General features: G+C 42.4%; 47 protein-coding genes (2 of these 47 cut by a window edge). 16 read left to right on the forward strand and 31 right to left on the reverse strand.

The window, feature by feature from the left end:
* On the forward strand, positions 1-142 hold the 3' end of the coding sequence (locus I3257_RS01945; protein WP_238048653.1) for a TRAP transporter permease. Its footprint begins 1949 nt before the window's first position; 142 of the gene's 2091 nt are visible here — the last part of the coding sequence; its start codon lies beyond the left edge, outside the window; it ends in the stop codon at positions 140-142.
* Between the two features lie 127 nt (positions 143-269).
* Here the strand turns inward: I3257_RS01945 and lipA are convergent, their stop codons facing one another.
* Positions 270-1313, reverse strand: coding sequence for a lipoyl synthase (gene lipA / locus I3257_RS01950; RefSeq protein ID WP_055123860.1), 1044 nt, complete (start codon positions 1311-1313; stop codon positions 270-272).
* A 174-nt stretch (positions 1314-1487) separates the two neighbouring features.
* Positions 1488-1898: a carboxymuconolactone decarboxylase family protein gene (locus I3257_RS01955; protein WP_238048701.1), complete on the reverse strand. Its 411-nt coding sequence runs from the start codon at positions 1896-1898 to the stop codon at positions 1488-1490.
* Positions 1899-2383: 485 nt separating this feature from the next.
* On the opposite strand from I3257_RS01955, the gene acnB reads away from it, so the two are divergent.
* The 3 genes from acnB to I3257_RS01970 all read left to right on the forward strand — a co-directional run bounded on the left by acnB (position 2384) and on the right by I3257_RS01970 (position 6895).
* Positions 2384-4987: a bifunctional aconitate hydratase 2/2-methylisocitrate dehydratase gene (gene acnB / locus I3257_RS01960; protein ID WP_193007569.1), complete on the forward strand. Its 2604-nt coding sequence runs from the start codon at positions 2384-2386 to the stop codon at positions 4985-4987.
* A gap of 290 nt (positions 4988-5277) precedes the next feature.
* A complete protein-coding gene (locus tag I3257_RS01965) occupies positions 5278-6207 on the forward strand; it encodes a hypothetical protein (protein ID WP_238048654.1) in 930 nt (309 codons plus the stop codon).
* Positions 6208-6451: 244 nt separating this feature from the next.
* Entirely contained in the window at positions 6452-6895 is a 444-nt protein-coding gene (locus I3257_RS01970; RefSeq protein WP_238048655.1) for a PACE efflux transporter, read from the forward strand.
* A 125-nt stretch (positions 6896-7020) separates the two neighbouring features.
* Here I3257_RS01970 and I3257_RS01975 read toward each other — a convergent pair whose 3' ends face one another.
* A complete protein-coding gene (locus I3257_RS01975) occupies positions 7021-7818 on the reverse strand; it encodes an enoyl-CoA hydratase-related protein (RefSeq protein ID WP_060491465.1) in 798 nt (265 codons plus the stop codon).
* 471 nt (positions 7819-8289) lie between these two features.
* Between I3257_RS01975 and I3257_RS01980 the strand changes: the two genes are divergently transcribed.
* The gene (locus tag I3257_RS01980) at positions 8290-9102 is read left to right on the forward strand and encodes an alpha/beta fold hydrolase (protein WP_238048656.1); all 813 of its coding nucleotides are present in this window, start codon (positions 8290-8292) and stop codon (positions 9100-9102) included.
* Positions 9103-9314: 212 nt separating this feature from the next.
* Here the strand turns inward: I3257_RS01980 and I3257_RS01985 are convergent, their stop codons facing one another.
* The 6 genes from I3257_RS01985 to I3257_RS02010 form a co-directional block, all read right to left on the reverse strand.
* Positions 9315-10379: an HpcH/HpaI aldolase/citrate lyase family protein gene (locus I3257_RS01985; protein ID WP_083475641.1), complete on the reverse strand. Its 1065-nt coding sequence runs from the start codon at positions 10377-10379 to the stop codon at positions 9315-9317.
* 213 nt (positions 10380-10592) lie between these two features.
* On the reverse strand, positions 10593-11789 hold the full coding sequence (locus tag I3257_RS01990) for a cysteine protease StiP domain-containing protein (RefSeq protein WP_238048657.1): 1197 nt from the start codon (positions 11787-11789) through the stop codon (positions 10593-10595).
* A gap of 63 nt (positions 11790-11852) precedes the next feature.
* Positions 11853-12680 carry an HAD hydrolase family protein gene (locus I3257_RS01995; RefSeq protein ID WP_238048658.1) on the reverse strand — a complete coding sequence of 276 codons (828 nt, stop codon included), beginning with the start codon at positions 12678-12680 and terminating at the stop codon, positions 11853-11855.
* Between the two features lie 82 nt (positions 12681-12762).
* On the reverse strand, positions 12763-14073 hold the full coding sequence (locus I3257_RS02000) for a phosphoribosyltransferase domain-containing protein (protein ID WP_238048659.1): 1311 nt from the start codon (positions 14071-14073) through the stop codon (positions 12763-12765).
* A 45-nt stretch (positions 14074-14118) separates the two neighbouring features.
* Positions 14119-15363: a trypsin-like peptidase domain-containing protein gene (locus I3257_RS02005; protein ID WP_238048660.1), complete on the reverse strand. Its 1245-nt coding sequence runs from the start codon at positions 15361-15363 to the stop codon at positions 14119-14121.
* A gap of 87 nt (positions 15364-15450) precedes the next feature.
* Entirely contained in the window at positions 15451-16614 is a 1164-nt protein-coding gene (locus tag I3257_RS02010; RefSeq protein WP_109589148.1) for an ATP-grasp domain-containing protein, read from the reverse strand.
* A gap of 330 nt (positions 16615-16944) precedes the next feature.
* Here I3257_RS02010 and I3257_RS02015 point away from each other — a divergent pair, with 330 nt between their 5' ends.
* A complete protein-coding gene (locus I3257_RS02015; protein WP_238048661.1) occupies positions 16945-18216 on the forward strand; it encodes a TerD family protein in 1272 nt (423 codons plus the stop codon).
* A 133-nt stretch (positions 18217-18349) separates the two neighbouring features.
* Here I3257_RS02015 and I3257_RS02020 read toward each other — a convergent pair whose 3' ends face one another.
* The 11 genes from I3257_RS02020 to queC all read right to left on the reverse strand — a co-directional run bounded on the left by I3257_RS02020 (position 18350) and on the right by queC (position 30675).
* Complete coding sequence (locus I3257_RS02020; protein WP_193007557.1) at positions 18350-18958, reverse strand: TerD family protein; 609 nt, start codon at positions 18956-18958, stop codon at positions 18350-18352.
* Between the two features lie 67 nt (positions 18959-19025).
* Complete coding sequence (locus I3257_RS02025) at positions 19026-19778, reverse strand: TIGR00266 family protein (RefSeq protein WP_055123871.1); 753 nt, start codon at positions 19776-19778, stop codon at positions 19026-19028.
* A 171-nt stretch (positions 19779-19949) separates the two neighbouring features.
* Complete coding sequence (locus tag I3257_RS02030; protein ID WP_045445372.1) at positions 19950-20525, reverse strand: TerD family protein; 576 nt, start codon at positions 20523-20525, stop codon at positions 19950-19952.
* A 469-nt stretch (positions 20526-20994) separates the two neighbouring features.
* Complete coding sequence (locus tag I3257_RS02035) at positions 20995-22059, reverse strand: DUF475 domain-containing protein (protein WP_238048662.1); 1065 nt, start codon at positions 22057-22059, stop codon at positions 20995-20997.
* 274 nt (positions 22060-22333) lie between these two features.
* On the reverse strand, positions 22334-22909 hold the full coding sequence (locus I3257_RS02040; RefSeq protein ID WP_055123872.1) for a TerD family protein: 576 nt from the start codon (positions 22907-22909) through the stop codon (positions 22334-22336).
* A gap of 286 nt (positions 22910-23195) precedes the next feature.
* Positions 23196-25499 (reverse strand): bifunctional 23S rRNA (guanine(2069)-N(7))-methyltransferase RlmK/23S rRNA (guanine(2445)-N(2))-methyltransferase RlmL, encoded by a 2304-nt coding sequence (rlmKL, locus tag I3257_RS02045; RefSeq protein ID WP_238048663.1) that lies wholly within the window; start codon positions 25497-25499, stop codon positions 23196-23198.
* Positions 25500-25727: 228 nt separating this feature from the next.
* Positions 25728-26915 (reverse strand): mechanosensitive ion channel family protein, encoded by a 1188-nt coding sequence (locus I3257_RS02050; RefSeq protein ID WP_238048664.1) that lies wholly within the window; start codon positions 26913-26915, stop codon positions 25728-25730.
* Between the two features lie 115 nt (positions 26916-27030).
* Positions 27031-28527 carry a dihydrolipoyl dehydrogenase gene (locus I3257_RS02055; protein ID WP_238048665.1) on the reverse strand — a complete coding sequence of 499 codons (1497 nt, stop codon included), beginning with the start codon at positions 28525-28527 and terminating at the stop codon, positions 27031-27033.
* 177 nt (positions 28528-28704) lie between these two features.
* Positions 28705-29202 carry a peroxiredoxin gene (locus I3257_RS02060; RefSeq protein ID WP_238048666.1) on the reverse strand — a complete coding sequence of 166 codons (498 nt, stop codon included), beginning with the start codon at positions 29200-29202 and terminating at the stop codon, positions 28705-28707.
* A 190-nt stretch (positions 29203-29392) separates the two neighbouring features.
* Positions 29393-29722, reverse strand: coding sequence for a hypothetical protein (locus I3257_RS02065; RefSeq protein WP_045445384.1), 330 nt, complete (start codon positions 29720-29722; stop codon positions 29393-29395).
* A 236-nt stretch (positions 29723-29958) separates the two neighbouring features.
* Complete coding sequence (gene queC, locus I3257_RS02070) at positions 29959-30675, reverse strand: 7-cyano-7-deazaguanine synthase QueC (RefSeq protein ID WP_167541684.1); 717 nt, start codon at positions 30673-30675, stop codon at positions 29959-29961.
* A gap of 430 nt (positions 30676-31105) precedes the next feature.
* On the opposite strand from queC, the gene ttcA reads away from it, so the two are divergent.
* Positions 31106-32263 carry a tRNA 2-thiocytidine(32) synthetase TtcA gene (gene ttcA, locus I3257_RS02075; protein ID WP_238048667.1) on the forward strand — a complete coding sequence of 386 codons (1158 nt, stop codon included), beginning with the start codon at positions 31106-31108 and terminating at the stop codon, positions 32261-32263.
* A 153-nt stretch (positions 32264-32416) separates the two neighbouring features.
* Here the strand turns inward: ttcA and I3257_RS02080 are convergent, their stop codons facing one another.
* From I3257_RS02080 to ccoN, 6 genes are all read right to left on the reverse strand, one after another.
* Positions 32417-32998 carry a FixH family protein gene (locus I3257_RS02080; RefSeq protein ID WP_087813718.1) on the reverse strand — a complete coding sequence of 194 codons (582 nt, stop codon included), beginning with the start codon at positions 32996-32998 and terminating at the stop codon, positions 32417-32419.
* Positions 32999-33333: 335 nt separating this feature from the next.
* Positions 33334-34743, reverse strand: a complete 1410-nt coding sequence (ccoG, locus tag I3257_RS02085) for a cytochrome c oxidase accessory protein CcoG (protein WP_238048668.1) — start codon at positions 34741-34743, stop codon at positions 33334-33336.
* Between the two features lie 479 nt (positions 34744-35222).
* Positions 35223-36341, reverse strand: coding sequence for a cytochrome-c oxidase, cbb3-type subunit III (ccoP, locus tag I3257_RS02090; RefSeq protein WP_238048669.1), 1119 nt, complete (start codon positions 36339-36341; stop codon positions 35223-35225).
* On the reverse strand, positions 36338-36520 hold the full coding sequence (locus tag I3257_RS02095; protein ID WP_010199605.1) for a CcoQ/FixQ family Cbb3-type cytochrome c oxidase assembly chaperone: 183 nt from the start codon (positions 36518-36520) through the stop codon (positions 36338-36340). Before I3257_RS02095 ends, ccoP begins: the two co-directional genes overlap by 4 nt.
* A complete protein-coding gene (gene ccoO / locus I3257_RS02100; protein ID WP_045445396.1) occupies positions 36520-37158 on the reverse strand; it encodes a cytochrome-c oxidase, cbb3-type subunit II in 639 nt (212 codons plus the stop codon). The genes I3257_RS02095 and ccoO overlap by 1 nt, the downstream gene beginning before the upstream one ends.
* A 9-nt stretch (positions 37159-37167) precedes the next feature.
* Positions 37168-38649: a cytochrome-c oxidase, cbb3-type subunit I gene (gene ccoN, locus I3257_RS02105; RefSeq protein ID WP_201560066.1), complete on the reverse strand. Its 1482-nt coding sequence runs from the start codon at positions 38647-38649 to the stop codon at positions 37168-37170.
* Between the two features lie 861 nt (positions 38650-39510).
* Here ccoN and I3257_RS02110 point away from each other — a divergent pair.
* Positions 39511-39900 (forward strand): SCP-2 sterol transfer family protein, encoded by a 390-nt coding sequence (locus I3257_RS02110; protein WP_238048670.1) that lies wholly within the window; start codon positions 39511-39513, stop codon positions 39898-39900.
* A 130-nt stretch (positions 39901-40030) separates the two neighbouring features.
* Here the strand turns inward: I3257_RS02110 and I3257_RS02115 are convergent, their stop codons facing one another.
* A complete protein-coding gene (locus I3257_RS02115) occupies positions 40031-41005 on the reverse strand; it encodes a hypothetical protein (protein ID WP_238048671.1) in 975 nt (324 codons plus the stop codon).
* Positions 41006-41463: 458 nt separating this feature from the next.
* Between I3257_RS02115 and I3257_RS02120 the strand changes: the two genes are divergently transcribed.
* The 3 genes from I3257_RS02120 (at position 41464) to I3257_RS02130 (ending at position 44180) form a co-directional block, all read left to right on the forward strand.
* On the forward strand, positions 41464-42699 hold the full coding sequence (locus I3257_RS02120) for a lipoprotein-releasing ABC transporter permease subunit (protein WP_055123885.1): 1236 nt from the start codon (positions 41464-41466) through the stop codon (positions 42697-42699).
* A 155-nt stretch (positions 42700-42854) separates the two neighbouring features.
* Positions 42855-43535: a lipoprotein-releasing ABC transporter ATP-binding protein LolD gene (lolD, locus tag I3257_RS02125; RefSeq protein WP_045451357.1), complete on the forward strand. Its 681-nt coding sequence runs from the start codon at positions 42855-42857 to the stop codon at positions 43533-43535.
* A 333-nt stretch (positions 43536-43868) separates the two neighbouring features.
* Positions 43869-44180, forward strand: coding sequence for a hypothetical protein (locus I3257_RS02130; RefSeq protein ID WP_238048672.1), 312 nt, complete (start codon positions 43869-43871; stop codon positions 44178-44180).
* A 183-nt stretch (positions 44181-44363) separates the two neighbouring features.
* Here I3257_RS02130 and I3257_RS02135 read toward each other — a convergent pair whose 3' ends face one another.
* The gene (locus I3257_RS02135) at positions 44364-44939 is read right to left on the reverse strand and encodes a DUF2062 domain-containing protein (RefSeq protein WP_227685489.1); all 576 of its coding nucleotides are present in this window, start codon (positions 44937-44939) and stop codon (positions 44364-44366) included.
* Between the two features lie 323 nt (positions 44940-45262).
* On the opposite strand from I3257_RS02135, the gene I3257_RS02140 reads away from it, so the two are divergent.
* From I3257_RS02140 to I3257_RS02155, 4 genes are all read left to right on the forward strand, one after another.
* A complete protein-coding gene (locus I3257_RS02140; RefSeq protein WP_238048673.1) occupies positions 45263-48298 on the forward strand; it encodes a ComEC/Rec2 family competence protein in 3036 nt (1011 codons plus the stop codon).
* Between the two features lie 206 nt (positions 48299-48504).
* On the forward strand, positions 48505-49560 hold the full coding sequence (sppA, locus tag I3257_RS02145; protein WP_045451362.1) for a signal peptide peptidase SppA: 1056 nt from the start codon (positions 48505-48507) through the stop codon (positions 49558-49560).
* Positions 49561-49695: 135 nt separating this feature from the next.
* Entirely contained in the window at positions 49696-50586 is an 891-nt protein-coding gene (locus I3257_RS02150) for an alpha/beta hydrolase (protein ID WP_238048674.1), read from the forward strand.
* A 249-nt stretch (positions 50587-50835) separates the two neighbouring features.
* On the forward strand, positions 50836-51624 hold the full coding sequence (locus tag I3257_RS02155; protein ID WP_238048675.1) for a CPBP family intramembrane glutamic endopeptidase: 789 nt from the start codon (positions 50836-50838) through the stop codon (positions 51622-51624).
* A gap of 66 nt (positions 51625-51690) precedes the next feature.
* Here the strand turns inward: I3257_RS02155 and dusA are convergent, their stop codons facing one another.
* From dusA to I3257_RS02170, 3 genes are all read right to left on the reverse strand, one after another.
* Positions 51691-52662 carry a tRNA dihydrouridine(20/20a) synthase DusA gene (gene dusA, locus I3257_RS02160; protein WP_238048676.1) on the reverse strand — a complete coding sequence of 324 codons (972 nt, stop codon included), beginning with the start codon at positions 52660-52662 and terminating at the stop codon, positions 51691-51693.
* A gap of 236 nt (positions 52663-52898) precedes the next feature.
* A complete protein-coding gene (locus I3257_RS02165; protein ID WP_238048677.1) occupies positions 52899-54200 on the reverse strand; it encodes an MFS transporter in 1302 nt (433 codons plus the stop codon).
* Between the two features lie 303 nt (positions 54201-54503).
* A complete protein-coding gene (locus tag I3257_RS02170) occupies positions 54504-56144 on the reverse strand; it encodes a phospholipase D family protein (RefSeq protein ID WP_238048678.1) in 1641 nt (546 codons plus the stop codon).
* 596 nt (positions 56145-56740) lie between these two features.
* Between I3257_RS02170 and I3257_RS02175 the strand changes: the two genes are divergently transcribed.
* Positions 56741-57671, forward strand: the 5' portion of a protein-coding gene (locus I3257_RS02175) for an O-succinylhomoserine sulfhydrylase (protein WP_238048702.1). Its footprint extends 359 nt past the window's final position; 931 of the gene's 1290 nt are visible here — the first part of the coding sequence; the start codon lies at positions 56741-56743; its stop codon lies off the right edge, out of view.

Raw genomic sequence — 57671 nt, forward strand, 5'->3', positions numbered from 1 at the left:
ACGCGTTGTTTTAGCAGTCGGAGCTTTGCTATTAATCTATCCTGGAATAACGACTGGTCTAGTGGGTGGCGTGATCGTTATTGCTATCGCCATCCTTAATACTAGAAACAGTGGCGAGCCAACGCCCACTTTAACCATTTAAGACGTTGCGGTTGAAGGTTTTAATAATTCATTAGATTCATAAAAAAGGGTGAATAACATAAACTGTTATTCACCCTTTTTACATGCTCAACTTAATTTTTAAGTATTAGCTCATTAAACCCCGACACTTAGCAGCCAAGTTTGCCTTCTGCTGCCAATGCTTTTTTGCTACGAATCGGTGCAGGGCAGTCTTCACCGTAATATTGACGATCGGCAAAGTAGCTTGAGCGTACCATTGGGCCTGCCCAAATGTTAAAGAAGCCAATTTTTTTGCCGTAGTCCATATAACGCTGGAACTCGTCTGGATGGACGTAACGATCGACAGGCGCGTGGTTTTTACTGGGTTGTAGATACTGACCAACCGTAATCATATCCACATTATGCGCTTTTAGGTCATCAAGCAGCGCATAAATCTCTTCTTCAGTCTCACCAAGACCGACCATAAAGCCGCACTTGGTCGCGATATCAGGGCGACGCTCTTTATAGAGTTTGAGCAAATCTAACGAATGCTGATAGTCAGAACCTGGGCGGAAGGCTTTATATAAACGAGGCACGGTTTCGATGTTATGGTTAAAGACATCTGGCGGTGTTTCAGTTAACAAGTCTAGCGCGATATCCATACGACCACGGAAATCAGGCACCAATATTTCAATGAGGCAATTCGGGCTAAGTGCGCGAGATTCATTGAGCACTTCAACGAAATGCATCGCGCCGCCATCTTTTAGATCGTCACGATCCACAGAGGTGATTACCGCATACTTAAGCTGCAAACCTAAAATAGTCTCGGCAGTGTGACGCGGCTCATCTGCATCTAGCTCATTAGGACGACCATGACCGACGTCACAGAACGGACAGCGACGGGTACAGATATCACCCATAATCATAAAGGTCGCCGTACCATCAGCGAAGCACTGCGGCAGGTTAGGGCAGGCCGCTTCCTCACAAACGGTATAGAGTTTTTGCTCACGCAAGGTGGCTTTGATACGAGCTACTTCAGCAGGCGAGGACATTTTAACCCGAATCCAATCTGGCTTTTTCTTGGCCTCGATGGTCGGAATCACTTTAATTGGGATACGGGCAACTTTATCGTAGCCACGTAGCTTTTCGCCTTGAATGGCTTTTTTAGGTTTGACCTTAGCAGCAGGCACATGTGTTTGTACGGCAGTTGTCATAATAAAGTATCTCTTAACCCTTTATAGTATAAGGGTTTATGGAATTATTAGAATGTGTTGTGAGTGAGGACATTATAGCAGAAACTTAGGGGCTAATTTTCAATGAATAATGTTTAACTGATCATTTTGAGGTGGATCATTAAGGCTACTATGGTTTGTCTGATTACCATAGTTTTAAATATCTATATCAATATCCAACTCATTCAGGATTTCTATGGCAGCACGAAACGCTTCTTGAGTGGCAGGTGCCCCGCAATAAGGCAAGCTGTGCATTAATACTTCTCGAATCTCAGCGACACTTGCGCCATTATTGATGGCACCTCGAATGTGCCCTTTTAGCTCAGTGGGGCTTTTTTGCGCAATTAAAAAAGCAATGGTGATTAATGAGCGATATTTGCGTGGCAATACTGAGTCATCTTGCCATGTGCTGCCCCAAGCGTGCTCAATAATCCAGTCTTGTAATGGTTGGGTAAATCCAGTCGCGCTGTCAAGCGAGCGTTTGACATGCGCTTCACCCATCACGTCAGTGCGAACTTTGAGACCGTTTTGATAATTAGCGTTGCTCTTTATATGGCTGTTCTCCATATCGCTGTTATCCCTATTTTTGTTTTGCATTGCACTACTATCCATATCATCATCCTTAATGTTTATTCGTTTAATATATGGTTAATAAAAGTTGTTTTTTCAAGCGCTATTTTTTTAAGTGATATTTTCTCTAAGCTATCGTATCAAGATGATATTTTATCAAATAATATCCTACAAAGCGTCTAGCAGTCACAGCGTATGTATTTACTCATAAATCGAGCGGTGCTTGACTAAAATGACAAGCTGTATATCGATTGTGCAAGGCTGCTCAATCATATTGTTGATGGTACTATTTATATAATAAATGTTCAATATGAGCCCTTTATAACCGCTTTATGAGCCTTTTAAAGGCTGAGCCATTAACATTTAGAGCGTTTTAAGCTATGATTGCACCAATAATTATTCCATCTAGTATATAGACGCAGGCGGTCATGCTGACTACCCACGTAATGTACTAATACTCCCAACTGACGAGGACGACTATTGTGTTAGAAGCTTATCGTAAACATGTCGAAGAACGTGCTGAGCTAGGAACGGTTCCGCTACCACTGAATGAAAAACAAGTAGCAGAGTTGGTTGAACTACTAAAGAATCCACCAGCAGGCGAAGATGCGTTCTTGATGAACCTGCTAGAAAACCGTATTCCTGCTGGCGTTGACCAAGCAGCTTACGTTAAAGCGGCGTTTTTAGCAGCGATCCTTAAGGGTGAAACCTCTTCACCACTTATTAGCAAGCAAAAAGCCGTTCAAATCCTAGGCACGATGCAAGGTGGCTACAACGTTCAACCATTGGTTGCGGCACTGGATGACGCGGAAGTGGCACAAGATGCTGCTGAAGCGTTGAAAAAGACGTTACTGGTGTTTGACGCGTTCAATGACGTGACTGAAAAAGCAGAAGCGGGCAATGCTATCGCTAAAGAAGTGGTTCAATCTTGGGCTGACGCTGAATGGTTCTTGAACCGTGATGCTGTACCAGCAAAGACGACTTACACGACGTTTAAAGTGACTGGCGAAACCAACACCGATGACTTGTCGCCTGCGCAAGATGCGTGGAGCCGTCCTGATATCCCATTGCATTCATTGGCTATGCACAAAAACTCTCGCGACGGCATCACTGCTGACGAAGAGGGCGTTGTCGGTCCAATGAAGCAAATCGAAGCGTTAAAAGAAAAAGGCCATCCACTCGCTTATGTTGGTGACGTGGTAGGTACAGGCTCTAGCCGTAAATCTGCGACCAACTCAGTATTGTGGCTCATGGGCGATGATATCCCTAACGTGCCAAACAAACGTGGCGGCGGTCTAGTACTTGGTAACAACATCGCGCCTATTTTCTTCAACACGATGGAAGATTCTGGCGCATTGCCAATCGAAAAAGTAGCCGTTGATAACCTAAACATGGGTGATGTGTTTGACATTTATCCGTATGAAGGCAAAATCACTAAGCATGATTCTGATGAAGTGTTGTCTACATTCAAATTGAACTCACCAACATTGCTTGATGAAGTTCGTGCTGGTGGCCGTATTCCATTAATCGTTGGTCGTGGTTTGACCAATCGTGCTCGCGCATATATGGGTCTTGGACATTCAGATATCTTTGCTAAGCCAGAAGAGCCAGTTGATACGGGTAAAGGTTTTACCCTAGCACAAAAAATGGTCGGTAAAGCTTGTGGTCTAGAGGGCGTACGTCCAGGCATGTACTGTGAGCCTAAAATGACGACTGTAGGATCGCAGGATACGACTGGTCCGATGACTCGTGATGAGCTAAAAGATTTGGCTTGCCTAGGTTTCCAAGCAGACTTAGTAATGCAGTCATTCTGTCACACTGCCGCTTATCCAAAGCCAGTTGACGTTGAAACTCAGCACACACTACCTGACTTTATCATGAATCGTGGCGGCGTCAGCTTACGTCCAGGTGATGGTATCATTCATAGCTGGTTGAACCGTATGCTACTTCCAGATACCGTTGGTACTGGTGGTGACTCGCATACTCGTTTCCCAATGGGTATCTCATTCCCAGCAGGTTCTGGTCTAGTAGCATTTGCCGCAGCGACTGGTGTTATGCCACTTGATATGCCTGAATCTGTCCGTGTTCGCTTCGTTGGCGAACGTCAGGCTGGTATCACGTTGCGTGACTTAGTCCATGCGATTCCTTATCAAGCGATTAAAGAAGGTCTATTGACCGTTGATAAGAAAGGCAAAATCAACGAGTTTAATGGTCGTATCTTAGAGATCGAAGGTCTAGAAGATTTGACCGCTGAGCAAGCGTTTGAGCTATCTGATGCCTCAGCTGAGCGTAGTGCTGCTGGTTGTACCATCACTTTGTCTGAAGCGTCAGTGACTGAGTACTTAAACTCAAACATTACCCTTCTAAAATGGATGATCTCAGAAGGCTATGGCGATGCGCGTACTATCAGCCGTCGTATCGAGCAGATGCAAGAATGGCTAGCAAACCCAAGCCTATTGCGTGCTGATGCTGATGCAGAATACGCTATCGATATGACTATCGATATGAGCACCATCAAAGAGCCTATTCTTTGCTGCCCGAACGATCCAGACGATGCAAAAACATTGGCTGATGTCGCTGGCGATACCATTGATGAAGTGTTCATTGGTTCATGTATGACCAACATCGGTCACTTCCGCGCTGCGGGTAAACTGCTACAAGACGTACCAGCAGGTAGTTTGAAAACTCGTCTATGGATTGCGCCACCTACTAAGATGGATGCGCGTCAGTTGATGGAAGAGGGTTACTACAACATCTACGCTCAAGCCGGCGCTCGTACTGAGATGCCAGGTTGTTCACTATGTATGGGTAACCAAGCACGTATCGCACCGAAATCTACTGCGGTATCAACATCAACCCGTAACTTCCCGAACCGTCTAGGTCAAGGCGCTAACGTATACCTAGCTTCTGCAGAGCTTGCAGCAGTCGCAGCGGTACTTGGTAAATTGCCAACCAACGAAGAATATCAGCAGTACGCTGGTATGCTTGATAGCATGGGCGAGGAAGTGTATCAGTACATGAACTTCGATCGTATGGATTCTTATACTGAAGAAGCTGATAAAATTAACGTTGCTCAGTTGACCTAATCTTGGTTCAAATTTAAGTTAAACGTTTTTATGTTTTACAGTGCCTATTTAAATAGAAACCCCGTATCGTGATGATGCGGGGTTTTTTCATACTAGAAATTGCTAAACCATTCAACTCTTGTTGAATATGTTATAATTCATTATTATTAATAATAATTCATTTTTGTTAAAGAAACGTTAGGTATTTGAATTTTAAAATTTTCTGAACAGAAATAGGGTATCTTTAGGTATGTATATCAAAGACATAGTTTTTCAAACTGAATTTTTAAAGAGGGGTTTGTGTGAGCTGTATGAAATTTGAGGATTATTGCCGTTTAAAGTTAGCAGAAGAAGAAGGTTTTGACTGCAAAAATAATGTTATAAAAATAGAGCAATCTGAATTTTTAGATGAATATTGTCAAATTGGCGATGTTACTCTTGAATTCTACAATACATTTGACAGATTTGATAATAGATTTGCTAACCTATGCAAATACTTGAATATTACGTCTTTAGCTATTTTAGTATTAAGTTTCTGTATTCTAGGGTTTTCTTTGTTATTAATAGCTAGCTATAATTTTTTTGAAAAGTTTGGTTTAACAATTGTTGAATCTAGATACCTGTTTTGGTTAATAGTAGCTTCTTTTATTGTAGTTCTTATATCTTCTATTGTCACTTTTATTTTTGGTAAAAAAAGAGAAAAAATATATAAGATTCTTTATGCTAGGAGTATAAGATATAACAATAGACTTCCTTCAAAGGAAAGTACTTTGGCTGATTATAGAATTAGATGGATTATAGCCAAATTTGGCTATGAAAATATTAATTATGCTTGTAATGTTTTTGACGAGAATATTAGTTATAGAGATGAATTAGACCGAGCATTTACTTTTAATAGTTTTTTCTCTAATTTTTTTGTAAAAGGTATACTTACAGTACTAGCTACAGGTGGACTTGGTTTTATAGGTGCATATTATGCTAATAAATTGAGTGATGATTCAGATATAAACCTGATTGGCATCTCTTTATTTTTAAACTCTTTCTTGTTTATGTTTTTTATACTGTCTTTCATAGCTTTGTTATATTTTTTATTTATTATAATAAAAGATTTTTTTTATGAAGTATTAGATTTATTCGTAAGTAACAGGAAAGTTACATTAATAAGAAAGAAAAGGCTTAGTTATTTTTTGCATCAATCTAAAGTTGTAAAGATTAAGGTGAAAAAGAACATTCTAAAGTGACTATAATATCTTACAGGTGCAAATAGATTTTCTGTTTATAAGAACTTGGTGCGGAAATTAGTAATTCAAAAATCATTTGGATTTTTTATGATAGGGACTGACTGGTTTCTCTCATTATCTCCTGTATAATATAAGGGCAGGCGGAAACCGTGGCTCTGTACTGAATCTATCTTTTCTATCTCGGGACGGACCGATACTTTGATAGGCACTTTTTTGTTTACGCTCAAGTGCTTTGGAGTCTTGGTTGATTACTTTATCCCCACTCAAACGTCGTATCGTCTATGTGACTATTTTCGAGCTTATCGCTATCATTTCTTCTACTTTCGTATTGATGAAGCTGAGCGGTAGCGATGCGGCAGAATCCTTACCAGTTGCTGTGATGGTGTCATTAGCAGCGGTGATTTGGAACTTTCTCTACAATACAGCTTTTGAAGCGTGGGAACGTCGCAAGCAGGTGGCAAAGCGCACCTTACTCATTCGCAGTGCGCATGCATTAGGATTTGAAGGCGGATTGGTGTTGATTTGCTTACCACTTTATATGATTTGGTATGACGTTGGCTTAATCAAAGCTTTTATGATGGAGGCGGCGTTACTGTTATTTTTCTTGGTTTATACCTTTATCTTTACCTTGGGTTTTGACAAGATATTTACCTTACCGCATCACTATAAGACAGCCTCTGATTCTTAAGAGTTAAAAGTGTTACTTAAAGATATGTTTAATACAAAATTTTTTTTATATCGTATGACCTAAAAAAAAGGCTGCCATTAGGCAGCCTTCTTGATGATAGCGCAAAACAGAGTGTGATCAGGTTATTATTTACCTTGATAAACCGGCTTACGTTTTTCCATAAAGGCGGTAATACCTTCTTTAAAATCATCCGTTTTAGCAAGCATGGTCTGTTGATCCACTTCCATATCGAGCGCTTCATTGAGACCCATATAAGCGTGCGTGTTAATCATATGCTTCATTGATGCCAATGCTTTTCCGGGCAGATTGCTCAGGCGCGTTGCCAATGCCAGTACGCTAGCATCCAGCTCGTCGCTACTGACCACATCATTAACCAAGTTTAAGCGTGCCATATCTTCCGCTTTGAGTTTATCGCCAAGCATGACCATCTCAGTGGTTTTAGCTACACCGATCAATTGATTCAGTAAATAAATGCCGCCAGCATCTGGTATTAGACCGATATTGACAAAGGCTTGCACAAATTTGGCATTATCAGCGGCTATGCGAAAATCACAAGTCAGTGCCAAGTTCATGCCAGCACCTGCCACTGCGCCTTCTAATTTAGCGATAATAGGCTTATGAATATTACGCAACTTTAAGCTAATCTCAGCGACTTCGCCAACCATAAAGTTTAGCTTATTCGACAGCGCCTCGCTTTCCATGCCGTTTTCTAACATCTCACCGATATGCCCGCCACTTGAAAAGTTATTGCCTGCGCCTTGCAGGATGATGACTCTGACGTCTTTATCTTCATCTGCGTTCGTCAGTGAATTCATCATGGCATCTTTGAGCACTGTGCTAAAGGCATTCAGTGTTTTGGGATCGTTCATCGTGATGGTTGCGATATGGTTTTCTACTTGATATTCGACGAGAGGGTGTGACATGGCTGATATCCTTAATTGAGTTTTCTATAAAACATTTTTGGTAACACTAGCTATTGGCAGTAAATGTGACAAATAATGCAATGCCAAATACTATAGCAGTTTGAGCTTATTATAAAAGCAGGATCTGTGCGCGCTTAAGACATGATTCAGGTATGGTATTTTTTGCTGCTATCATATTGCTAAAATTATTAAACCTACTATTCAAAAATAAGGCTACTATCTGTAGAAAGGTTGAATTATGCTAAGGCATGTCCTCAATTCAATCGAGCATTCTCTACATGGGCTAAAAATGGCTAAATTTTGCCAAACTGCGTCAAATAGCTGATGAATATCTCGATATTATTTGTGCTATTTTCCTTGTTTGGTGGCAATCTATCTCATTTTTTTACCATTTTTAAAATGAAGAGACGCCCTAGAAGGCAGGTTTTAAAAGACTGATTTTTTATTTATTAAACCAACAAGGAAGTGGTTATGCCAATTATTAATGTCAATAATGTTGAACTTTATTACGAAGACAGCGCGCCAAACGATAAGCAAAAACCCATCATGGTATTTGCCCACGGTCTGCTGTGGAATACACACCTATTTGACAAGCAAGTTGAGTATTTTAAAGCCGGTTATCGCTGTATTACGTTTGATTTTCGGGGACAAGGGCAGTCTGAAATAACCAAGTCTGGCTATGATATGGAAACCTTAACCGAGGATACATTGGCATTATTAAAGGCACTAGATATTCATAAATGCCATTTGTTAGGGTTGTCGATGGGTGGATTTGTCGCCCAGCGTGTCGCACTCAAACGCCCTGAGCTATTGCTGTCGCTTACCCTGTTAGAGACTTCTGCTGATCCTGAAGATCCCAAAAACGTGCCGCAGTATCGTAAGCTGGTCAAAGCCATTCGTTGGCTGGGTCTCAAACGCGTGAGTAACAAGGTCATGCCTATTATGTTTGGCAATACTTTTTTGACAGATAAGTTGCGTAAGTCTGATCGTAAGCAGTGGTTAACGATGCTACAAGGCAATCGCAAAGGCGGAGTCATTAAGGCAACGACGGGCGTCATTGAGCGGGCAGGCACCTACGATCAGCTAGGGAGTATTACGGTGCCGACATTAATTGTGGTTGGTGATGAGGACACAGCAACCCCTTATTCAAAGGCTGAACGTATGCATTTTGCGATTGCAGGGTCTAAATTGGCAGTAATCAAGGGCGCTGGTCATACCGCCACCGTAGAAGAGCCTGAGCAGGTCAATCGAGTGATTAACACCTTTTTAGCGGACTGTGTCTAATTTTGAGTTGGTCTTGAAATAGCCTTAAATAAGGCATCGTTTTAATAATAATAGAGTAATGAAATCGTTGTGCTAAAAAAAGCCGTTATCTTGAATGTGATAACGGCTTTTTTATTGAGCGCATGTAAAAGAGTGCATTTAAAATATTGATTTGAAACTTAGGCGCTTTCGTTCAGATTGAGGACATGCCCTATTAACCTTAAGATTTTTATTTATAACCGTGCCGTATAGTCATTATTGCCGTCATCAAGAGTGCCACATGCCTCGGCACGATTGACGATTTCTGTTGCCCAAGCGCGATGGGTAGCAGGCTCTAGCATAGTATTGTTATATTTAAACACCGCTTTTGCCTCGCTATGCAAGATTGCTTGCGCCTCATCTAAAATGCTCAATGGTACGCAATAGGCTTGTTGCACCAGCGCAATTTGGCTTGGATGAATGACCGTTTTGCCGACCAATCCTAAGCTAACATCGCGGGTTAGCTCTTGCATAAATAGCGTTGGCTGATCCAAATATTCAAAGACAGGCGCTGTTAAATAAAAGCCATGCGGCACAAAGCAGCCGAGCAGCTGATAGGCAAGGGTGCCGATAGGAGTATCATAAACGATGCTGTTTTTGGGACGGCGCAAACGCAATGCTGCAAACAAATCATTGCCACCGATACGCAAGGCAAATACAGGCTGGCTAAAAGCTTCTTTAAAACCAATGGCCAATTCCTGATTATGATGCGGATTAAATAACGCTGCGGTTTCAAGCGTTGGCATCAATAGTTGCTCAGTACTCAGATTTTGACAGGCCATACGCCAATTGGATAGGCTATACATATCGACTTTTGGCATGACAAAGCCATCAATCAAATCGATATGGGCAAAACCTGAGAGCTGCTCTAACATCGCTGGATGACGCGGGCGTATAAATACCAGCGGGCGTGTTGGTTGCTCAATCTGAATGTCGGCATGTTTTGATGGGTCATTGATGCTATCGACATGCGTCGCCCATGTATGCAGCAACGTTTGCAAGCGCTCAAGTGCCAGCTCAACATCATTATGGCTGACGGCATCTTCTAGGCAGATGATAATACTATTAATCGTTGGTAATTTATCACGCTTAATGACTTGCCAAATATCTTGGCGAGTTGCTGGCATGTATAGGCTAGCCCCCAACTGATACGGGTGATGCGCATGTGGTTTGAGCATCGCATGACGCTCAGTAATGAGGTGAGCGTAAGACTGGGTGTTTTGATAAAGAGTAGACTCGTTGTTTTGCATATCTGACATAATTGGCATCATCAATAGTGATAAGTGAATGGGTATAAAATCTAAGAAGTATCATCAAGTGGTATGGCTCAGCAGCAATGATTGCAAACCCAAAAATATGTTTGGTAATGTCAAATTCGTTTAGCCGACAAGAAATATTACTTGTACTTTTTTCTTTTGCTGCTTTGATTTTGAGATGGGTCTGATTTATAAAAACCGCGAGTGTAGCAATGATTAATGGTCTTTGCTACGTTGCTTGATAAGCGTGATGGCTTGATAGGGATGTATTTTATCACCTAATACACTAACAATGATATTTCGCTGGGCACATAAATGTCTTAGCAGTATGGTATCAGGATGATCAGCGCTGGCTAACAGTATGCGTTCAGGGTCACGGCGCAATATCGCCCGTGTTGCCTCTGCAATCGTTGGCTTAATGCGGTTACGATTGCTGATATCGTAGTCTGCTGCCAGCTTGTCGATTAAAGCAGCTGTCTGATAGCGCGGCTGCTGAAACGTCGGCAAGCACGGCAAAGATGGGGCTAATGCACGGCGCGCTGCATCGATATGAGCGATGAAAGCTAAGCTATGGTCTACCTCAATTAAGTTATCATAAAACACGCTGCGGTGTAGCCCCAATGCTGGCTCAGTATATAAGCTACGTGATATAAGCCCCGAAACCGTACTATTTAATAGCCCTGAGGGAATCAGCCAGTCATCAATGCTAGCTGCAAGCCAAGCAACGCCAGCTGGATCAGCGAGCGTTAATAAGGGAATAACATCTGCCCCTTGATGAAAGATATTGGCAAAGTTTGCATGGCTAGGATCGCTAAATTTTTCTAAACTATGAGCAAGCTCTTGATAAATCGCGCCTTTGCCTGTCCAGCCATCAACAAATACGATAGGACTGTGTGGATGAGCGTTCAATATCATCTGTAACGCAACTGGATCAAGTCCGCGGTCGCGAATGATGCTGATACCATAATGCACACTCGGCAAAGCATAGCCGCTATTAACATCTGCTAATGCGCGTTGCAACAAGACGCCAATAGGCAAACCTGCGCGCACCAAGCTGACTAAAACTAATGGACGTTCAGTATTAACGGTATTTTCATTTCGAAATTTTTGAAAAATATGATGTAACGTATAAGCCAAATTAGCAATATCAGTCGCCGTTCTCGTAGTGCCTTGCTCTAATGCTTGCGTGTATAGCTGCTCATGCATAGCAGTAGGCGCTTGCTCCAAGGTCAACATATCAGAATAATGACGTTGCCCACTTTGAATAAGTGCTTCTTTTTGACTGACTGGCACATCGGCGACCGCGTTTTTAGCGACTATATCGAGCAGTACGGTCACATCACTGGCAAGATAGCTGCCTGAGCCATATGCTTCTAATTTTTGAACATTAGGGTTCGTTATATGATGGGTCATAAAATAATTTCTACTTCTATAAACGGCGGCGATTATTGTTTTTATTTAGGAGGGATTAAGTGTTTAGAATGATTGAGAGCTAAGTCGTTCATGTAACTGACCATGATTGGGCATACCATACCAGTCAAGCAGCTGTAAAAATGGTAAATCTGCCAAACTGTCACCAAAGCCAAAGCTTGGTCGTTGACTGTCTAAATGATTAGCTAACAAGAACTGTACCGCATGGCGCTTATGAACTGCGTGCGGCAATATCGCTAGATTATTCGCATTCACGTGCACATAAAAATCCTGCTCAAAGTCTCGTATTAACGTTGGCAGTTTTGCAGCGAGATCTACTAATGCTTGATGGTCTTTTTGCGCATGTTTGATAGCCAGATAAATGGTTAATTCTCTATCATTAGCGCCATTACTAAAGCTATCGATATGCGGTGTAAAGACCAGCTGGCTACTGTCATTTTTGCTGTGATTTGCGAATAGCTGGCTCAGCTGCTGCAATTTTTCTTGCAATGGCGCAAGCTTACTATACATATGCTGTTGCCACTGGGCTTGTAACATACCGTCTTTGTCAAGAATAATCGCGCCATGAGTCAAAACTTGCCAGCTATCAAAAGGCAGTTTAACACGCTGGATTTCACTACGGTCACGTGCCGTCACTACGATTAGATCAGTGCTAGCAAGTAGCCAGTTAAACAACGTGGCTTGGCGCTGACTCATAAAACTTAATGGCTCGCCTTGTTTGTCAACGGTTGCGCAAATTAAATTTTCAGCTTCAGTAGTTGGCAAATCCCATACGTCAATTTTACGCTGAGTTTGAAAGAGCGTATCGTCCAAATCCATCAGCGCGTAAGGCTTAACGATATCAGGATTGGCTTGAAAGAATGGGCTGGTCATAAAGGTGTCCGTAAGGGTTGAATGTGAAAAGCAGAGCGGGATTTAGAGGATAGTTGTAAGAGGACAGTTCTTATAAAATAATTTACAGCGTCGGACTCACCACCAATACATTCTCTAAACCTTTCCACATAGCATCAACGCTATCAGCGGACGTTTCCACACACAAGACAATCAAATCCCAATCGCTAGGTGCAACGTTATACGCAAAGTTGGTCATACCAAGTCCATAATTATCATTAAAACTTAGCATCGAGGTAATTGCGCCACCAAGCGCAATCGGTGAGCGGGTTAACGCACTAAAATTAACCGTATTCTTACTATTCTCTATATGCGTATGTTGCGCAAGCCATTCCGCCAATAAAAACGGCAACCAAACAAACTCATTACTGCCCAATACTAAGATACGCTGTGGCAACTGTTCTTTATCAAACGGCTCTTTCTCAGGTTGAGCTTGCTTGTTAAAAGCGTTAAAGGCAGTTTGAAACTTCAAAAGATAATCATCAAAACCATCTATACTATCTAGGGTCGGGAAGCGTCCCCAATTGCCAGTATTACCTAGCGCTTGACTGCCTGCTTCAGTTGTATCGACCGACGGCATCGTTATCGGTTCGGGATTGGGCGCATCCGTCCAAGTCCATGCACCAGACAGTAGATGATGACGTTGAAAGTGGATATTGGGCAGGCGTTTTGCGATTTGATCAGACACAGCTTCATTGGCATCGGCTGCATTCTGATTCTGGTTTAAAGACCAATCAACCAAAGTGGTAAGATGTACTTGCTCTAGTTGGTCAAGTCCTGCGTTACGAAGGGCAGTGACGACATTGACGCAAGTATTGCCCGTCGATGCTTCATCATCCACCATAATCAAGGTCTTGCTCGCTAGTAATTGCGCTTGGGTCGCTGTATCTGCACTTTGATAAATGAGATGCTGGCTGGCATGACTGTGGTCTTCGCTGAAAGTGGTTAATAAAGAGTCGCTGCTACTGTCCTTATTGTCATCATGTTGCGCATGACGCGTAGAGTTCAATAGTAAGGCATTGGAATAACGCGTTTGCAGCGCTTGGTGCACACCGGCAGATAAGCCAACCGCCGTCTCTGCCATACCGATGACTAAAATCGGCTCAGGCAAATCGCTAGGAACCAAATTCGCCAAGTCAGTAAAAGCATGACGCATGGTACTAGGAGCCACTGGAACATGACGACCTAATACTTTTGAGACAAACAAAAAGGCACGTTTTGGGTTAATGCGTTGTGCAAAGCCAAGTAAGTCTTCTAATTGATAATCGTTACTTGGTTCTGCCCCATTTCTCGTAGTGGCTGAATTGGTTTGATAGGTTAAATCAAGATTGCCGCGTGGTAGGGTAATGGTCGTGCTGTGTTGCTTATTTAACATTCATATTCCTTTGGACTTTCTTTTATATATAGTTACGTGTACTTCCTAACCTTCACAACCTACTAACCACAAAGCACCGCGACTTTGTTTGCTTAATTGCGGCGTAGTCAGCGGCGCAGCTGTCGTGCGTGACATGCCATATGAGCCAGATGAATTATCTAAACTGATTCCGGCGCTCGCGAGTAGGGCGGATAATAACTGAAATTTCACTGCATAGTTCATATTTTGTGCATGCTCATGGACGAGGCTGGACGTTACCATGCCGATAACTTCGCCAGTCGGCAGTAATAAAGGGCTGCCACTAGAGCCTGGCTGAATAGGCGCAGTAAATTGCAGATAGCGAATATCATCGCCAAACCCTGTCAGTCCTGAGATGCAGCCTTGCGTTACTTGTAATTGGCTACTCAATCCTGATAACGGAAATCCTAAGGTGGTGATGGTTTCACCCAAATTATCAGTACAACGCTGTGCTAAGGGTAAATAACTTGGCAGCGGCTCGATTACTCTAATAATGGCTGAATCACTACCGATATCGCTGAGTACCACTTGCGCTTCACGATCGGGCTGCCCTTGCTGACGCACACCAATCATCGCCGCCGATTCAATGACATGATAACAAGTCAGTAAATGATAGGGATCGATAGCAAACGCTGTCCCTGTCCAAGTTTCACCAGACTGAACTTGTCTGGGCGGACGTGCGTCACTGTTAGGATAACCTTGCTGCTGTGCGCGCTGGGCATCTTGGATAAGGGCATGCGTATCTGGCGGACGCATATCAAGGCTCACTTGTACATGATGCTCAAGACTTGCCAGTCCTTGGGTGGAGCTTTCACCAAGGGCGCGGCATTTGAATTGTCCATTGCGTCGGTATATCTCTAATATGATCGCTGCTTTGACATGGCGCTCACTTGCGGTAAATTCATAGCAAATATCGCCCTCATTGAGGGTTAAGTTTACTTTGCTCAATTCAACGGCAGGTAAGTTTAGGCTTGGCTCATGATAAACATAAGCAATCAGTTGTAAAAAGCTTGCACCTTGTTTATCAAACAATGCAGGCAAATCCAATTGCCATGCATTTGGATCATCTTTGCTATTGAGCTGCGCCCATTCCTTCGGTTCATGAAGATAAGCAGGACTACAAGCGGCTTTTCGATGCTCATCCAAAGGCAGCCATAGTAGCCCAAGCTGCTCGCCAAACTTTGACTGATCTGTCGTTGCAAAGGCGACCGAACAATTCGCTGTCGCGATGACCGTATTTGCCCCTAACACTAACGTGGTTTGTGCTGTCATCGTTTGCCTCTTATTGAATATATTCGGTTGCCATGGATGTATTATTGTCGATTCGTTGCCGTCAGCTTTTTATATTATTATTTTGACTTATTCAGTGATGTCTTCTTCAACCTTTACACCGACCATAATAGAGCGTACTTGGCAGGGGGTTATTTGTTGCGCGATATCAGCCAGTATCGGTTTATCGGTTAAGCCTAGCCAATAAGCAAATCCAACTTGGGTTAAATCCACACCGCTGTGGGTGGTGTAATCAATGCCACCAGAAGGGCGGCTATTAATCTCAAGCACACGGTGCTGACCGTCATCATCAGCTTTGGTTTGCACACTGACGATGCCATCGCAGCCAAAGGCTTTAATCAGTGGGATGACGACATCCATGACCGCTTGCTCGTAGCCGATATGCTGGATTTTCCCCGTTTTATAACGGGTGACGGCAGCCAGCACTTCGCCATATTCACAGACGACATCGATAGAGTACTCTTGCCCTGACAAATAAGGCATTAGCAGCATAGGAATAGGGCGCTCATGCACCATTAGGCTGTTTGCATAGGCATTGATAAATTGCGTGGTATTGATTTTTTTCTCTTCGGTAAAGTATAAATGCTCAAAGCTATCGTACAGTTCCCCATCATTTTTGGCTAAATCTAGTCGCCAAAATCCTTGTGCAAAGATACCCGTGACCGGTTTGACACATAACGGCTGATCACCATGCATGTCAAGTAACGCTTCAAGCTCTGCGACATTATCAAAGCGCCACGCCTCGGCAACGGGAATATCATGCTGATGACACTGCTGCATAAAGGCAAACTTATCATCTATTACTTCTAACGCTGCCCCACTCGTTGCACCCGTCAATAAACGAATACCAGCCGCGTCAAACGCCTCACGGTGGGCTTCGTAATCAATACCATTGCGCCCAGTGAGCAATACTTTTACGTTGTTTTTCTGCGCTTGTTCTAACACAAACTGCCACCGCGGCATCAATGGCTCAACAGATTCGAGCACGACTTGCTCATCGTTCTCTGCGGTGCTAGTAGAAGGCTCGCGGTAAACGCTGTCAGCAAATTCAAAAATCTCAGGTCTATTGTGGCGATGTGAAGCGATAATGTTGAACGGAGTATCAGCGTGATTTTTTAGGGTTTGCAGGCTGGCTAACATATCACGCTGGCTTGACTGACCTTCAGCTAACCAAACGGCAGGTGATGCGGCAGTTGATGTTATATGATCGTTATCGTTAGCAGGGGTTTTCATAATTCTCTCAGCATTATCGTAGGTTTTAGATATAATTGAATAATTCACTATCGTCATCGCAACACCATCAGGAATATAAGCAAGCCTCAAACAGCAATAAAAAAACAAGCCGTAATATTGCTAATAGTAGGGGCTATTATATACAAATGCTAAGCGTTATAAATGCTGCTGACAAAATAGCATGAAGGATTTGTAAAAATATTTTTTAGGGTCATTGGCACGCTATTGAACGGTCGTAAGCTTTAAATATCAGCGGCCATCCATGCTACTATATGACAATTATTAGCATAACAAACACACGCACATAATAAATAATTCAAAGGATGTATGATGAGCCAAATCCAACCCCAACAACTGATTGCTGGTGCCAATGCGCCACTGCCAACAGATCATATTAGCATTCGTATTTTAAGCCAAAGTGCGGTCGATTGCGCGGCATATCGCCTGACAACGGACGGTAAAGTACGCGGTGATGGTGACATGATATTTTATGGGCAGACACGTAGCGATGATGGCAGTGTGAGTTTCCGTGGTCATGATAGCGATGGGTTTTTTGATATTAATTTACCGGCGCAGCCTGCAAATATCGAGAAGATAGCATTAGCGTTTTCTAGCGCGCAGACGCTTGCGCAAGTTGGCGATGTCGATATTCAGGTATTGCAAGGCAGCCAAGTGCTGATGACTTGCCAACTAAGGGCAGCCGGACGTAATGAAAAAGCCATTATTTTAGCGGAATGTTATCGCCGCCAAGGTAGCTGGAAGTTTCGTTTTATTGCCCAAGGTTTTGAAGGTGGTTTAAAACCTTTGTCTGAGCATTTTGGTGTAGAGATTGCTGATGAAGCACCCTCTCAAAGCCCTGTACAAGACCAGTCACAAGGTCAAGCTCAACCCATCAATACGCAGAAAGCAGGTAGTGCACCTCAAACAAGCACGCCGCCGCCAATTCCTACAGCTTCTCCAAATCCGCCAATTAACCTAAGCAAAATTACTTTAACCAAAAATCAGTCTAGCATCAACCTAAAGAAACGTGATGACTTTGGTAAAATCTCTGTTAACTTAAACTGGAATCAAAATCCGACTGCCAATCAGCAAGCACACAAAAAAGGCTTGTTAGGCGATCTTTTCAAACAACATAAAGCGGGCGGTATTGACCTTGATGTTGGGGCGATGATTCATTTGAAAAATGGTGAAAAAACCTTGATTCAGGCATTGGGTAATCGCTTTGGTAGCTTAACATCAGCGCCTTACGTGTGTTTGCGTGCTGATGATAGAACGGGACAGGTGAGCGGCGGTGAGTGGCTAGATATCAACGGTCAGCAGTGGTCGCAGATAGAAGAGGTCTTTATTTTCGCTTTCATTTATGAAGGTGCGCCTAACTGGGCGAAAACCGATGGTGTCGTGACCATTCATGTGCCCGACCAACCCCCGATTGAAACGCGTTTGACAGAAGGTACGGGTAATCTACCAATGTGTGCCATCGCGCGTTTGGTCAACCAGCAAGGTAGCATCAACGTCGAGCGTATCAATCAATACTTCAAAGGGCATCAAGAGATGGACAAAGCCTTTAATTGGGGCTTTAGCTGGAAACGTGGTAGTAAATAACCGCTTTAAGAGTATTCTGTAATGTAAAAAAGCCAGCCCATCTATTATTAGATGGGCTGGCTTTTTTCAATGACGTTGTTTCAATGTTTTACTTTAACGGATGAAAGCTAATCTAGATAAAGCCTTGAATCCATTACGCATGCGGTGTAATAGCAGGCATCAAATCATGGAAGGTGCGACCAGAAGCCGTTTCACCGATAGCATGCATTTTCCACTCATTATTATGGCGATAGACTTTTGCCATAATCATCGCCGTATGCCCACCTTGCGCTGATAAATTGTAGCGCGCGACTTCCTGATTGTTATTGGCATTGACGATGCGGCAAAATGCATTTTCTACTGTTTCAAAGGTTTGACCAGTGAAACTATTGACCGTAAATACGAGAGAGACGACATTGGCAGGGATTTTTGAAAGATCGACATTGATAACTTCGTCGTCACCATCGCCGTCACCAGTGCGGTTATCACCAGTATGGACGATACTGCCATCTTTTGATTTCAGCTGACTGAACCAAATCGCATCGATGGCTTGTTTATTGGTATCAAACATTATGCACGAGGCATCTAAGTCAATCGAGTCGCCGCCGCTACCACCACCGAATAATTTGCCCAAGAACCCACCTTTTTTCTCTTGTGGTCCTTGCGCCACGTCCCAGCCTAGACCCAGTTTTACTTGGGTAAGCTCGCCGCCCGCTTCTTTGCTTAGGGAGATTTTCTGACCTTTTTGTAAGCTAACTGCCATTTGATTATCCTTATAATAGTTATTTGAAAATTATAGTTGGGTAAAAATCATAGTTGTTTTAAAAGCGCTATAAAATATTGCCAAGTAAGCCGCTATTGCCGCCGCGACCGCCTGAGCTAGTCCCTAAGACGCTTTGTAGCCAGCCTTGGTAGCTATCACGATTACGAGAGCAGATAATGACTTTGCCTGAGCCTGAGAAGTTTAAAACCATACCTTCGCCACTGGTGACCGAATTGATAATATTGCCCATGAAGCCTTTTTTCTTACTAGTAGCGACTGAGAGTTTGTATTCCAAACGCGAGTCCCAACAGACCACATGACCGTTATCAATGATGACGTCTTTACCAGGTTCGACATCAATCTCAAACAATGAGCCGAAACCCGATACCACTACCTGACCTTGACCTTGCGTCTGCATCACCATAAAGCCGCCAGTATCACCAAAGACGGCGCCACCTAGATTACGTTGAATCTTAGCCTTCACATCGACACCCGTTTGCGCCGCGACAAATGCGCCATCGCTTAAAGTATATTGCTGCGCACCGCAATCAATGATTTGCATATCACCGTCGAGCGTTGGCGCAAGTAAACAATCGCCTTCACCGTTCACGGCTTCAATCTGCTGTTGAAACAAGGATTCATCATTGGCAAAACGGCGCATAAGTGATTGCATCAGACCGCCTTGCAGCTTACCTTTTAGCTCAAGGTTTGATTCCATCATCACCATTGCATTGGCTTCACAATAGATGGAGTCGCCTTTTTTGAGGTTACAATGAAGAAATGGTTCAATGGTACCGATCAAGCTAAATGTGGCGGTCATAGGGTGCGAATCCTTATATCAGTATTCTATATGTTTGTAAGTCATGTCTGTAAGTCGGCTTAACCATAGATTTTCGCTAGCCTATTACTTTTAAAGCCATCAAATGCGATAGTAGGGCACACTTGATGGCTTTTCGGGCTTATATTATTAGCGCTAAATGTTAGTCAGCTCTTAAACATTAACGCCATAAGAAGCCGCTAATGGTCCAAGACCACCGCTGAAGCCTTGACCAACGGCACGGAATTTCCAGTCACCACTATGGCGATACAATTCACCAAAAATCATCGCAGTTTCGGTACTACCGTCTTCTGATAAGTCATAACGTGCGATTTCAGCATCGCCATTGTCATTAACAACACGGATGTAAGCGTCACCCACTTGACCAAAGTTTTGATTGCGGCTTTGACCTTCATAAATAATCGCACAGATAGCGACTTTGCTCACGTCAGCTGGAATGCTAGCAAGATTGATTTTGATTTTTTCATCATCGCCGTCGCCTTCACCAGTACGGTTATCACCTGTGTGCTCAACCGCGCCATTGTCTGACTTTAAGTTGTTAAAAAAGATGAAATCTTGGTCATTACGTACTTTGCCTGCTTCATTGACCAAAAAGCCAATTGCATCTAAGTCAAACTCTTGACCGTCAGTAGCACGTGGATCCCAGCCAAGACCGACTGTAATATTGGTTAAACCCGGCGCTTCTTTTGATAAGTTTACGTTGCCGCCTTTTGTTAAGCTAATAGCCATATAAATATCCTTTTGATTAATAATTGAGTGGATTGAATGATAAAAAAAATAAACTAAAATAGTGCAGTGGTCGATATATAAATGTAAACAATGAATAAATTTACTCGTATGCCACGCCCTGCATATCATTACGATTTACTATACTAAGCGATTGCTTACTAAGCAAGGCGTATTTTGTGTGATTACGATATGATTACTAAGGGACATATCAATGCTGCAAGTCTGATACTTTTTAACCGTCCGAGCAACAGTCGTTAAGGTGTTGTTATCAAAAAGTAAATTAGATCGTCAGGCAGTGCAACATAAAAAAGCACTTATTCAACGGGTATCAAATAAGTGCTTTAAAGCAAAAACGGGTCATACCAACTGCTTTGGTACAACCCGTCTATTTTTAAACTAACTTTATCTATCCACTTTATACTATTTGATATTAAAAATTTTTGCTTGGGTTTTTAACATCGAACGAGCATCAAGTAATTGATTTGGCTTCTCGCTTACGATAATTGAGTGAAGCGACAAACGCCCAACCAATAAAGGTAATACCAATCAGACCAGTGATAAGCTCTGGTACATGGAATTTCACTGATAGCAACATGATGATAGCTAAAGCACCGATAGCATAATGCGCGCCATGCTCAAGATAGACATATTCATCAAGGGTGCCTTTGTCGACCAAGAAGATAGTCATCGAACGTACGAACATCGCACCAATAGCCAGACCTAGCATGATTACGATTACGTCATTAGTAATCGCAAATGCGCCAATCACGCCATCGAAACTGAATGAGGCATCAAGGACTTCTAGATATAAGAAACCGATAATACCACCTTTCATAATCGCGCTAGTTGCAGCACCAGTACTATTACCTTGAGCATCTAATTCTTCTTCAAGGTCACCCTCTAACATACCAGAGACCACTTGTACGCCAAGGTAAACTAAGATACCCCATACGCCAGCGATTAGAACCGCAGCTGATTGCTCAGGCTTGGCAAATGATACGGCAATCATCAAGACGATAAGCGCGACAAACACGCTCATGGCATCGACTTTGCCTAATTTTGCCAGACGGCTCTCAAGCCAATCGAACCAGTGTACTTCTTTTTCATCAAAGATGAAGTTTAAGAAGACGAGCAACAAGAAAATACCACCAAATGCTGAGATTTCGGCATGATGCGCCAATAGTCTGGCTGAGTATTCTTTAGGATCGTTCAATGCCAAATCTATAACTTGCATCATACCAAGATCAGCGGTAACCGCGACGATGACAATAGGGAATACCAAACGCATACCAAAGACGGCGATTAAAATACCTACCGTTAAAAATATCTTTTTCCAAAAATCGTCCCAGCCCTTAAGGACTGAGGCGTTGACCACCGCATTATCAAACGATAATGAAATCTCCATGACGGCCAAAATAGCGGTAATAGATAGGGTGGTTATCATACCGCCCATACCGCCATGTGAATATCCCCACCATGCCGCGACCGCTAGGGCGATGGCTGTGAAAATAAAGTCTAAATAAAAATGTCTCATGACACATCCTGTCTGGTTGCATAAAGCTAAGGTCGGCCTACTATAGGCGCAAACCACAAAAAAAGCGGTTATCGCTAACCACTTTTTTTGCATAATTCTAAACGAAACATAAAGCATTACTAGTCATTTAGCTATGAATAATTGTGACTATTTTGCAACCATATTTTACAGCCATTATCATTGCTAATGGTGAGTACAAATAGAGGGCTAATACTTGCTTTATATTTTGAGTTTAATGGTCATATAGTAGTCTAAGCATGAATAAGTTATCACATTAGATAACAACGCCATACTGTTGACACATGGCTTGCAAGCCGCCTGAATAGCCTTGACCAACGGCGCGGAATTTCCATTCACCGTTGTGACGATAGACTTCGCCAAATACCATTGCTGTTTCAACAGAGTAATCTTCTGCCAAATCAAAACGTACCACTTCAGTACCTGTCTCTTCATTCACGACACGAATAAAGGCATTGGCAACTTGACCAAAGTTTTGACTACGAGCCGCCGCATCATGAATAGTAACAGTGACGACAATTTTATCCACATCAGCTGGGACTTGGGTGAGGTTTACTTTGACGACTTCATCATCTCCATCACCTTCGCCAGTGCGGTTATCACCAGTATGCTCAACCGCGCCATTATCAGACTTAAGCTGGTTATAGAAAATGAAGTCATGGTCGCCGCGTACTTTACCTGCCGTATTCAGTAAAAACACACTGGCATCAAGATCAAACTCAGCACCAGAAGTTGCGCGTTCATCCCAACCTAGACCGATAAGTAACTTCGTTAAATTTGGGTCAGTCTTGGTGAGCGATAAGTTACCGCCTTTATTAAGTGATAATGCCATGGTGTTATCCTTGTTATTAGAGTGATTAAGGGTTTGATAGTTAAGTTATATAAATAAAAACAATCGCAATAGTGGGATTAAAGCGCTCGTAAATATACGCTTCACGGTTGCTTAGCTATTACTTAGCTATTACTTAGCTATTACTTAGTGACGCTCTATCATAGCAACAAAAAATGACCCAATCAAAGCCGATTGGGTCATTGTTATGTGTACGACAAGACTGACTATAAAAGATGGCGTCTAAATGCGGTAGTTAACCTTTATATCCATCTATAAACCTAAATTATCATCCCTGACGATGACGAATCTCAAAACTTTGATGAATAGGTTTTTTAATATCAAAATCAAAACCAATGGTTTTTTGCGTGATATCGACAATATCATAACGCTCAGTTAGCTGCTCATCGAGCTCAAAGCGGGTAAAGTTATTTGAAAAATACAAAATCCCGTCAGAGGTCAAGCGGTTCATCGCACGATTAATGAGGGCAGAGTGGTCGCGCTGCACATCAAAGGTACCTTGGAACTTTTTCGAATTCGAAAAAGTCGGTGGATCGATAAAGATGACATCAAATTGTTCAGTATTGTCTTTAATCCATTCAAAGATATCGGCTGCGACGAATTGATATTTATTGCGGCTAACGTCCAGACCATTTAATACAAAGTTCTGCTTGCCCCAGTCTAGATAGTTCTGTGACAAGTCAACGCTGGTGACTTTTTTCGCGCCAGCAAGCGCCGCATGCACACTTGCAGTACAGGTATAAGCAAATAAGTTCAGTACGGATTTATTACGACTGTTGTCTTTGATACGGGCACGCATATTACGGTGATCAATGAACAAACCCGTATCTAAATAGTCCGTAAAGTTGACGTAAAAATAAGCACCATCTTCACGTGCAACATGAAATTTACCACGCTTTTCTGTGGTGTTTTGTTTGCTATATTGGTCATTACCAGACTGGCGTGCACGGGTTTTGATAAATATTTGTTCACGGTTAATACCAAAAACTTCACGAATACCCATTAATGCCAAGTTGAAGCGTTTTTTAGCCGTCTCAGGTGGAATGGTTTTTGGTGGCGCATATTCTTGCACGTGCACATAGTCGCCATATAAATCGACGGCGACTTTGAAGTCGGGCAAGTCAGCATTGTAAACGCGCAAATTACTAACCTTGTCTTTTTTAGCCAACTTCTTCAGCTTGGACAGGTTTTTTTGCAAGCGGTTGATAAAGTCTTGTCCCTCTTCCACTTCAATCTCACGTTTTTCGAAGCGACTAACGAGATTGCCCGTTTGTCCCGCAATCAACGTGCCATAGCGGAAATAAACGGTGATAGCACCATTATGACAGCGTAAGGTTTTTGGTTCTTTGATAGGTAAGATATCAACTTGCTCAACATTAGATGCCAATATGCCAAGCATCGGGTCGATGCCGCTACCAGCAAAGCTGTCTTGCAAAATAAGCCCAATCGCCTGATATAACGGCTTAATCATCTCTTCGTCACCCAAACGCTCACCATAAGGTGGGTTGGTGATGATTAGAGGATTGTTCAATCGACCGTCATCGACTAGTGGCTTCAGAATAGTGCTCAGTTGGTCAAGCGCACGCGTCTCAAGATCAAGCAGTGGTAGTAAATCTTGCAAACCTGCGGCAATCAGGTTTTTCTCTGTTGCTAAAATCGCGCCGCTATCGGCATCAAAACCCAAAATCAGCGGTAATGTATCTGGTTGCTCATTGGCAATTGCTAAGGCTTCGCGGAAACGTGTCTGGGCATCATCGATCATCTGTTGCCATAAGGCATCGTCATGATGCTGCCATTGGTAAAAACCAAATTGATTGGCGGCTTTATCGATACCCACAGCATAATCGCAATGCATGAGTAGTGCTTCAATAATAAAGGTGCCAGACCCACACATTGGGTCAATTAGCGCATTATAAAAAGGTGCATTGCCAGCTTCATTTTTCTTGTGCCAGCCTGCACTATATAGTAGAGCCGCTGCCAAGTTTTCTTTGAGTGGCGCTTCAGTCATTGCCACACGATAACCACGGCGATGCAAACTGGTACCTGATAAATCCAAATACAGCTCAGCTTGCTTATCATTCACGGTTGCAAATATAGAAAAGTCTGGATTTTTACTATCGACGTTAGGACGGCTGTCGTAAACTTCATTGAACGTATCTGCAATCGCATCTTTGATACGTAGCATCGCAAACTGTTGACTGACGGCGACACGCTTGTCGACCGACAGACGAATGGCAAAGGTTTGCTCTAAACTAAACTGCTCAATCCAATTGACCGATTTTGCCAAGCCATAAAGTTGCTCAGCCACATCGTATTCGGCATTGATGTTTTTGCGTTTAATGAGCATTAATACCCGCGAGGCGACACGTGACCACAAACAAATACTATATAAGTCACTCAAAGTACCAGTAACTGCCAGACGGCCTGTACTTTTGATTTCACTTGCAATACCAAAACTTGTCAGCTCAGTTTGGAGTGGTGCCTCAAGCCCATCGGCACAGGTGATAATAAGGTCAAGCGACAATTCTGGTGAAGCTGCTGTTAGAGGTGCGGGCGCGGTTGTTTCGGTCATACGGATACCTGTGGGCTAAATTGATAAGTAATGCACATCATAAAATAAGATGTTTAACCGCCGATTTTACCATAATTCAAGGCAGGATGGTTTAAAGTGGTGGTGTTTATCAAAGAGAGATTCAGCAATGTCATCTTTCACAAAATCATGCTTATCATACTAAAGATGAAAACCTTAAGCCTAAAAATTGTGGGATAAATTGCTCAAGAGATAAATAATATAATGAGCTTATTTATCCGTTTTGCTCAGTGGTGGTGTTTCTGACACGACCTGCGTTGTAGTCGCAAAAGGTTTAGTGGCAATAGGATAATCCACATCCTTTGGCATCAGCAGACGCATATGAGGATAAGGAGTAGAAATATTAGCGGCATCAAAGGCACGCTTGATATCTTCTTTTAGACCTTCTTTAATTTTGGGCATGCGCGCGACAGCGGCAGGCTTGACCCAAAAACGCACTATAAAGAACACTCCGTATTCACCAATTTCATCCACGGTGGCCGAGGTTTCAGGACGGCTGAGTACCACATCGGTGTCAGTAAGCACCTGCAAAATTTCCTTGCGGGCAGTATCGACATCATCTTCAAAGGCGATACGCACACGAATATCGAAACGTATGAAGTTCTTGGAGGTTAAATTGGTCACCTCAGAGGAGGCCACGTTAGAGTTGGGAATAATGACGGTGATGTTGTCTCGCGTCAAAATATGGGTGGTGCGTAACGCAATGAGTACGACGCGACCCTCGTTGTCATTGATATGAATCCAGTCGCCAACCTGAAAAGATTGTTCGAGTAAAATGGTAATACCTGCAATGAAATTAGCAAGCGTTGACTGGGCAGCAAAACCGACTGCCAAACCCACAATCCCTAAACCTGCGACCAATGAGACGATATCGAAACCAAATTGCGCCATGACGCTGGCAAGTCCGAGTACCAATAGCAGCACTGACAAGATGTTTTGAAGCAGCTGCTCTATAGAAGCATTGAGACCATAATGCTGTAACACCTTATGGATAATCTGTCCAGATGACGCCCAAAGTACATAATAAATACCCGCCCATGTACTGGCTTTTGCAGTAGCTTTGATAGTCTCTGGTTCAAAATAAATCTGACTCATAATGGCAATCAAGCTGGCAACTATCCAGATATAACGCAAGACTGAACGGACAATCTTAGTACGGCGCTCATTCAGGCGGATTTTTGTCCTACTTTGCTTAAGGATATAAATGGCAAGCCAATAAAAAAATCCCAACACTGCCAGCAGTATTAGGATTTTGATGGCAGTACTAGCGAGCTCTACCGCTTGAGACGACCAATCAAGTGACTCTTCATCGACAGAGCCGCCAAGCGCAAGGTAGAGGCTAGTATGCAGGTCACGAACAATCTCTTTAAAAAAATCAGTAATACTAGCGATTGCCATTTTTTGGTCCATGCAGAGTTTTTAAAGTACCTCAAGTCGTCAGTGCTACCAAACACAACATGAGTGATGATTAATACGACACATCCTTGTTTTGAAAGTGTAGCTGAGCTGATGCTTAAAAGCTATCTTCCTGTGTGTCTTGGTACTGATAAGGTATTGCCATTTTGTGTTGAACATCGCGTAATGCGGTACGTAAGCCCTCTAATATCGTAGGATGATAAAAAGGCGTATCGAGCATGGCCTTAACACTCAAATCATTGGTAATCGCTGCCGCTAAAATGTGTCCGATATACTCGGCATCAGGACCCACCATACTAGCGCCTAAGATTCTATCAGTTTTTTTACAGCCATAGATATGTAGCAGGCCACAGTTGACGCCCATCACGCGACTACGGCCTTGATTGTCGAAGCTGACGCTACCGATGACATATTCTAAGTTTGTATCCTGTTGAATGTCTGGTAGAGACATGCCGACGTTAACGATTTGTGGTGAACAAAAAACAATCGAGAAGGGCGTGGCGGGCGGGCGAATATGAGCGGCGTCTTCATTCTCGCAGACCATACTTCCAGCGCTATAGCCTTCATCACTGGCCACATGCAATAGTGGAAGGTTGGCGTTAGCATCACCAACGATATAGACATCTAAATCACCAATCTGACCTGTTTTTTTATTCAAGTGCTTTGGACGGTCTTTGTCGTCAAGCTCAACGCCTAAATGCTCAACTCCCAGCGGTTTGATATTATTGCGGCGACCAGTCGCAACCAGTACATACTCACCTTGCCATTGTTGCAACTCTCCAGCACTGTCTTCATAATCAATGAACGCGGCTGAATGGTCATTATCCGTGGCTGTTTGCACGCCGACATCGTTGATTTTGCTACCCAAATGCATGGTCAATTCGCGGCTTAAGCAATCGATAGCTTTGTTATTGATATCATCGTCTTTGAGACCTGCAACACGTTTGACACGATTAAACAAAGTTACTTCTACGCCTAAGCGTTTAAAGGCTTGCGCAAGCTCTAATCCGATAGCACCTGTACCGACGACGGCCATTGTTTTTGGTAAATTTGTGAGCTCAAAGATCGTATCAGAGGTGAGCATGGCGTCACCAAGCTTATCTGCCCAGCCATCTGGAATAAATGGAGAGCTGCCCGTGGCGATAATGATTTTGTCAGCGGCAATCAGCGCATCATTGACTTCAATGAATCCTTGGTTATTGATATGAGCGCGTCCTGAGATTTTTTTGTGATCAGGCCAGCTATCTACTTGAGCTTTGATGTAGCTAGCAAAATGAGCACGCTCGTCCCGAACGCGCTGCATGACTTGCTTGCCATCTATCTGGACAGTGGCATGGATGCCAAATTCAGCAGAGTGATTGGCTTCATACGCGCGATCAGCGGCGGCAATCAATAATTTACTTGGCATACAGCCGACCGCGATACAAGTGGTCGTCCAGAATCCATCGTTAATAATAACAACATCATCATGGGTTTTACTGGCTTGACGAAAAGCATTTTGCCCAGCAGTACCTGCACCGATAACGGCAACAGATACTTGGCGAGTAGCTTTGGATGCTGTGTTATCCGCTGCAGTATCGGATTGTTTATTCATATGATTCTCAAGTTATAAGATGTTTAGTATTCAGGGCTGTTTTTTAGATAAGTTTTTTAAGAGATTGCTCTAAAAAATTATTAAAAAACTACTTTTAGCCTCTGATATCCAGCGTTTATTGTAATGATTATTAGCGTCTATTTTAAAATGCTTTTTTATGACTCTTGGTTTTATTGGTTAAGGTGCTAAAGTTTCAAGCAAACGTTCAGTGTAGCCTTTGGCACGTAAATTTCGCTGAGCATGAGTGAGCGTGCCATCTTTGTCAAAGACAAAGGCTGAACGGACCAGCCCTAAGCTGATTTTTCCATACATATTTTTTTCTTTAATAACGTCAAAGTATTGGCATAATTTTTCGTCAGTATCGCTGATAAGGGCAATGTTTAAATCATATTTGGTGATGAATTTCTCATGAGATTCAACACTATCACGTGAGACGCCGATAATGTCATAGCCTAAATCATCAAACTCATGAAGATGAGCAGTAAATTCGGTTGCTTGAGTGGTACAGCCTGGCGTACTATCTTTTGGATAAAAGTACAGAATAAGCCCCTTATCAGTATTGGCAATCATCTCTTGGAGATTGATTTCATCATGGATAAAGTTGCCGGCAAGCTTTCGTACTATCGTCACTGGAAAGTCAGGTAAGGTTAGGTTTTCTGTGGTTGGTTTTGCCATTATAAAATCCTTATTCGTTTTTGTTTATGTCAGTACTTATATCAGTGCTTATGTCGATTGATAATCTATGCTGTGTGCTTATTATAAGCAGATTAGTAGCGATTCATAATCAGTTTTACACTTTGCGCCTGTATTGACAACAAAAAAGACTGGCAATAGCCAGTCTTTTGTATATCAAACGAGATGTGTATTATGCTGGTTTTTGTGGCTGTTTTAAATCTAAGCCAACAGTGCATTGCTGCAAATCTTTTTGCATTTTTTTGACGTAAGGCAGTCCAGACGGATCTTTTTTGTCTTGGGCATAGCTCTCAATCTCCCACATCTGACCGATAGTCATGTTGCTACGCACACCAATAGTGCAATTGCATAGTTTGGTCGCATCGCCTTTGTCAGCAACTTTATATTTGACCGCACCATTAACGCAGGTATTGATGTTATTTTGCTTAATATCGGCAGCGTTTGCTTGTGGCATCACAAAAATGGCAGCTAAAGCTAGGGGTAATAATGGCAACAACTTCATAAATATCCTCTTACGGGTAACATCAATTTTCTAAATTTTGTACTCAAAGTCAAGCAAAAGTACTCATAGTTCGTTGACTAATGTGGTTACTTATATCTTATGATAAATGCAATCGCTCATACCATAACAAGTATGTGAGTTAAAATACAACGGCGGTGTGCTGTGTTAATGCAAGCGAATGTTTCGCTAATGTTGATTGCTATCACGCTTTTATGCAAGTGCAATTCTATCATTAACTAAGATTGATAATGGGTTGGGTCAGTGATGCCCGCCTGAGCAAATCCTTGACGGCGTAAGGCACAGCTGTCACATACACCGCAAGCAAGTCCTTGTGCATCGGCTTGGTAGCAAGATATGGTTTGCCCATAATCGACGCCCAATGACAATCCAAGCTCAATGGTTTTTGCTTTTGACAGTTGCTGTAATGGTGTTTGAATGGATAAGTGATGACCGGTAACGCCTGCTTTGGTGGCAAGATTGGCCATATGCTCGAAGGCGGCAATATACTCTGGACGACAGTCGGGGTAGCCTGAGTAGTCGACTGAGCTGACGCCAATGACGATATGATTGGCATCGGTCACTTCAGCAACGGCTAGCGCATAAGACAAAAATATCGTATTACGCGCAGGCACATAGGTGTTGGGAATAGCGTCGTTATCAATCTCATCACGCTTTTTATTGGGGAACTTATCCGTATCGCCATCAGGAACAATCATACTGTGATCTGTCAGCGAAGAGCCACCAAGCTGAGCGATATCAATATCAATGATTCTATGATTGACCTCGGCAGTCTCAGCGATGGCTTTTGCCGCGACCAGTTCGCTATTGTGGCGTTGACCATAGTTAAAACTGACCGCAGTCACCGACGCATAACGTGCCTTGGCCCAATACAAACAAGTCACCGAATCAAGCCCACCTGACAGCAGCACAACGGCATTTTGGCTTTTATGCAGAGCATTTAAGTCAGTATCGAAGGCTTGATTATTAGAGGTACTTTGCGAAGTAACATTAGTCATAGTGGTATCTATTATTGGTTTGCGAAATGGGTTTGCGAAAAACGCCTATTTTAGCAAAAATACGCTCATTACAGAACCACGAAGCCATGATAAATACGATATGAAACCTTAATTAGCTCAAAAGAGAAATTTGTTTATAAAAGGGTGGAGCTATCAGCAGTGCTATGGTTGAATGTTCAGCATGCCCTAAGCTAAGCCATAAAAAAGACTGAATATTTAATCTGATAGTTTAATCTCATCTTTTCAATCTGTTAGCAAATTTTGTTATAATCGCTGCTTTTAAAGCCACTGTGCTATTACCTCCTTGCTAAAGGCTTTATCCTTCCATTTTTTAGCAAAATTCCCTTGTAAAGATATTGAGTAACTTATGACCGCAGCAACCTTGTTTACGCCACAAATTACGCCTGAAATCGATGATATGTCAGCTGATACAGGTTTGGATAATCATGCTTGGGACACTGATGGTGATAGTATGGAATATGAGGATGTTGCTGACGATCATACAAATGAAGACAGTATCGCCGCTGCACCGTCAACGTCTACTGAATCAGCAGAGTTCCGCAAACTACAAAAGAAGCTGCGTAGACAAGTCTCTTGGGCGATTCGTGATTTTAATATGATCGAAGACGGCGATGTGGTCATGGTCTGTGTTTCAGGTGGCAAAGACAGCTATACCTTGCTGGATATTTTACTATTACTCAAGCGTATCGCCCCGATTAACTTTGATATCGTCGCGGTCAATCTCGATCAAAAGCAACCCGGTTACCCTGAGGATATTTTGCCAGCGTATTTGAACGAGCAGGGCATTGCTCACTATATCTTAGAAAAAGACACTTATAGTATCGTTAAGAGCGTGGTGCCAGAAGGCAAAACTTATTGCTCGGCGTGTTCACGTCTGCGCCGCGGCTCGTTATACGGTTTTGCTAAGCAGATTGGCGCAACCAAAATTGCGCTGGGTCATCATCGCGATGATATGTTGGCGACTTTCTTTTTGAATTTATTTCATGGCGGCACTCTTAAATCGATGCCACCGAAATTGCTCAGTGATGACAAGCAAAACCTACTTATTCGCCCATTGGCTTATGTCGAAGAAAAAGACATCATCGAATATGCTCGCTTAAAAGAATTTCCAATTATTCCGTGCAATTTATGTGGCAGCCAAACCAACTTACAAAGAGCCATTATCAACGATATGTTGCGGGAATGGGATAATGCTCATCCGCAGCGTTTGGCCTCTATTTTTAAAGCCATGCAAAACGTCGCACCGTCGCAACTAGCAGACCGTGAATTGTTTGATTTTGAGCAGTTAAGTCTTGATCGTGATGACAATGAGCGTTTGTTTGAAGGAGATAACATTCAAGCTGGGCAGACCGAGAGCTTGGCTGAAATTGGCTTACCTGTATCGCCAAAAACCCAAGCGTTCAATCCGAAGTTCGATAGTAATCTGCTTTCGACAGAGTCGGATAATTCAGCAGAAAACAAGCATACGAATCAGAAAATTCCAACAATAAATCCTGTTATTTAACGATTCGCTTATTCGATAATATTAAGTGACATTTATAAAAAATAGCATAAACCGTTAGTGTAAAAAACCAGCTCATTATTGATAAATGGCTGGTTTTTTTATGTATTAATAAATTGAATATTAACCATGTCTATAAAAGTAGTTTCTATAAAATCAACTTTCTGCAAAAACAGGTAATGGGTCAAAGCTAACTTTTGAACGTGGTAATTTCGCCACATCTTGCATGCGCCAGTCATCTTTACCATCACTACTTACTTGTAGATAATATTTTGCTTTTAGAGGATCTATATCTACCTGCGCACTGTATTTATTGCCTTCGACATGTTGAAGTACGACATCGTGATCTTTTTTGATATCGGTTGCATGCGAGATAGACAGATCTAGTTTTTCAGGATAAGCCAAAGGATTACCATTCAGCAGTTTACCTGATTGCAGACTCTGTTCAGGATAATTTAGATAGAATACAACATCACCATTATCTGCAAACTGCATTTCGCCGTGCAAATCTAAGTCATAAGTCAATTTGTCACGTGACACATCATGATAAAGCGTCTTACCATCCATATACCAGTCGTCACGTACCACGCTATCCCGAATTTGATAAGAGTAATAAACAAAAAAGATACAGGCCACTACGACAAATGCTGGCATGCCAATAACAAAAATAACCACCATGTAATTCTTATACCATGGCTGAGTATCTTGATGCTTAAAATTTGATGCTGGAGTAGACATAAAATACCTATTAATCAGATATCTGTTTATCAGATATCTATAAACTGTATCAATGGATAAGCTGACAGCGAAACAGCTGCCAGTTTAATGATAAATCGTCCACCTGCTAGCCACTGACTCACAGGTAAAATATAGAATTATATACTAGGGCGTGTCTTCAATCTGAAAGAAAGCACCTAAATAGATTAAAAATGGTTAAATTTTGCCAAACTACTGGTTAATATGCCGATATTATCTGCACTATTTTCCCAGTTTGGCTGCCATTTATCTCATTTCTATTACCACTTTTAAAATGAGGACGCGCCCTAGCTAAGCTATCAATCGCTTATAAAAACCTACTGCCCTTGAGTAGTAAATACGTTTTGTTTACTAACTTTATACTGACCATCTTCACTGGTCACATTTAGGGTCACTGACGTTTGTTCAAAATCGATAACCTTAGGATCGCCATAAATACTCACAGGCATATCAAAGCTTTCACCTGCTTCTAATGGTACATCATTGAATCGCAGCGCCAAGCTCAAACCTTCTTGTGGAGCAAGGGTTATTGTATAGGTATGCGGCTCTTGTGTCTTATTAGTCAGCTTGACGATATAGCTGTTTTCAATCATGCCTTGATTATTCACTGAAGACAACTGATTACGGTCACGGCGAATATCAATCTCTAAGGGTACACGGTCCGTCAACGCATAAATAACGCCACCACATAAAATAGTAATAACGGCTAAATAAGCAAATAGACGTGGACTGATGACGCGGGTATTTTCTTTTTCTGACAACTGTCGTTCTGTCGTATAACGAATGAGTCCACGTGGATACCCGACTTTATCCATAATTTCATTACAAGCGTCAACACAAGCCGCGCACTGTATACAAGCGACTTGCAAACCATCTCGAATATCAATGCCAGTCGGACATACCTGCACGCACATGGTGCATTCAATACAGTCGCCTAAATGTTCAGGATGAGTGCCTTTTTTTCGTGCCCCGCGAGGCTCACCGCGCTCATAATCATAAGATACGACCAAGGTATCTTTGTCAAACATGACACTTTGAAAACGACCGTATGGGCAGATTTGGATACACATCTGCTCACGCATATAACCTGCATTGACGTAGGTAGCAAAGGTGAAAATAAACATCGACACCCATACCCATGTTGGCCAATCAGGAATAGGAACAAAACCAATGGTTTGCCAGCTTTGATATAAATAATCTGTGCCAGCGACGTAACTGACAAAGGTTGCCGCGGTAATTACTGAAAATACCAACCAAATAAAATATACCAAAGAACGTTTAAAGGCTTTTTTTGCGCTCATCGGTTCTTTGTCAAACTTGATACGTTTGTTGCGATCGCCAATGACCCATTTTTCAACATATTGATAAAGATGTGTCCAGATCGTCTGAGGGCAGGCATAGCCACACCAAACACGCCCCGCATACACAGTCACCATGAATAAAGTGAATGCGGCAATAATCGCAAAGGCGGCAATGAAGTAAAAATCTTGGGTCAAAAAAGTCATGCCAAAAATATAGTAATGCTGCGAGGGAACATCAAGCCATATTGCTTGCCTACCATTATAACGTAACCATGGCAACAGCAGAAAAGCGGCTAAAAGCGCATACATCGTGACGACACGAATGTTTTGATAAAAACCGGTGACAAACCTAGGGTGAACTCGATGCTTGGTCGCATCAAGGTCAATTTGCTGTACAGGGATTTTATTGGGTTGTGGTGCTGACATAAACGTGCCTCTTTTAAAAAAGAATCAGTTTGCTGGCATGATGAACAAACATCTTTAATCATCAGATGTATGAGTGTGTGATGTTATCAATGTCAGTAAGTAGCGGATAAAATATTGAACAGAAAAATATTTTAACCCATCTACCAAATGATCGATTGCAAATAGCTTAATGAGAATGGATGAATATCTTCTAAATTCGCCACTAATAAGTGGTTTTTAGGTATTATCATTTTAGCATTCTCCCTATTATAAATGGGGTAATAATCTTAAAAACCAATCAATATATCAGCATAATGATCGATATATTGGTCGTGCTCTATGCAGTATTAAACCGCGTTTCATTTACCACTCAAATTTTGACAATGCGGTAGCAGTCAATAAATTCTCATCAAAGAATTTATAAAAAAAGGAGAACTGCAATAACAGTTCTCCCTTTATCAAATCTTATCCACTGATGCTATGACAACCATCTTTAACTATTAGTTAGCCGTCGTTTCTACAGTGGTTGCTACTTTAGCAGCAGGTTGAGGGGTTTTATCTGATAATGAGTAAACATAAGCTGCAAGCAGCATAATACGCTCATTACCCAGTTTGGTTTCCCACTCAGGCATCACACCAGCACGACCATAACGTAAGGTTTCGCGGATGGTCTCACGATCACCACCATATAACCAAATGTCATCCGTCAAGTTTGGCGCGCCAGTAGAAGTCATACCTTTGGCATCTGCACCATGACAAAGTACACAGTTAGTCGGCTCATTAAAGATGGCCTCACCTTGAGCGATTTGAGCTTTATCAAGCTCGTAACCAGGTTGGTTGCCAGATATTGACAGCACGTATTCAGATACCGCACGTACCCCATCTTCACCGATTTGATCACGCCATGCAGCCATACCACCAACTCGACCTTTATGTAGCGTGGTCAAAATGTTTGACGCTTCTCCGCCATATAACCAGTCATTGTCAGTTAGATTTGGATAGCCTACCGCACCTTTGGCGTTAGAGCCATGACAGACCGCACAGTTCTGTAAGAACAAACGACTACCAACTTTTAAAGCATTCGGGTTTTCTGAAAGCTTTTCTACATAAGGTGATAGTTCTGCAGTTTTCTCATCAATTTGAGCTTGCAGATCTGCTGGTGGTGTTTCACTGCGGCGCATCGTTGCCTGTAACTCAGCAAGTGCCGCTAAGGTCTCTGTCGCACCACTAGCATCCGCTTTTGCTAAAATGTTTTTCTCAAAGTTATCCGTAAATACTTTGTTATTACTCTCAAGCTCGCTATATAGCTCGTTCTTAGAGGTCCACGGTACCGTTTCGCCATCGACTTCTACAGTGGCAATACCTTCCCATTTTGATGGGAAAATACCTGGGAAAAATACCCAATAGGCAACACCCCAAGCGATAGAGCCAAAAAATATTACGAGCCACCATTTAGGTAATGGCTTGTCGTACTCTTTGATACCATCATAAGCGTGGCCTGTCGTACCGTCATCTTCTAGTTCTGGCTTGTACTTCAATACCATTAGTAAGACACCGAGGATAGCAGCCCAACACATGATACTTAGTATGGTAATCCAAGAACTCCAAAAAAATGTCATCGTTTATCCTTATTGCGCTGCTCTTCAGACAGAGATTTTATATCCTCGTCATCAAGCGCAAGTTGTGCATCTTCTTCGAAGCGTTTTTTGTTTTTTGGCGAATACGCCCACCATGCAACACCTACGAAGGCAACAAAGGCAGAAACGGTCGCAATTGTTTGTAATTCACCAATACCCATTAGCGCTGTCCTTCCATCGCGGTGCCCAGTTGCTGTAGATAAGCAACCAAAGCATCAAGTTCAGTGGCACCAAGTACAGCATCTGGTGCTCCTTCGATATCTTCTTCAGTGTAAGGTACACCAAAGCGATCACGGAATAGACGCATTTTAGTTTGAACGTTTTCACCATTCACTTCGTTGGTAGCAAGCCACGGGAAACCAGGCATTACTGATTCAGGTACTAGTGAACGTGGCGCAATTAAATGCTGCTTTTGCCAGTCTTCAGAATAACGACCGCCAACACGTGCCAGATCAGGTCCAGTACGTTTTGAACCCCATAAGAACGGGTGATCCCACGTAGATTCAGCAGCACGTGAGTAGGGCCCATAACGTTCAACTTCAGCACGTAGTGGACGAATCATCTGAGTATGACAAACGTGACAACCTTCACGAATATAGATGTCACGACCCTCAAATTCTAGTGCAGTCCATGGCTCCATAGAGGGCAGGGGAGCATTCACCCCACCTTCTTCAGGACCCTTGTTGTCATATATCAATGGTACGATTTCAACTAGCGTTGCAAAGCTAATAGCAATAACGATACCGATAACCAACAAGCCTGTATTTTTTTCAATAATTTCATGCGGTGTACCAGACATGATCGCTCCTTATACGTTAGCTGCTGAGGGTTTATCAACACTAGGTTCATGATCAGTAGGATCTGCGATATCGACAGGCTTACCTTCTGGCATTTTAAGTGTTTTATAAACGTTATATGCCATCACAAACATACCCGATACATACAAGAAGCCACCAAAAGCACGACCAATATATGGGAAATGTGAGAACTCAACTGTATCAACGAAGCTATATACCAATGTACCGTCTGGATTAGTAGCTAGCCACATCATGCCTTGGCCAATACCTGAAATCCACATAGATACGATATAGAAAATAGTACCCGCTGTCGCCAACCAAAAATGCGTGGTGATTAAGCTGATAGAATACATCTTAGGTTTGTTATAAATACGTGGTAACAGTACATATAGCGAACCAATGGTAATCATACCTACCCAACCAAGTGCACCTGAGTGTACATGACCGACTGTCCAATCTGTATTATGCGATAACGCATTCACTGTCTTAATCGACATCATTGGACCTTCGAACGTCGACATCGCATAAAACGACAATGCCACAATCATAAAGCGAATGATCGGATCGGTACGCAGCTTATCCCAACTACCTGATAGTGTTAGTACACCGTTAATCATACCACCCCAAGATGGCGCAAACAGGATGATTGAGAATACCATTGCTAGAGACTGCGTCCAATCTGGAAGCGCTGAATAATGCAAATGGTGACCACCAGCCCACATATATGACGCAATCAATGCCCAAAAGTGAACGATAGACAAACGATAAGAATAAATAGGACGACCAATCTGTACTGGAACGAAGTAATACATCATGCCTAAGAAAGCTGCCGTTAGATAAAAACCTACCGCGTTATGTCCGTACCACCACTGCACCATCGCATCGGTCGCACCGCCAAATAACGAGTAAGACTTAAATGCGCTAACAGGAATCGCCATGCTGTTTACGATATGCAGTAATGCAATCGTAATAATAAAGGCTGCAAAGAACCAGTTAGCCACATAAATATGTGAGGTTTTACGTTTGATGAGCGTACCGAAGAAAACAATGGCATAAGAGATCCATACCAAGGCAATTAAAATATCGATTGGCCACTCAAGCTCAGCGTATTCCTTGGTCGATGTTAAACCTAAAGGTAGGGTAATAACCGCTGATACGATAACGGCTTGCCAACCCCAAAAGGTAAACCAAGCTAAATAAGGCGCAAATAACCTTGTCTTACAGGTACGCTGAACAATATAGTAAGACGTTGCGAACAGGGCAGAGCCACCGAACGCAAAAATGACCGCATTGGTATGTAGCGGTCTTAAACGACTAAATGTCAGCCATGGAATGTCAAAGTTAAGTGATGGCCATGCTAACTGTGAAGCAATGAACACACCAATACTCATGCCGACGATGCCCCATACCACGGCCATTATCGTAAAGAATCTTACGATAGTAATTTCGTACTCACGGTCAACTGGGGCGACTGCTGTGTTTTGTAAACTCATTGGATGATTCCTTTACAGCCCGAATTATCAACAGAATTAACTAACTATCCGCGCTATCTGCATCATAAAAGTAATAGTCAGATAAAAATAGAATCGCGGCACATGCTGTTTTTTGTCTCGCTTATCACCATAATATTATTAACTATCAATCTAAGCTTTCGCTTTATATCAGCTAGTATTGAGGCATAAAAGCGTTTTAAACGCACGACACTCACAGCTGGTCGATAGTAGGATTGTTAATACATCATTAAGGTGAATAAGAAGATGCGCCGTTTTTGAGCATCAAACATCTAAAGAGGTGAAGTATTTATCTTAATTATTACCAAAAATTCTGTACTAATGAAGATAGATACCAATATCCATAGGGCCATAAAAAGGTACTGACCATAGACGTATGCTAGCGGCGGCTGACAAAAAAACATGTTTGCGTAATGTTTAGTTAAAACTCCCGACTCTGTTTAAGGGTATTGTAACGCAATCCTAATCAAATATCATCAGAACTATGCGGCAAAATACAAACTCTTTGGTAAAAATCTTAGCAAGCAACTTATTATAGCTGTGCAATTTGTCTATTTTATACCCAATTTTATCACGATTCTAGAAATACATTTTGGTGATAGAGTGACAGTAATTACTACGCTTAGATATCATGACCAGCAGCATTTTTGTAACAATGGCCGCATGAGCACTCTAAATAAGTTTTACTTATCAGCAAGTCGACCCTTATAATGAGACTAAATATAAGTGATGATAGCAGTTTTTGTACTGCTATTATGAGCAACTATTTTATCACTTGATATCCAGTCAGGCGAGCGAGCCAAACAACGGTAGCCTGAAATAACATCAATTAAGGACAATAACATGGCAGTTTTTTTGACAGATGAGTGGTTTGAGCAAGTTGAGCAAATGGGTAATGAGGCAGGCGAGCTAAATTTGCCGCCAGCACTGGCGAATATGATCGTCAATCTAAAAGTATCTGACACTGAGCACGACATCGAAGCGAACTTTGCAAACGGTTTATTGCATCGCGGCTTGAACGGCGCCGCGACAACCACATTGTTGCTTGACCGCAGTATCTTGCAATCAATCATCACTGATTTCGATACCAATGAAATTATGGGTGCTTTTATGGGTGGTAAAATTCGCGTTGAAGGCGATATGTCACAACTGATGGCAGTACAAACGGCACGCCCAAGTGCTGAACAAAAAGAGCTATATACTCGTATCAAGTCAATGACGACCATGGCTTAATTCTATATTCGCAGGGTTTTATCCCGACGATTGTAAGAAGACAAAAAGCCCCTAATGCTTATTAGGGGCTTTTTATTTGATGATACATTTAATGGTCATTCTTAAAAGTAGCGAATGACTCGTAAAGTAGTTAACTGGCTTTTGATTGCTGCGCTGCACTTTGCTGGTTTTCTTTATAGATGGCAGCTTGTAGCCAAACGTTCGCTTGTACGTAGTCATGCACTTTAATAGAAGCCGTCTCTGGCGTATTGAGCGCGCCGATACGAATCACGAAAGGATCGGCATCTTGTTCGCGTAGTATCACGACATCAAACAGAATAATAGATTTATCATTAAATACGGTTTCTTGCTTGCCGAGCACCTGACCTTGGCACCATGCTTCATCTTCTTGTCCCAAAGTATCACCAAATAGATAGGCACACATGTGACCTAAGTTGATCTCAACTGGCGCCATTTGCGCTTTGGTCTCTGGTTTCCATTCTTTGATTTGCTCTTGTAGATCATCGGGTATTTTTCCATCATTGGCGGCAACGATGTCGTTAAATGCACGGTGATAGCGGATCGCTTCTTGATCTTCAACCATGATGACTTCGTTTTGCTCACTTAGCTTAATCTCATGTGCCCAAGCGCTAAAGTTCACAAAGTAAGACGTGTCTCGCTGATATAAATGGCGATTGGTGGTGTAGAGCTGGTCAAAGGCGTAAATAATACTGCCATCAGCGGTACGCAAGCGTAATACAGCATCGTGTAAATTGTCATTGGCAATGATGCGCTCAATCTTACAATTGAGTCCATACGGGCTATCGACACAAGGATAAGCATTGATAAAGCATTCAGGTTTGCCATTTTTCATGGCTAATACTTGATTGATATGACAAGGCTGGTTTTCAGACAGCAATAGGCAGCTGTCTTGAGCGCTGACATTGCTATTGAGGCCTTTAGGCATGGCCGCCTTTTCGATCATTTTTTGTAGCCATTCTGGCACGTCATGACTCATGTCATCGGTCAGAATACTCCAATGATCGGCGTGACCTGCAGATTGCTCATCAGTCATGGTGATCTTGGTGGGAGATTGGACGTTTTTATATTGATAATTAATGGTCATGAAGATACTCAAAATTAGTCAGCGTGAGGTTTGGACCTGAAACGGCTATTGCTGGCTATCATAAGGCTCTATTTAACACGATATATTTATGATAGTTGGCAACGTTGTCATCAGTAAAGGGTCAACAAACAACAATGAAATGAATGGTTAATGACAATTGTCCTTAGCATACAATATATAGGTATTGAAGCAAGTAATAGCAAGCCCCTCATAAAAAATAGTAACAAAAGCCAGTTTTTTATTAAAAAATACGCCCAGTTTTTGCTAATGACTGGCACATATCAGCCAAATTGTGTCAAACTAGCTCCCTTTTGACGGCTGTCTTTGGCTCGTCTGAAACCCTGTTTTTGTGTTCGATTTATATGTGACTATGGCAAGTGCAGGTGTGAGATGCATTTGCTGTTGCTCGTTTTATAGTATATATAAAGTCGCACGTAGATAAGATAAAGAGTTTGAATATGTTTCGTCCTTTAGCGTTGTTTATCGGCTTACGATACACCCGAGCAGAGCGTAGTAATGGTTTTATCTCCTTTATCTCGCTTATCTCGATGATTGGTTTGACTCTTGGGGTTGCCGTATTGATCACGGTGCTATCAGTCATGAATGGTTTTGATCGGGAGTTAAAAACCCGTATTTTGGGTATGGTCCCGCAAGCAACGGTCGTTTCCACCGAGATTATCAGTGATTGGAAGCAATTGGCTGATAAAATTAAAGAAGATCCTGAAGTGGCAGCTGTAGCGCCCTTTATTCAACTGCAAGGGATGTTGACGTCAAACGGTCAGGTTGCAGGGATTATGGTCACTGGTGTCGATCCTGAATACGAAAAAGATGTCTCTATTATCAATGAACATATGGTTCAAGGCAGTATTGATACTTTACAAAGTGGTGAGTTCAATATTGTGCTGGGTGAAGAGATGGTACAGTCTCTAGGGCTACAACTGGGTGATAAAGTGACGCTAGTGCTGCCAGAGGCATCGCCTTCACCAGCTGGCGTGATACCACGATTCAAGCGCTTTACCTTGACAGGTATTTTTACCATCAGTCCAGAAGTGGATAGCCTCATGGCATTTATCCCGATGGGTGATGCGGCCAAACTGTTGCGTCTGCCAGATGGCGCGCAGGGTGTGCGTATGAAGCTCAATGACATCTTTACCGCGCCGATGGCAGCAGAAAAAGCCGCCGCTATTGCCCCTCAGCAGTTGTATCCTAATGATTGGACACAAACGCATGGCAACCTATTTGGTGCGATTCAGATGGAAAAAGCGATGGTAGGGTTGCTGCTCTTTTTGATTATCTTAGTAGCAGCTTTTAATATTGTCTCCAGCCTAGTGATGCTCGTAACTGATAAAAAAGCGGATATTGCGATTCTAAAAACTTTTGGTGCGTCTCCTCGTTTGATTACCCAAGTGTTTATGGTGCAAGGTGTGGTCATCGGTGTGATTGGTACGATTGCTGGTACGATATTGGGCGTGATATTTGCGCTTACAGTGAGTGATATTTTAGGCTTTATTAATCAAGTCTTTAATTTGAACTTGTTTGATGCGTATTTTGTTAATTATTTGCCATCAGAGTTGCGTGTACTAGATGTGGTATTGATTACAGGTGCGTCTTTCGTACTGAGCTTTTTGGCAACCATTTATCCAGCACGCCGAGCGGCTAAGATTCAGCCAGCACAGACGTTGCGTTATGAATAAATGATTTTATATGCCGCTTAAGTTTTTATATACAGTTTAAGTTATTACCAATGCTTGTTAGGTAAAATTAATTTTAATGCAAGTTTAGGCTGATAAATTGTTTGTAGCGCTGAATAAAGCATCAATACCAGTATAAATAGAATAAAGGAAAAGCCATGTCTGCCATTTTAGAGGCGAAAAATATCAACAAGATATATGATGAAGGGGCGGTTAGTACGCAAGTACTGACTGGCTTGGATTTGACCGTCCATGCTGGCGAGCGCATTGCCATCGTTGGCACCAGTGGTTCAGGCAAGAGCACTTTGCTACACTTGCTTGGTGGTCTTGATACGCCAACCAGCGGCGAGGTCTGGCTACATGGTCAATTGTTAAATAGCATGAATGAAACTGAGCGCGGTGCCATGCGTAACAAGCATTTGGGGTTTATTTATCAGTTTCATCATTTATTAGCCGAATTTACTGCCATTGAAAACGTTGCAATGCCGTTATTGATGCGACCAGAGGTCTCAACGACTTCAGCAAGAGAGCAAGCAATTGCGATACTAGAAAGTGTCGGACTTGAGCACCGTCTGGCGCATAGACCTGGTGAGCTATCGGGCGGCGAGCGCCAGCGTGTGGCTATTGCCCGTGCTTTGGTTACGAAGCCGTCGCTCATTTTGGCAGACGAGCCAACGGGTAATTTGGACTATGACAATGCGCAAAGCGTGTTTGGATTATTATCAGAGCTGCAAAATACCATGCAAACCGCACTATTAATGGTGACACATGATCGCAATCTAGCGGCGCTGGCAGATCGTCAGTTATTGCTACGTAATGGTCATTGGGAGCAGTATTAACTGTTTTTTAACGCTGCATTTTTTAACGTTTTAAGTTTAATAGCGTAAATGGTTATGGTTGCTAAGTAGTAGGGTGTGTCCTGATTTAAGTCAATGGATATCTACATGGGCTAAACTTTATCAAACGTTGTTGAACTGAACTGCTGATTAATATCACTATGATCTGTGCTATTTCCCTTGTTTAACGGCAATTTGTCTTGCTTTTATCATCATTATTAAATGAGGATATACCCTAGAACGACAATATTATGTTCAACAGGCACTAAGTTTTTAATAAAAATAAACGCAAAATGGGGCTGCAAAATGCCGCCAATTTATTAAAGAAGGATTATTATGATGGATAGAGATGACGACCCAATCGCTGTTTTTGGCAGTGCCGAAGAAGGCAATGAACCTTTAACACCCTATATGGATGTGACGTTATTCGAGACAATTGATAAACAGGCACAAATAGATCTGTTAACACCCGTTTTTGATGCCATTACTTTGGCTGGCGTTGATTATGATCTAAAAGCTCAAGACAGTGCAACGGGCAAACGCTATACGTTGCTTAAAGATGAAAAAGTGGTTGAAGTTTTCGTGATGGATACTAGCCTTACGGACAACATCCTTGCTGCCATAGAAAAGAATAAAGAAGCAGAGTGACTGGTATCAACAAAGAAAATGACTTTTGTTTTTAAGTCATAGCCAGCTTAAGGTGATATCGAGACATAGCATAGAATAATCGAGGATAGATGGTGACCTAGATTGCTATCGTTAGTGAATGGTTGATAGTAAAGGGTGGTTCGCTACGTTATGGTTACCATGACTTGGTAACAGCAGTATATATTAGATTTTAGGCGATTTATCAGAAGGTTCTTGCTGACGTTTTTGCCAGCTCACGACGGTTTTGTAGCGCCAAACAGCCTTAAATGCCAGTCCACAAACGATGCTGGTCACAATCGCTAAGATCGTCAAGCCTATGCAAAAAGCAGCAATCGATACCGTGCCGCGATAGGTAATAAATGGATTTGCACCATCTGACAGTGCCCATAAGCTAAAATCAGCGATCATCCTGCCGATAAGCCGCAGACTAATCATCGGTACGTCAAGGATTTTGGCACCGATATAATAGCCTGCATAAAAGATGGGCAAGCTCGTGAGTGGATTGGTAATCCAAGTCAAGCCGAGTGCCATGGGAACATTGGCACGAAAAATTAATGAGCCAACTAGAGCCAGTAGCATCTGCCCTGGCAATGGGAAAAATGCACTAAGCACCCCGATATAGACCGCTTTATTTAAGCTATGTCGATTAAAGTGCCATAATCGTGGATCAGCCAAATGCGGTGCGAACAGTTTTAAGGTGCGACTTTCTAAGATTTTCTCTGGCGTAGGAAGCAGGTCTTTCAGACGTTTTTGGGGCACAGGATCGCCTTTTGTAATCGTTAGCTACAGTCCGCTCAATCGCATTGATGGTCTGCTATAAAGTAATATTATTCATAAAGTGTACAGCTGAGGATATAGAGGATAATGATGTCAGATTATCATCATCGCAATATGTCAGTCAGTATAGGGTAATAGTTATATAAATGCTATTGCATGACGTATCAGTTGTTGTTTCTGGTTTTAGTATCAATCTGTGTTTTAGCATTCCGGTACATTTTCGTCGTATTAAGTGGCTATTTATCATAATAAATGGCTTTATTTAGGCAAAAACTAATATTCACCTCATCAAGCAAGGAGCGCTGGTGTACTGGTTGATTGGTAGCTTGATTATTATCGCCATGATGGGCGTTTTGGCAGTCGCAGATAGTATGGCGATACCCACTAGTTCATCGTTAATGGATATATTGAATACTCCCACCTTATCTTTTTCGCTCATTATTTTTGCTATTATACTGATTGTTATTGCCCAGTTTAATGTACCTTCTGCAAAACCCAGCCATTTATCGCAACATACTGCGGGTCTCTCTTCACGTAATCCTTCATATAATATTTCACATAAATCTAAACTCTTCTTTCGTATCTTGACTCATGTTTTAGTTGCTGTATTGGCAATTGGATTAATCATTGGCAGTGGGTTGCAAGCCCTGATTAGCCATCAGCAAGCAGAACTAACAGAAATCACTGAGCCAATGCGTGTACAAGCATTAGTCACCATCGAAGGGATAAGTGACAGCGTTTATGACGTCGCCACGGACAGTGGCTATCGACAAGTTGTTGTCATTAGTGATATATCACCCTTGGTGTCGGCGTTGGCGGTTGAAGATTTAGATGCCATGACCAGTAACTTTCTAATAGATGAAAATAATAGCCTAAGCAATAATAGATTGTATGAAAATAACTTAAATAACAATAACAATAACAATAACAATAACAATAACAATAACGGTAAGGATGGCACGTACCGTGTATTGCTCAATGGTTATCCAAAAAATCCATCAAAACAATCATCCAAGAAAAATTTGGACAACAATCCGTTTGACCGCTTAAATTACTTACAACCTGGCGATCAGCTGTTTATGAGTTTAGCGCTTGCACCACTGGCGACCTCTGAGCAAGCGTTGAGCAATCCATCTGGTTTTGACAATTATCGCTGGCTGCGAGGTCGTCATATTGATGGAGTCGCTAATATATTGACCGTTGGCACATCAAATGTCACCAATACTGAGGTATCAAAGCCAGCGTTTGCCTCTTCTTCATATCTGCAGCGTTTTCAGACTTATATTAATCAAGGACGTTGGCAATTACGCCAGCATTTTTATCAAGATTGGTCGACACAGACCACAGCAGCGCAACAGGCAAAAGCGGTCACTTTAAGTTTGCTCACAGGTGATCGCAGTTTAATCAATCGCGATACCAAGGATTTGTATCAACTGGCTGGTATTTCACATTTGCTGGCTATCTCTGGCACCCATGTGTTGTTTTTAGCGATTATGCTGTCGGGTGCGGCGGTGTTGCTTTTTGATCGGCTATGGCCAAAGGTTTATCGTTATGTACCGTGTTGGCAAGTGCGCTGGTGGGTGATGATCGCTGCTGCTTTTATTTATGCGCTATTTACTGGTTTTGATGTACCTGCTGCTCGTACCGCATGGATGTTATTCGCGATAGGTTTGGTACGTTTAACATTATTGCCGGTTAGTACGATGCGGGTGTTGTTTGCCTTGGCAGTGTTGATGGCATGGCTTGATCCCTACGTATTATGGCAGGCAGGGTACTGGCTATCTTTTATCGCAGTGGCATTACTCCTTAAATATGATGATGCATCATATACGCAATCAGCTGTCGTATCAGAAACGGCATCTGCTCATAATGCCAGTGTAGTAGAGACTGCATTCAAGCGTGTTTGGATAATAGGCAAACGTGTATTCAAATTACAATTTTGGCTATTTATTACTTTACTGCCTATTACATTGCTATTATTTGGCAAGGCGTCGCTGTGGGGTCTTGTCATCAATCTATTTGCTATCGGTTTATTTGGTTGGGTGATTGTGCCACTTAATCTGTTGGCAGGGCTTTGCTATCTTTTATCACCTGCTATTGCTGATAGTATTTGGCTGCTTGTTAGCGCCATTGTCGCGAAATTGCATGAACTGATAACGTGGTTAACCTCATTACCAGCATTGTCAGAAGCGTGGCTTTATACCCCCGTGAATGTCGCCATATTGCTGATGGTACTATTAAGTATGTTGCCATGGCTACTACCACGAGGATTTATCAGTCGTTGGCTGGCACTGCCGCCGCTAACCTTATTAATGATGACAGTATATGCCAATCAGCAATCACTAACGACGATACCGACCTTGTATATCTTACCAACGGGTGACCCCTATATAAGCGCTGCTTTGTTACAGTATCCTGTTACCAATAATAAGCAGTCATCCACAACAGATACGCATAAGAACAACATCAGCTGGCTATTTTTATCTGACCACAGACCCAATGTCGCACGAACGATGCCCAGTAATCTAACGGCGAATAAGCTGTCGATGACATTGGCGCAGCAGCTGGGTAGCTTGTCAGTTGATACACTAGAAGGTATAGTCGTGCAGAGTAGTAGTGCTGGATTGACGGATACGCTTACTACTGATAAGACGTATTTAGCTTCTAATGCTTCTGCTTCTACTAATGCTAGTGCTTCTGAGCTGTTGCCTTTGACGGTTTTTCAGCTTAATCAGCGTTTACCTATTAGTCAGTATTGGCAAGCAGGGCGCTCTGATCATTGGTCTGCATTTGAGCAAGCCTATAAAGTCACTAGCCAATCCAAGGACATTACGAATATTAGTGTGCAACGTTGTGAACAAGGCAAAACGTGGCAGTTGGGCAATGGTGATTTGTCCATACAAGCATTGACAGGGTGGAGCAACATAGACAGTCCGAGTGTTTGGGATTGTATGGTGGCTATAGATGCCAGCTTGCCCATAAGGGTATTAAAATATAATGCGGCTGATCCACTCAAATCAATACCTGCCACTGCGCAGACACTCACATCAAGTAGCCAGCCACCGACTCATCAAGTCAATATGCCTCAGGCACGTCTGATATTAAATGCAGATACTCATCAGCGCATTTGGCAAATGTGGACATTGTTATGTTCAGTCGGGCCACCTGAGCAACCACGCACTTTTCGTAATGTGACATGGCTAGGACATAGCACATCACAGATAACTGCTAAGGTGATAAGTCGTCAAACCATCAATGAAATGATCACTTATGACGACAAAATGCCAGAAGCAACGTTGTCTCTCAATGCGGCAGTAGATACTACCAATACGATGCCATAAAAATATTGCTTATCTAATCAATGTTACAATATAGTGATATTTCGCAGTTATACTATTGAACCATGATTGAAATACCACCATACTTAGCAGCCTATGAATATAGATGACTGTGACCGTATTTGGAGTGAGAAGCAGCTCCTTATTACTGACTGTATTTCTATCTTCTCTTTTTATTGCTTTAGACTGTTTCTGACTTAGGAAGTTATATGCCCAACTGGCCACCAGACCCTAACAAACGTCCTGACAATTCGGCAAATCAGCCAGTACCGATGTCGCCGCCAAGCCAGCCGAGTGGACAAGAATGGCGATTGCTTGAAAACACTTTATTGGCTAGTGTGGTCGAGCAACGCCGCGCCCGTCGCTGGAGTATCTTTTTTAAACTATTGACCTTTGGTTATATTTTACTGATATTTCTGACGCTTGGTCGTAGTTGCAGCAGCAGCGCGCCAACGGGTCTAGATGGTGTCGACACGAGCAAGCCGCATTTAGCTGTGGTTGAGCTACAAGGTGTCATTAGTAGTGGCGATGTGGCCAATGCTTATGATGTCAATGAGGCATTGACCCGTGCTTTTGAAAATAGCAATTCAAAGGCGGTAGCATTGGATATCAATTCACCTGGTGGCTCACCAGTACAGTCTGATGAGATTTGGCAGACTATGATGGATTTGCGTAAAGAATATCCAGACAAAAAACTCTATGCAGTGATTGGTGATATGGGTGCTTCTGGCGCGTATTATATTGCTTCTGCGGCGGATGAGATTTATGTGAACCCGTCAAGTTTGGTTGGCTCTATTGGCGTGATTATGCCAAGCTATAACATCAAAGGTTTGATGGATAAAGTTGGCGTAGAAGATCGTACGATTACTGCTGGTGAATACAAAGACATCTTAAGTTTGTCACGTCCGTTAACGGACTATGAAGAAAAACATGTCGAAAAAGTATTGGACAACACCCACAAGCATTTCATTAATGCAGTGAAAGAAGGGCGCGGTGATCGTCTCAAAAATCCTGAACAAAATAAGCTGTTCTCAGGATTATTCTGGACAGGCGAGCAGTCGATTGAGCTTGGCTTAGCCGATAAGAAAGGCAGCATCGCTAGCTTAGAAAAGCAGTTAGAGCTGGATAATGTGATCAATTATAGCCCAACAGATCCGTTTCAATTATTCATGGACCGCTTTGCTGTTAAATTGGGTGCGGGCATTGGCTCTAGTGTCAGCCTTGATGTTTTACCGCAAGAAGAAGGTAATGCGCAGATGCGTTAAGCGTGTTATGTTTGAGATTTACTGTGTATGATTGTTGAGGCTGAGCGTATGATTATGCTCAGCCTCAATTGTATATGAGATTCAATGATTATAAAAAATACCCTAAATAGCGACTTAAATCGAAGAGAGCTTGTCATGAGTGATGAAATTAATTTGCCAACTTTTACTGCTTTACCTGTCTCTACAATAACCAACAAACCTGTCCTGCATTTTGCTCATGCTAATGGGATGCCAAGTGCGGTTTATCAGCCATTTTTTGAGAAGTTAGCAGAATTTTTTACCATTGAATATATTGCCATGCTGGGTGCAACGCCTGATTATCCAGTCGATGATCATTGGCGTAGTCTTACACAGCAGATTATTGATAGTGTCAAAAATACCTGTGAGAAGCATGGTGTGACGCAAGTAGTGGCAGTGGGCCATTCGCTGGGTGCGATGTGTACCTTGCAGGCATTGTATCGTGCGCCGCAGTACTTTGCCCAAGCGGTACTCATGGATCCACCTTGGATTTATGGCAAAGTGAGCTTGCTATGGCATTTGGCAAAGACGGCGGATAGATTGCCAATGATGAATAACCGCCTGATGGATAAATTGTCACCAGCTGGCGTGTCTAAGCATCGCCGTGATGTCTGGGAGAGCCGCGCAGATGCGTATGATAAGATGCGGCACAAAGGCTTTTTCAAAAACTTTGATGAACGCAGTTTTCAAGGCTATATCGAGCATGGGCTACACGAACGTGCGGATGGCAAAGTGACATTGGCGATTCCGAAAGCCAGTGAGGTCGCTGTCTTTCGCACTAATCCATCTTGGTATTGGCTGGCACCAAATCATGGCCCAAAGCCGCCTGTTACTTTAATTATTGGTCAAGACAGTATCTTTTTAAAACGCCGATTTCCGCAACAAATAAAGTCGCGTTTGAATATTCCTTATGAGACCCATGTCGGTGGTCATATGTTCCCACTTGAGTATCCAGAGTCGGTATCTCAGCAAGTATTATCATTGATTGAGCAGCAATTACCAACATAATCGCTGATGACTATTTCTGCTCATTATTGCTTATGCTAGGGCGTGTCCTCATTTTAAAAATGGTGATAAAAATGAGATAAATTGCCGTCAAACAAGGAAAGTAGCGCAAATAATATCGAGATATTGATAAGCTATTTAACGATGTTTGGCAAAATTTAGCCATTTTTAACTCATTTAGAGGATAATCGATTGAATTGAGGACACGCCCTAGATGCGAGCTGACAAAATATCCGTTTGAGTAATGACTTTATGCTAAAAAATGCTACTGGTTCGCACAATCTTAATACGCCGCCTAAGCGCACGCCGCTATTTTCACGATTGGGTGTCTTTCTACTGACTGTTGGTATGCTGATGGCATTTTTTATGAGTCAGCTGCTAGGCGTGTATATCGCTGGCAAGCTAGTATTACCGGCTTCTAAAAATTCAACCATGGCTGATATCTTCTTTTTTGGTAGTAACGATGGCACTGTGGTCAGCCTCTCTATTATCATAGGCTGCGTGCTATTGATTCCTATTAGCCTTTTGGTGATCCGTGTAAGAGGCGGCGATAGTCGGCAGTATTTAGCGCTAAAGCCGTTCTCATTTGCTATGGGTATGGGATTGCTTGGGCTGCTATTGATATTTATGATTGGCAGTCAGGCATTGACTTATTTACTTGATAAATCGCCATTGCTCTTCGTTGACCCTTTATATCAGTCTGTCAGCTCAGTATGGCTGTTGATATTTGCAATGGTCATTGTCGCGCCAATCTATGAAGAGTTGATATTTCGTGGTCTATTATGGTCAGCGATCGCAGAGCAATTTACCTCGTCAACTTATTCAAAGCATCGAGGGGCGATCGTCGCAAGTGTCGTGACCAGCTTGATATTTGCGGTGATCCATGTGCAGTATGGTATTTATGAAATCAGTACCATTGTGGTACTGGCATTGATATTTTGCTACGCGCGTATCAAGTCAGGCTCGCTGTTGCTGCCGATATTATTGCATATTGTGAATAATGGGGCGGCGATGTGGCAATATATTGCGCAAATCGCCTAAATAAATAATGGCTATTTCGGCGTTATTGTTACACTTTTATAGCTATCGTCATAATAATGAATTTTCTTAAGTATTAGGATTTAGTAGTAACACCTCATCCGCTGCCCGTTTGATATCGTCGATTGTTAGCTGAGGTTTACCACTTAATGCCTGTCGCCATTTGCGCGCACCCGTCAGTCCTTGAAACAGCCCTAAATAATGTCTGGTCATCGTTGGCAGTGCTTCACCTTTAGCAATCTGCGCCTCCATATACGGATACAGCTGCGCTAGAATATCTGAGCGTTTAGGTGCTGGTTCGTTCCATAAGCTATTGGTTTCTGCTAATAGGTAAGGGTTGTGATAAAACGCGCGACCAATCATCACGCCATCCACATGCTGCAAATGTGCTTCGATGTCTTTAACGGTATCGATGCCGCCATTAATCTCGATATCAAGCTGTGGAAAGTCTTGTTTGAGACGATAGACATCCTCATAACGTAGCGGTGGTATCTCGCGATTTTGCTTGGGGCTAAGCCCTTGTAGCCATGCAGTACGTGCATGGACAATAAAGCGTGTACAACCCGCTGCTGCCACTTTTTCTACAAAATCCACCATAAACTCATAACTGTCAAAATCATCGATACCAATACGATGCTTGACGGTTACTGGGATATCGACCGCCGCTTGCATGTGTTTGACCAAATCAGCGACTGTATTAGGCTCTGCCATGAGGCAAGCACCAATCTTATTATGCTGTACGCGATCCGAGGGACAACCAACATTGATATTGACCTCATCATAGCCATGCTGCTGAGCAAATTCAGCGCATTGCGTCATCTCGCTAATATCTGCGCCGCCCAGCTGTAGTACCAGCGGATGCTCAAGCGTATCAAAGCGCAGATGCCGTGCACGATTGCCATGTATCAGCGCGCCCGTACTGATCATCTCGGTGTACAAATAAACATGCGGATTGAAAAGCCGAGCAAAATAACGATAATCCGTCGTTGTCCAATCAATCATGGGTGCAACGGAAAGACGTTTGTTGGTCATATCAACCATGGTTTTGAGCCTTAATATTTTAATATTGGTGTCTTAAATAAATGAACAAGGTGCAATGTATGAGACATACGATTGCACCTTAATTTTTTAATTTCAATCGTTATGCAGATAATAGGCAGCTACCTACTATAGTCAATCCTATATAAACCAGATACGGTGTCAGGCTCGATTAGCCTACTATTTGTAGTACTTTCGCTTGCCTTCCTTGTATCTAAATTATATTGAACCGACTATAGCTAAATAATGTGGTCGATTTTTTTGAATTCAGGCAAATTATAAAAATAAATACCCATTATTATGCCGATAAAACCGATAAATGCAATGTAGAGCGCTGGTGAGAAACTCACATACAGAGTGGCATAACCCAGTCCAAAAGGCACAAGCACTCCAACAATACCGTAGGCGATATTATAACAAAAAGCCATTCCTGTTAGTCGTACATTGGTCGGAAATAACTGTACAAGGATGGCAGGTATCATCCCAACGATGCCAGCACAAAAGCCTAAAAGCGCATACATAATGAGGATGTAGTCACCGCTGGCTTGCAGATGGTAGAAAAAGGCAAACATCTGAGCGATTAAAAGAATAGAGCCAACCGTCAGAATTTTACCGAAGTTTTGGTGGTTAGATATTATTCCATAAAAGATACAACCAAAAACCATGAACACAATACCCAGACTGTGTGAGAATCCAAATAAATCTCTGTCTAAGGTAAAACGTAATTCAATCAAATCGGGTAGCAATAACACAACCACGGTCGTGATGCTAGAAACAATAAGCGTGAGAACCATGCCGATAAATATCGAATGCTTGCAGTGCTTAAAGAGTAAATTGAAGGGTTTGGCAACATAATCGCTTGGTTTTGAGTTTTTCATTTCCAAAAAAAAGGGTGACTCATCTATCCATCGCCACGCCAACAATGGTAATAAACTTAGAATGGCCGCAATGAAAAATGGCAAGCGCCAGCCGTAATTAGCCAATTGCTCAGTCGTCATAGAATTGGTTAACCAAAGAAAAAATGCATTAGAAAACAGCACGCCTACATAAAAACTGGCGGTGACATAGCTACAGGCTGCTGACGAATATTGGCGCGGCACATGCTCTGCCACAAAAACCCAAGCGAGTGGCACATAAAGACCAAATGCCATGCCTTGTATCAGCCTCAAAACTATAAATAAGGTTGGTGCAATCAGCCCCCACTGTCCATAGGTCGGTAAGCATGCCATCGCCAACAAGCTGGCCGCCGTCACTAATATACTAATCAATAGTATGGGTTTTCGACCTTTAATATCACCATAACGACCAAAGATGATGCCGCCAAGTGGGCGTGCCAAATAGCCAATTGCAAATAGACCGAGCCCTTGCACCTTTGTAATAGCTGGGTCAATATTGGCAGGGAAAAAAGCCGCGGCGACGATATCTGCTAGATATAAGTAAATCAAAAAATCAAAAAACGCGACTGCGCTGCTAAAGCAGATAAACAGTATTGTGTTTCTGTCTTTAGAAGACATCATTGCATATTGAGAACGAGAAGGCATAATAGGTCGCGCATCCACATATAATAGTATTCGTTAAGCCGATTATTATCTGGATAACCGGCTATAATAAAAAACGACAAATCAATATGAAAAATAATGATTTGCCGAAAAAATAAAGACGTTTGAGCTAAAAGTTATTAAGCAATAAGCATCGGAGTTAAAAGCACTTGAATGAATAGTGCTTAAATGAAAAGCACTCCAACTAAAAAGTATTCAAACTAAAAAATTGGGCAAAAGAATCACTCAATAGCGCTGTTATTATGTAAATATGACCAAGTTTTAGAGTGTTTTTGATGATGGCAGCTATAGCAACCAATCAATAGGTAACCATGACATGATGGTCAGCCAGACATGATCGCTGATATCGACGCGTGGCTCTGAATCATAAACCACTTTTTTATCGTCTTCCATAGTATGCCACTGTAGCTTACCATTATCTGATAGTTTGACTTCATAAGCTTGGTTTAGCAGGTCATCGCTCAGCGCACCATGCAATTGTTTTGCCAGCTCATCATCATTGATGATCACACCCATTTCTGTATTGATATTGGCAGAGCGAGGGTCAACATTATAGGAGCCAATGAATACTTGATAGTCATCAACGGCAAACGTTTTTGCATGTAAACTGGTTGAGGATTGACTACGAGCTTTCCAGAGCTTGTTTTCGCGTTTTTCTTCAGAGGCAGTGGATTTTAGCTCGTAGATTTTGACACCAGCGCGCAGCAAGTTAGGTCGCCATTGACTATAGCCAGAATGCACAGCAGTCACGTCGGTCGCATCAAATGAATTGGTCAAAATCTTAATCTCGATACCAGCTTCAGCCAATTGCACTAAAGTATTGACGCCATCTTTGGTGGGTACAAAATAAGAAGAAATGATGGTTAGCTTTTTGGTTGGACTGCCTAATAAGGTACGCAATTGATGCACCAAATTGGTATCCGTTGGTACCGTTTTAGTCAGCTTGCCCACATCATCACTCAAAAACTGCATGTCTGTCCAGCGAAAAGGCACGCGTTTGTTGACCAAGTCACTGTCTATCGTTGACTCTTCTAGCGCTTCTTTATACACCGTCAAATGATTGTCGCTACCTTTTTCATCCTGACCGAGCTTGTCCAGTGCCGCTAGGAAATCAGGCGCTGTATTGTTGTCAGGCTTCACTAGCGTTTCGATGTCAAATGACAAAGGCGACGACCAATAGCTTGAAAAACTGTTGTCAATATCTGCGACGACTTTACCGATGAGTAAAACATCCAAATCCGCAAATTGACTATTTTGGTCATTGCTTAAATATTCATTGCCAATATTACGTCCCCCAATGATGGTAATCTGCTTATCAAAAGTCATGCTTTTATTATGCATGCGGCGATTGATACGTGGCAGACCTGTGACGTAGTTTAATGTTTGAAACTTACGGTGCATCAGCGGATTGATGATTCGTACCGCGATATTCGGATGACTGGAAAAACGTAATAAATGCTGATCGAAAGTGGCATCATTATTAAAATCATCTAATAATAAGCGTACAATGATGCCGCGTTCAGCCGCTTCCCACAGATCTTTCAATAGTAGCTGACCAGCTTGGTCATTATGCCAAATATAATACTGCGCATCGATATTACGTGTGGACATATCCGTTAATATACTGCGAGAAGCAAAAGCATTGGCACCAGTTACAATGGGGTGATAGCCGGATAAATCTGGGTGAATATCATTCTGCTCGCTAATCGATGCTACCAAATCAACGTCATTGGTTGCTACTGTGTCACTTTGTCCAGTTTCTTGATTGTCTTCTTGTTGATATAAGTCATGTACTCGTGCTGATAATGCTTGGCTCTCAGGTAAGTGCGGCTGTTTTGGCAAAACCTGACATCCACTAAGACCTAAGGTTAGTCCGAGTGTTAGACTCAACGATAAGTTGCTTGGTTCTATACTGAACATCGACATAAATGAATTACCTTAGTGAGCCTTACATAAAGAAGTATTTGTTAGAAAGTAAGCGTGAGGGCATGTCCTCAGTTTTAGCCCATTAAAAAGACTATCAATTGAATGAAGGACATGCGCTAATGCATCGTTTATTTTACCGATGATAGCACTGATTACGAAGCGTATAACAATATCGCCCAAGGCAAAAATTAAATCGCCGCTAAGCTTATCAGCTGTCGTCAACTATGCCTATTATAAATACGTTATTTTTGTTAGATTCAGCGACTTATTCAGTCATTATTTACTTATCGTTTAGATATGCTCTCTCTTTCATCTGTTGTTAAGAAAGAGGTATAGTCAATCCTATATAAACCAGATACGGTGTCAGGCTCGATTAGCCTACTATTTGTAGTACTTTCGCTTGCCTTCCTTGTATCTAAATTATATTGAACCGACTATAGATGTGTATTCAAAAATAATGTTTAGCCATCGCTTGAAACCAGCTGTGTGGAATAAGTTGACATGATATGATAACGCTGATGCATTCGGTCGATAATCAGAAGAATAAGCAGTCATTTTATAACAATCAAAATACCAATCAAAGCAACGGAATATTTATGAGTCAGTCGCAAGCCCATGATGATAAAAATGTAGATAAATTAGATCCAAACTGGCGCAGTGACGCGCTCAACTTAGCTCTCGATTATGGTATGCAAACCATTGCTGTACGGGCAGGGCAACATCGTACCGATGAGGGTGAGCACTCAGAGGCTATTTTTACCACCAGCTCATACGTTTATACCTCAGCGGCAGATGCCGCGGCACATTTTAATGGAGACAAAACGGGCAACGTGTACTCACGCCATACCAATCCGAGTGTGCGTACCTTTGAGCGTCGTTTGGCAGCGCTTGAAAACGGTGAGCGCGCAGTGGCGACAGCCTCTGGCATGGGCGCGATTTTGACTATGTGCTTGGCATATCTGAAAGCGGGCGATCATTTGCTTGCTGCCAATCAATTATTTGGCTCATCGATTGGTCTATTTAATAATTATATGGCAAAGTTCGGTGTGGAAGTCAGCTACGTTGATTGCTTCGATAATGAGGCGTGGGCAAACGCCGTTCAACCAAACACCAAAGTCATTTATTGCGAAAGTCCTAGCAATCCATTGGCACAGATTTGTGATATTGGCTATTTAAGCCAGCTGTGTAAAGCCAATGATATCCTACTCGTTGTGGATAATTGTTTTGCTACCCCAGCTTTGCAGCGTCCGCTTGATTTGGGTGCCGATGTGGTGATTCATTCTGCAACTAAGTATCTAGACGGTCAGGGGCGAGTACTCGGCGGTGCATTGGTCGGCAGTGATAAGCTCATGCAAGAGGCGTTTACCGTGGTACGCTCAGGCGGTATCAGTATGAGTCCATTTAACGCATGGGTATTTACCAAAGGGTTAGAGACGCTGAAACTGCGTATGCAAGCGCATTGTCAAAATGCCAATCAAGTGGCAGAGTTTTTGGTTAATCATCCCAATGTTAGTGCCGTACATTTCT

Source organism: Psychrobacter sp. Ps7, from assembly GCF_022129225.1.
Lineage (GTDB): Bacteria > Pseudomonadota > Gammaproteobacteria > Pseudomonadales > Moraxellaceae > Psychrobacter > Psychrobacter immobilis_A.

Excerpts from the sequence above, each read along its gene's own strand:
- ccoN (WP_201560066.1), bottom strand. The coding sequence starts at position 38,649 with ATGAGTTTACAAAACACAGCAGTCGCCCCAGTTGACCGTGAGTACGAA.
- I3257_RS02060 (WP_238048666.1), bottom strand. The coding sequence starts at position 29,202 with ATGGCAAAACCAACCACAGAAAACCTAACCTTACCTGACTTTCCAGTG.
- I3257_RS02015 (WP_238048661.1), top strand. The coding sequence starts at position 16,945 with ATGAGCCAAATCCAACCCCAACAACTGATTGCTGGTGCCAATGCGCCA.
- sppA (WP_045451362.1), top strand. The coding sequence starts at position 48,505 with ATGCCCAACTGGCCACCAGACCCTAACAAACGTCCTGACAATTCGGCA.
- I3257_RS02110 (WP_238048670.1), top strand. The coding sequence starts at position 39,511 with ATGGCAGTTTTTTTGACAGATGAGTGGTTTGAGCAAGTTGAGCAAATG.
- I3257_RS02000 (WP_238048659.1), bottom strand. The coding sequence starts at position 14,073 with ATGTTAAATAAGCAACACAGCACGACCATTACCCTACCACGCGGCAAT.
- I3257_RS01995 (WP_238048658.1), bottom strand. The coding sequence starts at position 12,680 with ATGACCAGCCCATTCTTTCAAGCCAATCCTGATATCGTTAAGCCTTAC.
- I3257_RS02005 (WP_238048660.1), bottom strand. The coding sequence starts at position 15,363 with ATGACAGCACAAACCACGTTAGTGTTAGGGGCAAATACGGTCATCGCG.
- ccoG (WP_238048668.1), bottom strand. The coding sequence starts at position 34,743 with ATGTCAGCACCACAACCCAATAAAATCCCTGTACAGCAAATTGACCTT.
- I3257_RS02150 (WP_238048674.1), top strand. The coding sequence starts at position 49,696 with ATGAGTGATGAAATTAATTTGCCAACTTTTACTGCTTTACCTGTCTCT.
- I3257_RS02130 (WP_238048672.1), top strand. The coding sequence starts at position 43,869 with ATGATGGATAGAGATGACGACCCAATCGCTGTTTTTGGCAGTGCCGAA.
- I3257_RS01955 (WP_238048701.1), bottom strand. The coding sequence starts at position 1,898 with ATGGAGAACAGCCATATAAAGAGCAACGCTAATTATCAAAACGGTCTC.
- I3257_RS02040 (WP_055123872.1), bottom strand. The coding sequence starts at position 22,909 with ATGGCATTATCACTTAATAAAGGCGGTAACTTATCGCTCACCAAGACT.
- I3257_RS02115 (WP_238048671.1), bottom strand. The coding sequence starts at position 41,005 with ATGACCATTAATTATCAATATAAAAACGTCCAATCTCCCACCAAGATC.
- I3257_RS01965 (WP_238048654.1), top strand. The coding sequence starts at position 5,278 with ATGAAATTTGAGGATTATTGCCGTTTAAAGTTAGCAGAAGAAGAAGGT.
- I3257_RS02025 (WP_055123871.1), bottom strand. The coding sequence starts at position 19,778 with ATGACCGCCACATTTAGCTTGATCGGTACCATTGAACCATTTCTTCAT.
- I3257_RS01985 (WP_083475641.1), bottom strand. The coding sequence starts at position 10,379 with ATGTCAGATATGCAAAACAACGAGTCTACTCTTTATCAAAACACCCAG.
- ccoO (WP_045445396.1), bottom strand. The coding sequence starts at position 37,158 with ATGTCTGGTACACCGCATGAAATTATTGAAAAAAATACAGGCTTGTTG.
- I3257_RS01990 (WP_238048657.1), bottom strand. The coding sequence starts at position 11,789 with ATGACCCATCATATAACGAACCCTAATGTTCAAAAATTAGAAGCATAT.
- I3257_RS01980 (WP_238048656.1), top strand. The coding sequence starts at position 8,290 with ATGCCAATTATTAATGTCAATAATGTTGAACTTTATTACGAAGACAGC.
- I3257_RS02165 (WP_238048677.1), bottom strand. The coding sequence starts at position 54,200 with ATGCCTTCTCGTTCTCAATATGCAATGATGTCTTCTAAAGACAGAAAC.
- I3257_RS02020 (WP_193007557.1), bottom strand. The coding sequence starts at position 18,958 with ATGGCAGTTAGCTTACAAAAAGGTCAGAAAATCTCCCTAAGCAAAGAA.
- I3257_RS02155 (WP_238048675.1), top strand. The coding sequence starts at position 50,836 with ATGCTAAAAAATGCTACTGGTTCGCACAATCTTAATACGCCGCCTAAG.
- I3257_RS01975 (WP_060491465.1), bottom strand. The coding sequence starts at position 7,818 with ATGTCACACCCTCTCGTCGAATATCAAGTAGAAAACCATATCGCAACC.
- ccoP (WP_238048669.1), bottom strand. The coding sequence starts at position 36,341 with ATGACATTTTTTTGGAGTTCTTGGATTACCATACTAAGTATCATGTGT.
- rlmKL (WP_238048663.1), bottom strand. The coding sequence starts at position 25,499 with ATGACCGAAACAACCGCGCCCGCACCTCTAACAGCAGCTTCACCAGAA.
- dusA (WP_238048676.1), bottom strand. The coding sequence starts at position 52,662 with ATGGTTGATATGACCAACAAACGTCTTTCCGTTGCACCCATGATTGAT.
- I3257_RS02170 (WP_238048678.1), bottom strand. The coding sequence starts at position 56,144 with ATGTCGATGTTCAGTATAGAACCAAGCAACTTATCGTTGAGTCTAACA.
- I3257_RS02030 (WP_045445372.1), bottom strand. The coding sequence starts at position 20,525 with ATGGCTATTAGCTTAACAAAAGGCGGCAACGTAAACTTATCAAAAGAA.
- I3257_RS02050 (WP_238048664.1), bottom strand. The coding sequence starts at position 26,915 with ATGGCAATCGCTAGTATTACTGATTTTTTTAAAGAGATTGTTCGTGAC.
- I3257_RS02095 (WP_010199605.1), bottom strand. The coding sequence starts at position 36,520 with ATGGGTATTGGTGAATTACAAACAATTGCGACCGTTTCTGCCTTTGTT.
- I3257_RS02055 (WP_238048665.1), bottom strand. The coding sequence starts at position 28,527 with ATGAATAAACAATCCGATACTGCAGCGGATAACACAGCATCCAAAGCT.
- I3257_RS02035 (WP_238048662.1), bottom strand. The coding sequence starts at position 22,059 with ATGAGACATTTTTATTTAGACTTTATTTTCACAGCCATCGCCCTAGCG.
- I3257_RS02065 (WP_045445384.1), bottom strand. The coding sequence starts at position 29,722 with ATGAAGTTGTTGCCATTATTACCCCTAGCTTTAGCTGCCATTTTTGTG.
- I3257_RS02010 (WP_109589148.1), bottom strand. The coding sequence starts at position 16,614 with ATGAAAACCCCTGCTAACGATAACGATCATATAACATCAACTGCCGCA.
- lipA (WP_055123860.1), bottom strand. The coding sequence starts at position 1,313 with ATGACAACTGCCGTACAAACACATGTGCCTGCTGCTAAGGTCAAACCT.
- lolD (WP_045451357.1), top strand. The coding sequence starts at position 42,855 with ATGTCTGCCATTTTAGAGGCGAAAAATATCAACAAGATATATGATGAA.
- I3257_RS02080 (WP_087813718.1), bottom strand. The coding sequence starts at position 32,998 with ATGTCTACTCCAGCATCAAATTTTAAGCATCAAGATACTCAGCCATGG.
- I3257_RS02120 (WP_055123885.1), top strand. The coding sequence starts at position 41,464 with ATGTTTCGTCCTTTAGCGTTGTTTATCGGCTTACGATACACCCGAGCA.
- ttcA (WP_238048667.1), top strand. The coding sequence starts at position 31,106 with ATGACCGCAGCAACCTTGTTTACGCCACAAATTACGCCTGAAATCGAT.